This is a genomic window from Halobacillus andaensis, assembly GCF_014636475.1.
GTDB classification, from domain to species: domain Bacteria; phylum Bacillota; class Bacilli; order Bacillales; family Halobacillaceae; genus Halobacillus_A; species Halobacillus_A andaensis.
The window spans coordinates 461,373-518,202 of record NZ_BMEL01000001.1; the positions used below are offsets into that span (position 1 = coordinate 461,373).

Here is a 56,830-nt window from a genome sequence, read left to right on the forward strand (position 1 = left end):
GGAATTCAAGCTAAGCTTTCCTTAATGCCAGAAAATGCACGGTATAAATTAAAAGAAACGCTGGAAAGAATCATCAACGAAGGATCCGGCGGAATGATTGCCATCATCTTATAACGGCTCCTAAAAGGGCCGTTTTGATTTTTTTTAGAAAAATAATTTAAAGTTTTTCTGTGTATATTTATGTAAACTAAATAAAAAGATGAAATCATGTCGTAAAAGCGCCAAAACCTTGATATATCAAGGTTTTGGCGCTTTTTATCAAAACAGGTTGTTCATCGCATTGAGGCTCGAATAACTTCCGAAAAGTGAAAGGAATCGCTAGAAATAGGCATTCTTAAAAGTTTTCTCTATTGAATTTCGTAACAAAGTCGTTTAATATAAGGCTTGTCATCACATGTTGATGGCTTATGAGGCACTTTAAGTGTAAAAAGAATCACTTAAAAGACCAACCTTCTTGGAAGGAGGTGAATGTCATGAACAAGACAGACCTGATCAATGCAGTTTCTGAGAAAGCTGAGCTTTCTAAAAAAGACGCAACTCAAGCGGTTGATTCTGTATTCGAATCTATCATGGATTCACTAAAAGATGGTGAGAAAGTACAATTGATTGGATTCGGTAACTTTGAAGTACGTGAACGTGCGGCTCGTAAAGGCCGTAACCCACAAACAGGTGAAGAGATCGAAATCTCTGCAAGCAAAGTTCCTGCTTTCAAACCTGGTAAAGCCCTTAAAGATGCTGTTAAATAATAGCTACATAGGGCTCAAGGGGTGCTTTTTAAAAGCACCCCTTTTTCAATGGTAAATAAGTATAATTTTTGACATAATAAAAGGAGTAAGAGATAGTTAAGATAAAGGAAAGGAGTTCTTATTATGGCTGCATCAGAGAATGATTTCTTTGTCATTAAAGCTTTAGAAGATGGAGTAAACGTTATTGGTTTAACGCGCGGTACTGACACACGATTCCATCACTCAGAAAAATTAGACCGAAATGAAGTCATGATTGCTCAGTTTACTGAACATACATCTGCCGTAAAGGTTAGAGGGAAAGCCGTGATTCAAACGAGCCATGGCGAAATGAAAAATGAAGCAGAGTAAGTGGCTCTGCCGATTACATACTAAGCATTAAGCATTTCTTTATGCTATAATAATTATATTTTAGACGTGCAGAAGAAAGGGATTAGGTGATGAAAGGTGAATCCATCAGAAATGCGTATCGATCAGTTAAAAAACACAATTGCTGCCAAGGTTCGCCATCCTTTTTTGGCTAAATATATAGCAGATCCCATTATTGATGAGGACAAGCTTGCTATATTAATATCCATTATGGATCACACAACTCTCCCTGCACTAAAGAAAGAAAGCTATATCGTTACCACAATGCTTGTTCAAATCGCACTTGATACTCATGATCTCGTCACACTCTCAGATGAAGAGGATGAGCATGAAACGGTAAGAACGAGACAGCTCACCGTGTTAGCAGGTGATTATTACAGCGGCCTCTATTACTATGTATTATCTCAGCTGAATGATATACCAATGGTTCGTACACTTGCAGGAGCAATTAAAGAAATCAATGAGCTTAAGATGGATCTGTACTATAAAGATGTGGAGTCTTTTCAAGAGTTTTTCACTTCTCTAAAGAAGATTGAATCACTTCTCATCCAACGAGTAGCTAATTACGTACAGAAAACCACGATCAATGATATGGCTGGAGAGTGGCTTTTTGCTAAACGCTTGATGGAAGAGAAAAGCAGTTATGAAGAAGGACGGTTTTCTCCTGTCATCCAATTATTAATTAACAAGCCTGATACTTTTGAGACGAATAGCCAGCTGATGTTTAACCTTGAACAGCTGATTCATAATCAAATCTCAAAAATAGAAATGAGGGTCTCGCAATTACCTATTCATTTCAACTGGCTAAAAAGTTATATCGATTCAGCTATTTATCATCGATTCTATAAAACGCATATGGCAGAGGAAGGGTAAGACATGCAGCACCCACAGTCTAAAGAAGAGCGTGTGCACCACGTTTTTGAGAAAATATATAACAGATACGACGCAATGAACTCTATTATTTCATTTCAGCAGCATCGCTTGTGGAGAAATGATGTCATGAAACGAATGAACGTGAAAGAAGGGGACTGTACACTAGATGTGTGTTGCGGTACAGGAGATTGGACAATGTCCTTAGCGAATCAAGTGGGACCAACAGGTAAAGTAATAGGGCTTGATTTTAGTGTGAATATGTTATCGGTTGCGATAAAGAAAAAGCTGTCGACACGTTTAAAGCATGTAGAATTTGAACATGGTAATGCTATGAGTTTGCCCTTTAACGATAACCAGTTTGATTTTGTAACCATTGGATTTGGTTTAAGAAATGTTCCTGATTATCAACAAGTATTAAACGAAATGTATAGAGTGGTTAAGCCAGGCGGAAAAGTCGTTTGTTTAGAAACTTCTCAACCGACTAACCCTGTTTTTAAACGACTGTACTATTTCTATTTCGGTTATGTGATGCCTCTGTTTGGCAAGCTATTTGCTCGTAGCTATAAAGAGTATAGCTGGCTTCATGAATCTGCAAAAGATTTTCCAGGCAAGAATGAATTAGCTGAGATGTTTAACCAAGCGGGACTAATTCACATTCAGGTGAAGTCTTTTACAGGTGGAGTAGCAGCTATGCATATGGGTGAGAAACCATCGTAATTAAGGATGAAGACAATGAAACTTGCTATGATTTATTCGTTTCTTAAACAAGATTTAGCGACAATCGAAAAAGCTGTGAATGAAACGATCCAATCAGATAACCCTGTTTTACGCGAAGCATCAAGTCAACTATTAAATGCAGGAGGAAAAAGAATCCGTCCTGTTTTTGTTTTACTGGCAGGCAAATTCGGCAATTATCAATTGGATCAAATGAAAGCTGTAGCAGTATCATTAGAGCTTATTCACACGGCTTCCCTTGTTCATGATGATGTAATTGATGAAGCTGAAATGAGAAGAGGAGAACCAACGATTAAATCGAAGTGGGATAATCGTATTGCTATGTATACAGGAGATTATTTATTTGCGCGCTCCTTGGAAAACCTTACGACTATAAACAACACAAGAGCTCATCAAGTGTTAGCAGAAACTATGGTAGAGCTCTGTTTAGGCGAGATTGAACAAATTAAAGATAAATATAACCTTGAACAGAATGTTCGTCAGTACTTAAGAAGGATAAAAAGAAAAACGGCTATACTCATCGCAGCAAGCTGCAGAATGGGTGCCATTGCCGCAAATGTGAGTGAGGAAGAAGAAAAAGCGCTGTATAGTTACGGTTATTATGTAGGGATGTCCTATCAGATTATTGATGACATATTAGATTTTACTGCTTCAGAGAAAGAATTAGGCAAACCTTCAGGAAGTGATTTAATTCAAGGTAATATTACTTTGCCGGTTCTGTATTCGCTTGAGGACTCTGACCTAAAGTCAGATCTTATGAGTGTTTTCCTCAAAGAGAATAAAACCCCTAATGATTTCGAAGATGTGATTACAAAGATCAAAACCAATGGATCGATAGAAAGGTCTTTTGAGTTAAGTGATCGCTATTTAAAAAAAGCTTATGAAGCCCTTGATCAGCTGCCGCAAAATCGGGCGAAGCAGACATTAAAAGGGATTGCTAAGTACATTGGAAAAAGAAGGGCATAAAAGGTTTGCCACCTTGGGTAAAGTCTGGTAAAATCTTTTATGGCGTCGATTAAAAGCGCTTTCACATTACATAAACTGAGGTGTTTATCCATGGAAAAGACATTTTTAATGATTAAACCTGACGGGGTACAGCGGAATTTGATAGGCGAAGTCACTTCTAAATTTGAAAAGAAAGGCTTCAAATTAGCAGGGGCTAAACTGATGAAGATTGATCGTGCTCTAGCTGAAGAGCATTATGGGGAGCATAAAGGCAAACCTTTTTTTGAAGAACTGGTTGACTTTATTACATCAGGTCCAGTGTTTGCGATGGTCTGGGAAGGCGAAAATGTAATTTTGACAGCTCGGCAAATGATGGGTGCCACAAACCCTCAAGAAGCGTCTCCTGGCACGGTTCGTGGGGATCACGGTTTAACTGTAGGAAAAAATGTAATTCATGGATCAGACTCTGCACAGAGTGCTGAACGAGAAATTGGTTTATTCTTTAATGAAAGTGAACTTATTGATTACAACAAAGATAATCTATCCTGGGTATACTAAGTAAGGGCTATCTCGGTGATGAACGATTAAAAGTTCACACTGGGGTAGCTCTTTAATTTTTGGTTGGTAAAGGTTAGTGTGGGTTTTGCAAGTACCGTTAACACGTTTCCATTACTTTTGTGTGGAGAAAGGGGATAGGGACTGAGTTCGCTTTCCGCGCACCTGCACTGCTTAGTGTGTTGGTACATTAAAAATACTTCATTGGCTTTACATCGCAGAAGTAGACCAGGTCCTTTTTTTATAGAAGAATATCAACAGTAACATTTAACATAGCCTAATTTTTAATAGAACTTTACAGCTTTAATTTAATGCTTTACTCTGTAAAAGAGGATTTCGTGTTAGGAGCTTAGCTTATGAACAATGACTATGATTGGTTTGTTCAACAATTAAAAAGAAAATCTGGAATCGATTTGTTATATTACAAAGAAGCTCAAATGAAGAGAAGATTAACAGCATTACGAGTTAAACGGGGATTCCATAACTTTTCCGCTTACTTTAATGCCGTTTTGCAGGAGGAAGAGCTTTTTCAGGAATTGTTAGACCGATTAACAATTAATGTATCCGAATTTTATAGGAATAAAAAGCGATGGGAGGTACTTGAACACAAGGTATTGCCCCACCTGCTTAAGAAACAAGGAAAATTAAAGATTTGGAGTGCAGCTTGTTCTACAGGTGAGGAGCCCTATACGCTTGCGATGATTGTGAATAAATATTTACCTTCTCGAAATTTTCAGGTTATAGCCACAGATCTTGATGAAAATGCATTAAAACGGGCTGAAATGGGAGTTTACCCAGAAAGGTCACTAAAAGAAGTTCCAGAAGATATGGTGAAAAAGCATTTTAAGAAAGAAGACTTTATGTATCGTATCAACGATGAGGTGAAGCGTAACGTAACGTTTACGAAGCATAATCTACTAGCCGATGAATATGGACACAATTATGATCTGATTGTGTGTCGAAACGTATTAATCTATTTTACCGAACAAGCAAAACAGATGATTTACCAAAAGTTTAGTCAATCTCTTAAAGAGAATGGGGTCTTCTTCGTTGGGAGTACCGAACAAATTTTTTCACCTCAACATTATGACTTCAAGTTGTTTGATACATTTTTTTACCAAAAAGAATTAACAGCAAAGAAGTGAAAAAGCGTTTATGTGCCTTTTTTTCTAATAGATTGAATAGTTAAAGAACACAAAGCTTGAAGCTTATGATATAGTAGTACATAAATTTTAAAACTAGGGGGCCGTTACTCATGCGTTATTTAACAGCAGGTGAGTCTCATGGGAAACAGTTAACAACTATTATTGAAGGAGTACCATCACACTTACCACTATTACCAGAACAAATAAATGAATCACTAATTAGAAGGCAGGGCGGTTATGGCCGCGGCCGACGCATGCAGATAGAGAAAGATCTAGTAGATATTACAAGTGGTGTTCGACACGGCTATACGTTAGGGTCGCCTATTTCTCTAGTCGTGCATAATGACGATTTTAAGCATTGGGTGAATATCATGGGGGAAGAGCCCTTACCTGAAGATGCTGAAGTAAAACGAACCATTTCACGTCCACGCCCAGGCCATGCTGATTTAAATGGTGGAATGAAATATGGACACCGTGATATGAGAAACGTTCTTGAGCGTTCTTCAGCTAGAGAAACAGCAGCTCGTGTTGGTGCAGGAGCCGTGGCGAAGGTTCTATTAAAAGAACTAGGCATTGAAGTCGCTGGGTACGTTAGAGAGATTGCAGGGATCGTTAGTAAAGTGGACGAGACATTAGATGTGCATGAAAGAGCACGTATTTCTGAAGAATCTCCGGTTCGAACTTTTGATGAAGAAGCAGCCCAAAAAATGATGGAAGCAATCGACCTTGCTAAAAAAGAAGGAGATTCGATCGGCGGTGTTTGCGAAGTATACGTAGAAGGGATGCCTGCTGGTATAGGCTCGTATGTGCAATATGATCGTAAGCTGGATGCCAAATTAGCTGGTGCCGTTATGAGTATCAATGCTTTTAAAGGTGTTGAATTTGGTATTGGTTTTGAGGCTGCACGCCGAAATGGCAGCCAGGTGCACGATGAAATATTATGGGATGAAGAAAAAGGATATTACAGGCGTACAAATAACCTCGGCGGATTTGAAGGTGGTATGACTTCAGGTATGCCAATCGTTGTAAAAGGTGTAATGAAACCAATCCCAACTCTTTATAAACCTTTACAGAGTGTCGATATAGAAACGAAAGAACCATTCCAAGCCAGCATCGAACGCTCTGATTCTTGTGCTGTTCCTGCGGCTTCAGTAGTAATGGAACATATCGTGGCATTTGAACTAGCGAAAGCCATTACAGAAGAGTTCCCTTCTGACTACTTCCCGCGCTTAAAGAAAGCAGTAGACGATTACCGTGCAGAAGTGCGTGAATTTTAATGGAAAAGATTTCAATTGAGGCGTCCTCTCATTTCTATAACGTAGTAATAGGGAAGTCTCTCCGCTACCAAGTGGAGGAACTATTGGAGACGACTTATAAGAAAGTGCTCATAATTACAGATACTCAAGTCGCTCCACTTTATTTAGAGGATGTAAAACAGGCGTTTTCATCCCAAGTCACCGTAGATGATTATGTAGTACCGGCAGGGGAAGCCTCTAAGAGTATGGAACAATACAGCCGACTGTTAGATGCTTGTATTTCTTTGCAACTGGACCGTAAATCTTTAATTATTGGATTAGGTGGAGGAATGGTTGGAGATTTGGCTGGATTTGTGGCCTCTACTTATTTAAGAGGAATCGATTTCGTACAAATGCCTACAACTATTCTAGCTCACGACAGCAGTGTTGGGGGCAAAGTAGCGATTAACCACCCACAAGGGAAGAACTTAATCGGATGTTTTTATAACCCGGTGTATGTGATTTACGACACGGATACCCTCTTGAGCCTTCCGCTTTCTGAGGTGCGTTCAGGCTTTGGAGAAGTAATTAAGCATGCTTTATTAAGTGATGCAGAGTGGTGTGACGATCTTTTTCAAGTGAATGTTTCTAAACTTTCACCTGAGCAGTTGAATTTGTACTTATCTAAAGGCATTCAAGTTAAGGCGGATATTGTAGAACAAGATGAAAAAGAGAATGGGATTAGAAGACATCTTAATTTAGGTCATACTCTAGCTCATGCACTAGAAGCAGAATTAGGGTATGGAGAGATCACTCATGGGGAAGCGGTGGCTCTTGGGATATGGTTTTCTCTAAGAGCAAGTGAGAAGCATTTAGGTGCTTCCTTGCCTACTGAAAAATACGCGAAGTGGTTAATTCAAAACAACTATCCCATTCATCTTATTGTAAATATCAATAAGAATCGAATCATTGAACGGATGAAATGGGATAAAAAGACAGTCGAAAGTCAAATCCACTATGTTCTTCTAGAAGCAATCGGTAAGCCTGCCGTTATAACGATTGAAGAATCAAAATTGGATGAATTATTAACTGATTTTTTGAAAGAGGTGAGTCAAATTGATGAGAGGAATTAGGGGAGCAACAACCGTTGAAGCCAATGATGCTGAAGAGATTGTTGCTCGTTCTCGCGAGCTTGTCTTAGATATGATCGAAAAAAACGATATAGCTGCTGAAGACGTAGCTTCCGTTCTTTTTAGTGTAACAGAAGACCTCGATGCCGCATTTCCAGCAAAATCGATCAGAAGTATAAGTGGTTGGACTTATGTTCCTGTTATGTGTATGCAGGAGATTCCTGTTCCTAATAGTTTAAGTACGTGCATCAGAGTAATGATGACGGTCAATTCAGACTCATCTCAGAAAGATATCCACCATGTTTATCATTACGGTGCTAAAGTATTACGACCGGATTTAGAGCAAGTGAGGAGTGAGAAACATGAAAGCTAAAGAGATACTTAAAGGAATGACCCCTTATAAACCGGGTAAACAAATTGAAGAAGTGAAGAAAGAATATGGCCTGGATAAAATTGTGAAATTAGCTTCTAATGAGAACCCATTCGGCTTTTCACCTCAAGTAAAAAAGCAGCTTCCTCAATTAATAGAGCAATTAGAAAAGTATCCTGATGGCTACGCTAGTGCTCTGCGTAAAAAGATGGCTTCATTTTTAGAAGTAGACCAAGCACAATTAATCTTTGGAAATGGTTCTGATGAAATCGTCCAAATCATCTGTCGTACATTTTTAGAGGCTGGTGCTAATACCGTTATGGCTACGCCAACGTTCCCTCAATATAAGCATAATGCTTTAATAGAAGGAGCTGAAGTAAGGGAGGTTCCGTTAGAGGACGGTCGTCATGATCTTCCTTCTATGCTGGAACAAATTGACGAGCGTACACGTGTGTTGTGGTTATGTACCCCTAACAATCCGACCGGCGTTCATCTTTCAACGTCTGAGATCAAACAGGTGTTAGAAAACTGCCCTTCGCATGTACTCGTTGTAATGGACGAAGCTTACTATGAATATATGGAAGCAGAAGATGCGTTTGATTCTCTGTCATCTCTTAATCAATACGAAAACCTTATCGTTTTACGAACGTTTTCAAAAGCATATGGTTTAGCGGGGTTAAGAATAGGTTACGGAGTGGCTCCTAAAGAAATTATTTCCACTTTAGAACCAGCTAGAGAACCGTTTAACACCTCTACTATTGCTCAAGCAGCCGCACTATTGGCTTTAGATGATCAAGAATTTATTAATGAAACAACGACTGAAAATTCGATTAATAAAAGAAAATTAATGCAGTTTCTTGATGAACAAGGATTAGATTATTACCCTTCGGAAGCTAATTTTGTTTTGGTTCGTTTGCCTGTAAGCGGTGATGAGATGTTTGAGCATTTATTAAGCAAGGGATTTATTGTTCGATCAGGTGAAGCTCTAGGGCTTCCAAATTCAATTCGTTTAACGATTGGTAAAGAGGAAGATATGGCTGTCATTCAATCGGAAATTAAAGAAAGATTAATAGGTATTTCTAAATGACTCAAACCGTATTTATTGTAGGGCTAGGTTTAATTGGTGGGTCAATTGCTATGAATGTAGCAAAGAAAAAGGAATGCAAGGTTATTGCCTTGGATCCTGATCCAAAAACGATTGATATGGCTAAAATACAGGGTGTTATTTATGAAGAAGCAAAAGATTTTAAGTCAGGATGTCAGCAAGCGGATATCCTTATCTTAGCTACCCCTATTTCTGTAACTATTGATTATTTACAACAATTAAATGATTGTCCATTAGAGAAACCTTTGCTTGTTACTGATGTATCTTCTGTAAAAAATAATGTTTTAGAAGCAGCTAATGTCATTACAAACGATCAAGTGACTTTTGTGGGCGGGCACCCAATGGCAGGTTCTCATAAGCAAGGATACTCAGCTGCTAAGCCTCATTTATTTGAGAATGCCATTTACGTGTTAACCCCTAGTAAAACGTCAAACGGAGCTCAAGCAAAGCGTTTGCAGGAATTATTAGAGGAGACGAAAGCTAGGTTTATTACTCTTAGTACAAAAGAACACGATGAAATGACAGCCGTTATTTCTCACTTTCCACATCTAATAGCATCCTCTCTTGTACACCAAGCGAAGGAATGGCAAAAAACACATCCATACCTTGAGCATTTAGCAGCCGGCGGGTTTCGTGACATAACAAGGATTGCTTCGAGCAACCCTACATTATGGCAGGACATCTTTTTTCAAAACCGTACACTGCTTATTCAGATGCTTGGTGATTGGATTGATGAAATGCAAGAGCTGCAATCTTTGTTACAGGATAGAGAAGCACAAACGACCTACGAATATTTACTTCAGGCTAAACAGTACCGTGATGGATTACCTGCAAAAGAGAAAGGTGCCATACCGGCCTTTTATGATCTTTATGTTGATATTCATGACCAGCCAGGGGCCATCTATAAAGTTATCCAGCAGCTAGCTGAAACTGAAATTAGCATTAAAAACATTGAAATCCTCGAAATTAGAGAAGGAATTACTGGAGTGTTAAGAATTAGCTTCTCCTCAAGCAAAGAGCAAAAAATGAGTTATGATCTGTTATCAAGCAGAGGATATGAAGTGATGATTGAAGAATAGGAGGCTTTATCATGTCAGAAATAAAATTACAGCCAGCCTCTACAGGGATCAAAGGCACGCTCTCAGTACCTGGGGATAAATCGATTTCTCACCGTTCGATTATTTTCTCTGCTTTAGCAGAGGGGACTTCTCATATCTCAAATTTTTTAACGGGTGAAGATTGTCTTCGCACCGTTCAAGCTTTTAGAGAATTTGGAGTTGAAATTAAACAAGAAGGAACGAACGTTACGGTGCAGGGCAAAGGGTTAGATGCTCTTAGAGCGCCTGTAAATCCAATCTATTTTGGGAATTCGGGTACTACGGCACGTTTAATGAGCGGAGTTTTATCAGCTCTCCCATTATTTAGCACGGCATACGGTGACCCTTCCCTGTCAAAGCGCCCGATGGATCGTGTAGTTGAACCTTTATCAGAAATGGGAGCTGAAATTACTGGACGTGAAAAAGGAAAGTTCCTGCCTTTAGCATTTAACGGACAGAAATTGCGAGGCGCTACGATTGAAATGAAAGTAAAAAGTGCTCAAGTCAAATCTGCTTTGTTATTAGCAGGAATGCTGGCAGAGGGCGAGACTGTTATTTATGAAAAGGGAATTACTAGGAATCACACCGAAATGCTAATGTCTCAATATGGAATTTCCTTAGATAAACAAGGGAATAAGCTAACGATTTCTGGTAATCAACAGCCACAAGCTTCGAACCTAACCGTTCCAGGGGATATCTCATCTGCTGCTTTTTTCATTGTAGCGGCAGCTATAACGCCTAACAGTTCTATTAGCATTGAGAATGTAGGTTTAAACCCCACGAGGGATGGGATTATCACTGCGCTCAAAAAAATGGGTGCTCATATTGAAGTGGATCAGGTTGAAAAGGTTGGACATGAACCAGTAGGACGCGTTTATGTGAAAACCAGTGAACTTAAAGGGTGTACGTTTGAAGGTGAATTAATTCCTAACTTAATTGACGAAATTCCAATCTTAGCTCTTGCAGCGACTCAGGCAGAAGGTACCACTTACATTAAAGATGCTAAAGAGTTAAGGGTGAAAGAAACGGATAGAATTGAAGCTGTTGTAACGAACTTACGCAAATTAGGAGCGGAAGTAGAGCCAACAGAAGATGGTATGATTATTTCTGGTAAGAATAAATTAACTGGAGGCTCGGTTGATTCATATGGGGATCACCGAATCGGCATGATGGGCGCGATAGCTTCATTAATAACAGAAGGAACCGTCCTCATTCAGGATAAAGAGTGTATTAATATTTCTTATCCTAATTTTTTTGATCACTTAAAAAAGGTTTGTAAATAAGAATTCATAGATTAACTAGAGCTCTCATACGATATAAAAAGCCTGTTGGAGGTTTTATCGTATGAGAGCTCACTGGTTTCATGGGACAATTTATGAAGATAGTCACAGCTTCTATGGGGAGTTGTTTGTGGATCATGATAAATTCAAAGATCCTTCCGAAGCCTATGGTCATATTTTAAATGTCAACGTCAATAAATTTATTATTGCTCCTGGCCATGTCATGTTAGATACATCGTTCCCCTTGAGTCGTTCTCCTTCTCACGTAAGTCAATGCTATGAATACATGAAAAAAGGATGTACGCTGCTGCTTATACAACTTTTTATTTATACGAGAAAACACTTTAAAAAAGAGTACGAGCAGATGCAGAACTTCTTAAAAGATTTGCCGTTGGATTATATGATTGTCCCTCGAATTTCTTCTCATGTCTTGCACCCAGAAATGATACGGTATTTTGCCTTGGAAAAAGCCCCTTTTATTATCGTTCATGCTGAATCAACGGAACAACTGGAAGATGTGGCTTGGGGATGGATAGCCCAAGCTCAAAGCCACCGTCGAATTCCCCTTACTTATAGTGTCAAAAATAGTAGAAATAGTGAGATGAATAACGAAAGGTTTTGGACAACCCTTACACATAATTATGGTATCATTAAGTTATCTCAACCTATTACTAATGGAAGGTTAACACTTCAAAATATGAAAGATACCGGCATATATCCTTATAAAGGAACATTAAGAACTCATGCATATGCTGATTATAATTTATATGAGAAGACCTCAATCGAGTTGATTGATGAAGAAGAAAATTTCTTATATCATGAACCTGTTCCAGCTATTACTGTAATGAGGGGACGTCCAATCCAGGTTCAACAAAAAGTTGAACCAAATACAAAAGGCATATTTTTTAAAAGCTCGATTTACAAACATTTTGTCTAATCGTTGAAAGGAAGTCAGTATGGAGGAAATTCATAAAGCGATCCAAGCAATGGAAGCAGAAAAAACGGAAGAAGCTATAACAATACTACAGCAATATTTGCCAGAAGCAGACGAAGAAGAGCGCTTTACGATAACTGAACTTTATATTCAATGGGGAATGTTAGAAGAAGCGAAAATGATTTTGCAGGAATTAATTCAGCGCTATCCAAAAGAAGCGGAATTAAAAGTGATGATGGCTGAAATTCATATCGATCTAAATGAAGACGAGGATGCTATTAGTTTATTAAATGAATTTACACCTGAGGATGAAGGTTATTTAGAATCTCTTCTTCAGCTGGCAGATCTCTATCAGTCGCAAGGGCTTTTCGAAGTAGCTGAACAAAAGTTGCTTGCTGCTAAGCAATTAGAACCGAATGAAGCTGTTATTGATTTCGCTTTAGGTGAGTTAGCATTTTCTAATGGGGAATATAATAAATGTATCCCGTTTTATGAAAATGCGATGCATCACCAGCCGGTAATTGCGGATATCGAAGTGGCGACACGGCTAGCTGAGGCTTTTGCTGCAAGTGGAGAGTTTGAAAAATCACTTGATTATTATGAAAAAGTGGAAGAAGATAACGCTGACGTGCTATTCCGTTATGGATTTGTAGCGTTTCAAGCGCTGCGAAACGATATTGCCATTCACGTTTGGGAACGTCTCATTGAAGATGATCCTTATTATCAATCTGTTTATCCGTTACTAGCCCAAGCTTATGAAGCAGAGGGAATGCCTAAAGAAGCATTAAATATGGCTGAAAAAGGGTTAGCTAAAGATGAATACAATAAAGAGCTTTATCATTTAGTAGGAACGCTGTCGCATAAAGCTGGAGATAAAGAAGCAGGATACCGCTATATGAGAGAAGCAGTCGCACTTGATCCAGGATATAAGGAAGCCGTTCTCTTCTTAATTGAAAATTATAAAAGTGATGGGGACCATGAATCCATCATAGAATTAATTAATCAGCTTCTTACGTTGGGCGAGGAAGATCCGTATTATTTATTCGAACTTGCTAAAGCCTATGAGGAAGAGGAAGATTATAAACAAGCCCTAGAACATTATCAAAATGCTTATCCATCTCTTAAAGATGATGACGTATTCCTTAAGGCTTATGGTTATTTCTTGGTAGAAGAAGGAAGGATGAGGGAAGGCCAGCAAGTACTAGAAGAATACTTGGCCATTGAACCGTCCAACACTGAAGTGGAAGAATTTATCCATCGATTAAAGGAAATGTAATTTTAACAAGCGCAGGAGGGGCGCCTATGGAAACACCGATTTCTGTTAATGAAAAAAAAGAATTTGTCCGTTGGTTCTTAAATCATTATCAATTGAAGAAGCGGGAAAGTGTCTGGATTCTAAATTATTTAATGAACCATGAATCTTTGCTCTCATCCGTGTGTTTCGTAGAAGACGTTAAGTTGTGTCCACGTGGGATGGAAATTACAGCTCAAGGAGTGAAGGATCCTCCATTTCGCTTTTACAAAGGTCAAGTAATGACGAATGATGCGGAGAAGTCGTTTCATGACCTGAGAATGAATCAAGACGAACCGATTTATATTCAAATGAACTTTGAAAATGCTCATCAATGTTCGATGTATGCCCTAGTCCTTGAAGAGAACCCGTATTTACCGAAAGATCATTATGTAAATGAAAGTGATCGAGAAGAGGCAGAACATGTACTGTCTATCAGCCTACTGGCATTTAAAAAGCAGCAGCTGGAGAAGGAAATAGATGAATCACTGCAAAGCGGGGATCAAAGTCGTTTTAAACAATTAGCCGAAGCTTTAAAAGATGTGAATGAAGCTTTAAAGTATACTCAAGTGGAATAGCTAAGAGGAAATTTGTCCTCTTAGCTTTTCTTTTTGTTTATTTTTAGTAAAATAGACTAAAGTAAGAAAGGAATGGGATCGTAAACTATGCAATGGACAAAAGATGATACTGAACTCTATTTAGCTGAAAAGAAATATGTAGACACCTTAATCATCCCCCTTATTCCATTTAACCCTGAAACGGATGGAACCATAGCGAAAGAAGCTTTTCAAAGAGAATTAAATCATTTGACTACTCACTTGTTAGAAAAAGGTTATAGGGGCCGCATTTTATTAGCTCCTGACTATAATTACATAACCGGAAACTATGAAGCAGAGTCTCAAAGAATTAATCAATGGATTGAAAAGTTTGAAAAACAGCCGTTTGAACATGTATTTTTATTTACTTTTGATACAAAATGGAAGAGATGGGAAAAAGAATTGAAAGGACATTTGCTATGGGTGCCTAGTTTACACGAAAGAAATTTACAATCTACTGAAACGAGGTCGTTTGTAAAAGAACAGGTGAATCAAATTAGTGACCTTATAAAAGCTTACTGGGATTGACTAAAACTTTCCTTTAACGTCGATATTTTATTGACCAGGCTATAAGATTGCGCTATCATAGTAATGTCCTAGTAAACTGTATGTAACCGATCCATGTCGCATGGATTACAGCATAGAGGGGGGAAAAGAATGAGCGATAAACAAAGAGTATCCCGTCGTCAATTTTTAAACTACACACTGACAGGTGTTGGTGGTTTTATGGCTGCAGGAATGCTTGCACCAATGGTTAGGTTTGCCATTGATCCTGTGCTGAAGCCGTCGGCTGCTGGAGACTTTCAATCTGTTGCATCCGTTGATGAAATTACAAATGAGCCGCAAAGATTTGAGTGGATTGTTGAACAAGTTGATGGTTGGTATGAATCAGAGGTACAAAAAACGGCATGGGTGTACCGAACGGAGGATGATGAAATTGTTGCCTTGTCACCAATTTGTACGCATTTAGGCTGTACAGTTGATTGGGCATCAAATGAAGAGTATCCAGATGAGTTTTACTGTCCATGTCACGCTGGTCGTTATACAAAGGATGGAGTGAATGTTCCTGGCACACCGCCTACTGCACCATTACCTTTATTCGACCATAAAGTAGAGGAAGGTATGTTGTACCTTGGACAAGAACAAGAGAGATAGGGGGCGTAAATCATGCTACAGAGAATTTATGATTGGGTCGATGAGCGCGTAGACATCACACCATTATGGCGTGATATCGCCGACCACGAAGTGCCCGAGCATGTCAACCCTGCCCACCACTTTTCCGCATTCGTTTATTGTTTTGGTGGCTTGACATTCTTTGTTACGGTAATTCAAATTTTATCAGGGATGTTTTTAACGATGTATTACGTACCTGATATTGAAAATGCTTGGGAATCTGTTTACTACTTACAAAGAGAAGTAGCTTATGGACAGATCGTTCGTGGGATGCATCACTGGGGAGCAAGTCTTGTTATCGTCATGTTATTTCTACATACTTTACGGGTGTTTTTCCAAGGCGCATATAAGAAACCTCGTGAATTAAACTGGATTGTAGGTGTGCTTTTATTCTTCGTCATGCTTGGCTTAGGATTTACAGGTTACTTACTTCCGTGGGATAACAAAGCTTACTTTGCCACTCAGGTCGGCCTGGAAATTGCAGCTGCAACACCTGTAATCGGTGATAGTATTCGATCGCTATTAGCAGGAGATCCAACAATTGTAGGAGCGCAGACATTAACACGTTTCTTTGCGATCCATGTGTTTTTCTTGCCTGCAGCATTATTCGGTTTAATGGCTGCTCACTTTGTTTTAATTCGAAAACAAGGAATTTCCGGTCCACTATAAAATGGAAATGATGTAAAGGAGGGAAAGCTGTGCATAGGGGAAAAGGTATGAAGTTCGTCGGTGATTCACGAATTACCGCTGAACAAAAAGCCAATTTACCAAAAGATTATTCAGAATACCCTGGTCGTACGGAAGCATTCTGGCCTAACTTCCTTCTAAAAGAATGGTTAGTTGGTTCGGTTTTCCTTATTGGTTTTCTAATTCTGACTGCAGCTCACCCATCACCACTTGAGCAGCAGGCAGATCCAACCAATGCTGGGTATATTCCGTTACCTGACTGGTATTTCTTATTCTTATACCAATTTTTAAAGTATCAATATGCTGGTGGAGACTTTATCGTCTTTGGGGCGATTGTTGCGCCAAGTATAGCATTTGGAGCTTTACTGCTTGCGCCGTTTCTTGATAGAGGACCTGAGCGCCGACCGCATAAACGTCCAATTGCTGTTGGACTTATGATGCTTGGATTTATCGCTACGTTCTGGCTTACTTACGAATCTGTATCAGAGGTAGACTATGGTGAGCGTAGTGAGCAATATGGTGTAAGTATTGAAGCTGAAGAGATAGAGATTGATACAGAAGCCGCAGGATATGAAATTTATGAAAACAACTGCGCCAGCTGTCACGGTGGAAACCTCGAAGGTACAGGAAGTTATCCGGGTTTAATTGATACACAGCTGCCTGCAGATCAGATTAAAGATATCGCACAAAACGGTATCGGTGAAATGCCTTCTGGAATCTTTGAAGGTTCTGAAGAAGAACTTGATGATCTTGCCGCTTTCGTAACGAATCCTACGGGAGAAGAGGAAGAGGACTCTGAAGGTGGAGAAGAAGGATCTGAAGAAGAAGGTTCAGATGATGAAGAGGGCTCTGAGGAAGAATCAGAAGAAGAATAACATAATCTTATAGAAATAAGCCGTGCCCTTCCTTCGGAGCACGGCTTATTTTAGCATTGGAGGTTCTTATGAAGGCGTTACTGGATTACATATTAAATCAGCGCAGATTTCTCATAGCTCTTTTTATCATTAATCTCTCAGGCACTATATATGGTTATATATGGTACGAATCACAGTTGAAAATGACTGATCCTATTTTTTTGTTATTTGTGCCTGATAGTCCGACCGCCAGCTTATTTTTTACCATATTTTTAGCTTTTTATATTTTTAAAAAGAATGTGCCTTATTTCGAAGCGTTGGCTTTGATTACGTTGTTTAAATATGGGATATGGGCAGTGGTCATGAATGGATTAACATGGATGGAATATGGTTCACTTCCATGGGCAGGATATATGCTCGTTATTTCTCATGGAGCTATGGCTGTACAAGGGCTTCTCTATGCCCCTTACTATAAATTAAGGCTCCGGCATGTTGTCGTAGCGGCTGTATGGACGTTACACAATGACGTGATCGATTATGTATATGAACAAATGCCAATCTATCCTTCTATCATGGAGCATATGAAAGAAATTGGTTATTTTACATTTTGGCTTAGTATAGTATCCATAGCCATTGGATTCTACTTTGCGAGAATTAAAACGGATTCGGTCTAATCCCTTCTCCCTCTTCATACACTATCATTAAGATAGAAGTAGAAGGGGAGAGGCTACATGGGACGGGCTATTCTCATTGTTTTTCTGTCGTTAACCGGTATAATCTTTGTGTGTAATCAATGGATAACAGCTGATACGAATGACGAAAACTTAGAGCCTTTTGTAGAACAATACAGGTATTTAGTTTTTGACGGGAAATATGATCTTGCTGAAAAAATGTTGGATAATCGTTATCAAGAATTGGAAACCTATTATGAGGAAAAATCTATACTTCATAAACAAACTTTTGCTCAACTCGCGGGTAACACGAACCAAAACCCTGAAGAAATGATCCATTTATTGAACTTTTTAGACCTCTCTGTAAGCGCAAATGATGAAGTTGTAGTTACAGAAAAGCTAAAGGAAATTCAGGTACTGGCAGAAAACTCAGATGTTAATCGTACTGAGGTGCTGGAAAAGTGGACAAGTTTATCTCCATTTATTGAATTATACTTTCCTCAGGAAGAAGTTAACTACGTGAATGACGCATTACAAAGTTACCATACGAGCAGCTCATTAGAAACGCAGCAATCCCTGTTGTATTATTTAGACAACATGATCCCAGAGGATACAAAAGAAAACTCATACGACGCATTTATATGGACAGCCATGATCATAGGCGGTTCAATTATAGGGACACTTTTTTATGTCGGCTACCGTAAATACAGAGCCGAAAAGGAACAGGTAAAGGAAAAGCAAAACCAAAAGCAAAATAGTTGATTTTTTTAATTTATTTGACTAAAATTGACCTATATGCAGTAGACATCTAAGATGGAGGAATGAAGATGGAGTTTCTCATTTATTTTGCGATTATTTTGTTGGTGCCTATTTGGGCTTCTTCAAAAGTAAAGAGTACGTATAAGAAGTATTCAAAAGTACCGACCTCTTCATCAATGACAGGAGCAGAGGTTGCACGAAAAATACTAAATGACAATGGTATTTACGATGTGGGGATTGAAGAAACAAGAGGTACGCTTTCTGATCATTACGATCCTCGAAAGAAGGTTATTAGACTTTCCTCTGATAATTATCATGGTCGTTCAATGGCGGCAGCCGCAGTCTCCGCTCACGAAGTAGGGCATGCGATTCAGGATGCTGAAGAATATGCGTTTCTTAAGTTCAGAAGTGCATTAGTACCTGTAGCAAGTTTTGGGTCAAACATTTCCATCTTTTTAATTATTGGTGGTATGCTGCTTCAAATGTCAGGATTGCTGCTTGTCGGCATTGTGTTCTTTGCAGCAGCTGTTCTCTTCCAATTTGTGACGCTGCCTGTAGAGTTTGATGCTTCCAATCGAGCGATGGGTCAGTTGGTTTCTACAGGAGTTATAAGAAATGATGAAGAACGCAAGACAAAAAAGGTGCTTAACGCTGCAGCGTTAACATATGTAGCTGGAGCTTTAGTTGCCCTAGCTGAACTATTAAGATTTGTATTTATGTTTATTGGAATGAACGAAGATTAAAAAATTCCCGCTTGAGTTTTTCAAGCGGGAATTTTTTAGTTTAGAGGCATTTTGTTTTCGTCTAATGTAAAACCTTCACCCGTTACTTCGTGAACGTGACTCACCGCAACAAAAGCATGAGGATCGATTTGTTCAATTACATTTCGTAATCGGATGATTTCATTTTTTCCTATGACGCAATAAAGCACGTCTCGACGGGATCCTGTAAATGATCCTCTCCCTTCAAGTACAGTAACACCCCGATCCATTTCCTTCATAATCTTATGGGCAATTTCTTCACTCTTTTCAGATATAATTGTTGTTCCTCTAGCAGCATAAGCACCTTCTTGGATAAAATCAATGACCCGGGCTCCGATAAATACGGCAACCAGCGTGTACATTCCTTTAATGTGATCTAAGTAAGTAATAATTGATGTGAAAATAACTAGAGCATCAAACAGAAACATAGCTCTCCCCATACTCCAACCTAGATATTTGTGCATGAGCCTGGCGATGATATCGACGCCTCCTGTGGTTCCTCCATACCGGAAGATGATGCCAAGGCCTACCCCAATACAGACCCCTGCAAATAAAGCGGCAAGAGTTAAATCAGAGGCAAGATTAATTTCAATTAAGTATATTTGTGAAAGACGAATAAATACAGAAACAGCTAAGATTCCGATTAAAGAATAAAAAAAAGTATGTCTGCCAAGTATTTTCCATCCAACGATAAGTACAGGAATATTCAGAATGATGTTCATTAATGCTGGATCCCAATTAAATAAATATAAGAGCAATAGGGTAATTCCGGTAAATCCACCTTCACCTAGTTCGTTTTGAATGTTAAAGTGAACAAGGCCAAATGAAAAAATAGCTGATCCTAATAAAATGAATAAAATGTTTTTAATTTTTAATCCAAATAGTTTCACTGTGTCACCTCCATAGTTTTATAACGGATATAATTATAAAGTTTTCCTAGAAAACCTACAACGTCTATAGTATTAAAAATTTGTCAAATCCCCTCCTTTTGGCTACCATTACAATATGAAAACAGGTTGGTGTAAGGAGGAATATTGTTGAAATATGATACGAAGGACATTCAGGATCGAGTCGATCGTTACATATCCCAATTTAAAGAAGGGTATTTCTCGCCCTTGAGTCTACAAGCACGATTGACAGAGGAAGTGGGAGAGCTAGCCAGAGAAATTAATCATCGGTACGGGGAGAAGCCAAAAAAATCATCCGAGAATGAAAAAGCTTTAGAGGAAGAGTTAGGGGACGTTATATTTGTACTTACTTGCTTTGCTAACTCTTTAAATATAGATTTATCAGATGCATTTGAACAATCGATGAGTAAAATAGAAACAAGAGACCGTGATCGCTGGACACGTAAAGAAGGAGAGAATAATCATGAATCAAATTAAATGTATAGTAGCAGGACCCAGAGGTAAGATGGGCAGTGAGGCCTTGCGGATGATTGAAAAAGACGAGCAATTAACGTTGACGGGCTGTATTGATCGTAAATATGATGGAATGAATGTAAAAGACGTTGATGGACTTCCAAAATTAGATGCTCCTATCTTTACAGATACCGAAGTTTGTCTTCAAGAGGTGGAAGCCGATGTATTAATTGACCTTACTACCCCTGAATTTGGCTATAAACATACGAAGCTTGCTTTAGAACATAATGTGCGCCCGGTCGTTGGTACAACTGGTTTTTCTGACGAACAGCTTGAGGAATTAAGAAGTTTAGCCGCAGAAAAACAATTAGGAGCGGTCATAGCACCTAACTTTGCTATTGGAGCTGTATTAATGATGCAGTTCTCAAAGTGGGCTGCTAAGCATTTTCCTGATGTTGAAATCATAGAAAAGCACCATGATCAAAAGCTCGACGCGCCATCAGGCACAGCTGTTAAAACAGCGCAGCTTATCCAAGAAGAAAGAAACACCCATAAACAGGGCCACGAAAATGAAAAAGAAACGATAGCCGGTGCTCGAGGGGCGGATTTTGATGGTATGAGAATTCACAGTTTGCGATTACCAGGGCTTGTTGCTCACCAGGAAGTTGTATTTGGAAACTTAGGGGAAACGTTGACGATTAAACATGATTCTCACCATCGTGAATCCTTTATGTCTGGAGTGAAACTAGCCGCTACTGAAGTTATGAAGCTCGATGTTTTAGTGTATGGACTAGAACATCTTCTAGACTAAAGGGAGGTCAAGAAATGAATATTGCTTTAATTGCACATGATAAGAAAAAGTCGGAAATGATTAATTTTACTACGGCTTATCGCGACATTTTTAAAAAGCATGATTTATTTGCAACTGGTACAACAGGAAAGAAAATTCATGATGCATCAGGTTTACCTGTTGTTCGCTTTCAATCTGGACCGCTTGGAGGAGACCAGCAGATAGGAGCTAGGATAGCCAATGAAGAAATGGATATGGTTATCTTCTTCCGCGATCCCTTAACAGCTCAGCCTCATGAACCAGATATAACAGCTCTCTTAAGACTATGTGATGTGCATCAAATTCCAGTAGCCACAAATATGGCAGGCGCTGAAATCATGATTCGTGCGTTAGATCGTGGAGAGATTAACTGGAGACAGGTAGTTAAAGACAGGAAAGATCAGGTGTAACGTTTATGGCTAAAATAGGTATTACTTGTTACCCTACGGTCGGTGGATCCGGGGTTATAGCAACGGAATTAGGTAAACTACTAGCAGAACAAGGACATAAAATCCATTTTATTACTTCTCAAGTTCCGTTTCGTCTAAATCGCGTCTACCCTAATATTTTTTATCACGAGGTTGAAGTAAGCAATTATCCAGTTTTTCAACATCCTCCGTATGACTTATCACTGGCAAACAAAATGGCCGAAGTAATCGATCGAGAAGAATTGGACATTTTACATGTGCATTACGCCATGCCTCATGCTGTACTAGCAATATTGGCCAAACAAATGTGTAATAGGGATGTAAAAATCGTCACAACCCTACATGGCACTGACATTACAGTGTTAGGGATCGATTCAACTTTAAAACGTATGATTCGCTTTGGTATTGAGCAATCAGACCGGGTAACCGCCGTTTCCCATAGTTTAGTTGAACAAACGAGGGAGCAACTCGATACCTCAAAGGATATTGATGTCATTTATAACTTTGTTGATGAGCGAGAGTATTATCGTATTCAAACGCCCACATTAAAAGAAGAATATGGGATCAAGGAACATGAAAAAGTCATTATTCATATTTCTAATTTCCGAAAAGTAAAAAGAGTAGATGATGTGATACGTGTTTTTGCCGAAATCGTCGAGAAAATACCAAGCAAGCTCGTTTTGGTTGGTGATGGTCCGGAATATTCAAATTGCTACCACCTTGTAAAAAAGTTAGAACTTGAAGATCACGTTTTATTTTTAGGTAAACAAGAAAACGTGAGCGAACTCTTGGCTATTTCTGATTTAAAACTGCTCTTATCTGAAAAAGAAAGCTTTGGACTAGTGTTGCTTGAAGCAATGTCTTGCGGTGTGCCTTGCATAGGTACGAATATTGGAGGGATCCCCGAAGTTATTCAACACGGAGTTACAGGTTATATTGGTGAGCTAGGGGACGTCACGGGAATTTCGAGACTAGCCGTTGAATTATTATCCGATGAAGTTAAAGTAAAGCAATTCTCAAAAGATGCTGAATCTCTTGTTCACGAGAAGTTTGCGTCCAGAGCTATTGTTGAACAATATGAACAACTCTATGATCAGGTGATGGGCCATGAACTTAAAAATCGCTAAAGCATTAGAAATTGTAAAAATCATTGAAGATGCGGGAGGAAAGGCTCACGTTGTTGGGGGAGCCGTTCGTGACACACTTCTAGGAAGACCGATTGAAGATGTAGACTTAGCTACTTCTTTTACTCCTGAAGAGGTTAGTAAGGTATTTTCTAAGGTTATCCCAATCGGCATCGATCATGGCACTGTACTTGTTCGATATGAATCCGAATCCTATGAGGTCACTACATACCGTACAGAGGAAGGATACAATGATTATCGTCACCCTGACCAGGTCGAATTTGTTCGTTCTGTTGAACAGGATTTAGCGCGTAGAGATTTCACAATCAACGCGATGGCCCTGGATGCAAACGAGCAAATTATTGACCCTTACGGCGGACGAGAAGATTTGGAAAAAAGGTTGATTCGAGCGGTTGGTCATGCTAAAGACCGATTTAGTGAAGACCCGTTGCGTATGATGAGAGCCTTGCGTTTTTCAAGTCAACTCGGTTTCTGTTTGGACAAATCTACGTACGAGGCTATTTCTCATCAAGTTTCCCTTTTATCAAAAATTTCTATTGAGCGTATAGCCGTAGAATTTGAGAAATTATGTAAAGGTCAAGATTATCAAGTAATGCTCCTTCGCTTAAAAGAACTTAAGGTTCATCATTATTTACCTGTGTTTAAAGAGAATTTGGACCAGATTAAAGTAATTCCTTCTGTACGTTTACACGGGTTTTCAGAACTTATTCCTTTTTATTGTGTAAAAGGATCACCCTATGAGATAGCAGAATGGATTAAAGCATGGAAACAATCCAATCAGGTAAAGAGAAATGCGTCAATCATTTTTGAAGCGGTTCGATCGTATGAGCACAAACCGCTGCCTGTGGTTATATATGCAGTACCCTCTCATTTAATTGATAGCTTTGTCAATGTACTGCAAGCCGCCGATGTGACCATTGACCATTCTTCTGTTCAGAAAGCTTACGATAAACTGCCTATCCATTCTCGAAAACAATTAGATTTCCAAGCCGAAGATTTAATGCAACAATATCCGAGCTTACCAAAAGGACCATGGATTGGAGAGTACTTGAACAAAATAGAACAAGCTGTAGTAATAGAACTCATCCCTAACGAAAATCAAGCGATAAAGGAATGGATAAAAACATGGAGTCCACCCGAAACCGATTAATACAATTGTTGGATAAAAATGACGGCTATGTGTCAGGACAGCAGTTATCGGACCAACTTGAAATATCCCGTACAGCCGTATGGAAGCATATGAAAGAGCTTGAAAAGGATGGATACAAAATTGAAGCCATTCAAAGGAAAGGTTATCGAATTATATCCTCTCCCGATAAAGTAAGTGAAAATACCGTTCAATGGGGGTTAAATACTGATTGGCTGGGACATCAGCTGTACCATTATAAAGAAGTGGCTTCGACTCAGGACATTGCCCACCAGCTTGCTAAGCAAGGAAAACCTCATGGCACTGTAGTAATTGCAGATGAGCAGGTGAAAGGGAAAGGGCGTATGTCAAGACCTTGGCATTCACCGAAAGGGAAAGGGATATGGATGAGCATTTTATTACGCCCTGACCTTGTCCCTGTCCAAGCTCCGCAGCTAACGCTGTTAGCGGCTACCGTACTCGCAGAGGTATTCATCCAGAAGTCGGAACTGAAGCCTCAAATTAAATGGCCGAATGATATTCTTATAAACCATAAAAAAGTTTCAGGCATCCTTACTGAGATGCAGGCAGAACATGATCAGATTCAATATGTAGTGCTCGGAATCGGAATCAATGTGAATCAAGCTGCCGATGATATTCAAGGTGATTTACGACATAAAGCGTCCTCCTTACGAATTGAATCAGAGGAGGAGTGGTCAATCGCAGAAACGATTCAGTGCATTTTGCATCAGTTTGAAAAAACCTATGATCAATTTATGTCTCAAGGCTTTAAAAAAGTGAAGAACGTTTGGGAAAAATACGGATATAAGATTGGTGAACAAGTGACCATTAAGACGATGAAACGAGAATGGCAAGCCGAGTTGATAGGGATCGAACCTGATGGTGCTTTAAAAGCAAGGGACCAAAAAGGGAACGAGGAAAAACTCTATTCTGCGGAAATTATGTGGGGAGAGGGAGGATATGATGCTAAATAAATCAAAACTTATGAAAATGAAAGAAGAAAAAGATAAGATCACGATGCTTACTTCGTATGATTATCCCTCAGCTAGGATGGCTGAAGAAGCAGAAACCGATATGATACTAGTAGGAGATAGTCTTGGCATGGTAGTGCTAGGATATGATTCCACTATACCTGTTACTGTAAACGATATGGTGCATCACGGTAAAGCTGTAAGAAGGGGTGCGCGGAACACGTTTGTCGTAGTAGATATGCCATTTATGTCTTATCATGTTTCTATGGAAGATACGCTTAAAAATGCGAAGCAAATTTATCAAGAAACTGAAGCTCAAGCCTTGAAGGTTGAAGGGGCTGGAGAAGTACTGCATACGATTGAATCGTTAACTGCTGCAGGAATTCCAGTGGTAGGTCACTTAGGGTTAACGCCGCAATCTGTTAATGTTTTAGGCGGGTATAAAGTTCAAGGTAAGGATAAAGAAGCTGCGTACCAAATGATTGAAGATGCAAAAAAAATTCAAGAGGCCGGAGCAATGGCTCTAGTATTAGAATGTGTACCGAAAGAATTAGCCTCTTTGATTACAGAACAACTTACGATTCCAACCATTGGGATAGGAGCTGGAGCGGAAGTCGATGGTCAAGTGCTCGTCTATCATGATATCTTAAAATATGGAGTGGACCGCTTGCCGAAATTTGTCAAATCGTATTTTAATGGTAATGAACACCTTATAGAAGCAGTAAAGTCATATGTAACGGAAGTGAAATCAGGAGAATTCCCTGGTGAGGAACATACATTTACAATGAATGTGGACTCGCTTCCAAAGTAATAAGGAGTTAGCAAAATGGAAGTTTTCAAGCAAATAACGGAAGTACAACAGAAAGCTCAACAAGTTAAGAGGGACGGTAAAAGCATCGGGATTGTACCTACCATGGGTTATTTACATGAAGGACACCTCAAACTTATACAGGAAGCCAAAAATGAAAATGACTTTGTTATTCTATCCATTTTTGTAAACCCGTTGCAGTTTGGAGAGAATGAGGATTTAGATGCTTACCCTAGAGATGAAGAGCGTGACTTACAACGAGCTGAAGAGCACGGGGTGGATCTCGTATTTTTTCCAACAGAACAAACGATGTACCCTCATCCCTTATCTATGGAAATATCGGTCATACGAAGAGCTGATGTACTATGCGGCCGCAGCAGGCCGGGTCATTTTGAGGGCGTAGTCACTGTCCTTACTAAGTTATTCAATATTTGTCTGCCTACGAATGCTTATTTTGGAATGAAAGATGCTCAGCAAGTGGCGGTAGTTGACGCTCTTATTAAAGATTTTAACTTCCCTGTAAAACTGAAGCCGATTGCTACAGTGAGAGAGACTGATGGTTTAGCTAAGAGCAGCAGGAATGTTAATTTAACGGAAGTGGAGCGAAAAGAATCACCTGCTATTTTTGAAGCTTTACAATATGGGAAAAAGCTTTATGATTCTGGAGAGTGTAATGTCAGTAATATTATTGAAAAAACTAGGCAGTTCCTTGAAGAGCGGACTCATGGTAAAATAGATTATATTGAGTTACTATCATACCCTGAACTCGAAAACGTTAAGGTAATAGATCGACAAGTAATACTCGCGATAGCCATCAACTATAAGCGAGCCAGACTCATTGATAATATCGTGTTTAGCGAAGCTGGAGTAACAACAGGGTAATTGTTCAAGGAGGAGACATCATCATGTTTCGAACAATGATGAAAGCAAAAATACATCGTGCTCGTGTCACCCAGGCTAACCTTAATTATGTAGGAAGCATAACCATTGACCAGGATCTAATGGATAAGGTCGATATCCTGCCGCATGAAAAGGTACAGGTTGTAAATAATAACAATGGAGCTCGATTGGAAACATATGTAATAGCTGGAGAAAGAGGCAGTGGTATCGTTTGCTTAAATGGTGCAGCTGCTCGGTTGGTTCAGCCGGATGATGTCGTCATTATCGTCTCTTATGCTCTGGTAAACGAAGAAGAAATGGCTGAGTTTAAACCTAAAATTGCCATTATGAGTGAAGACAATCAAGTAATGGAGATTATTGAAGAAGAACCTCCGTTGACGGTTCTCCCATTATAATCTCCACCCGCGGTAATTTAGAGGTGAATCCCTAAAGCCTTGGTGTGTCTGTAAGGATCTTAGCCCATGTAATCGGCAAGATCCTTACTTTATGTTATTGTGCGTGTTTAAGGAGGGTTTGTCATGGCTGCATTTGCCATAGTAGATCTTGAAACAACAGGAAATTCATCTTCAAAACAAGATCGAATCATAGAAATTGGAATCGTACTTATAAAGGAAAAGAAAATCGTTAAAGAGTTTTCGACACTCGTTTATCCAGAGCGTGAGATCCCTCCATTTATATCCTCTTTAACCGGAATCGATGATGAGGATGTCATCGGTGCACCTTTATTTTCAGAAATTGCACAGGAAGTTTACCGTTTATTTAACGATGTATACATAGTGGCTCATAACGTTGAATTTGACCTGGGTTTTTTAAATGCAGAGCTTAAGAAATGCGGCCTGCCCGCATTAACCAATCCTATTATTGATACTGTAGAGATGGCTCGTATTTTAATCCCTTCTTCTGAAAGTTTTAAACTTGGCCAGTTAGCAGAACAGATGAATTTAGGTCACGATCGGCCTCACCGCGCCTTATCTGATGCTCAAGTTACAGGGGAGCTTTTACTTTGTTTATTAGATCGCCTTAAAGAATTACCCGAGCGCACTCTTACTCAATTATTAACAGTTACTGAAAAGTTAAAAAGTCAGATGAGACCATTTATTGAAGAAGCAATTGATCAAGCAAGGTATTCTGTAAAAGGTATTCAGCATTACACTATTTTGCATGGTATTGCTGTTCGGAAACTCACCCCTGGTAAAAAAGAAAAACCAGCCATTACAGAAGATTTTTCAGGGTGGCTGACCCACATATTTGAGGGTGAAAAAGGGTTAAAGGGAACCATTCCTTCTTTTGAGACTAGAGCAGGACAGAGGGAAATGTCGGAATCTATCTATCGCGCTCTTACAGAACCTCAGCATGCTTTAATAGAAGCGGGTGCCGGTACAGGAAAATCTATTGCTTATTTATTATCTGCATTATACTATTCCATAAAAAACAACCGAAGAATCGTGGTTTCTACTTACACGACTTCTTTACAGAATCAATTGCTTCACGAAGAAGTTCCAAAGCTTGAAAGGTTGTTTGATGAACCAATACGAGTTGAACTCTTCAAAGGAAAAGCGCATTACATTAGTTTAGCTCATTTTAGTTATGAACTAGAAAACTCTCACTTAGATAACTATGATGAAGCGTTGGCTAAGGCCATAATACTTGTTTGGCTGACTCAAACGTATACAGGTGATATTGAAGAAATTCAGCTGCCATCTAACGGCCAGCAATTTTGGCATAAAATTTCAGCTGAACAATCTGTGAAACATCAGAAAGATGAAAATTACTTTTATGCGATCGCAGAAGAAAAAGCGGCCTTTGCTGATGTCATTATTACGAATCATTCACTTTTAAGTTTAGACTTAATTAGTGATCAGCCACAGTTACCGAGTTATGAAAAAGTTATCATTGACGAAGCACATCAATTTACTAACGTTGCGAGTCGATATTTTGGTGTTCAACTTAATTACAAAGAATTACAAAGTCAGCTGACTCATTTAAATGACTTACTTTCGGATCGTTTTCTTTCCAATGGGTCTACTACCATTAAAACAAAACTTGAACAAAGCCGTGGAGCAGTTGAACAGGCAAAAGAAGAGTTAAGTCAACTATCGAAGTTTATTTATCATAGTATTAAACGAAATCGTCCATCTAGTAAAACGAAAAGTGATATAGGCCGTGTACAATACACGCTTCTGCATTCAAAAGACGCAGCCATGATATCGACAGCATCAGAAATGATAGAGCGATTCTTATCCAAAATTCTATTAATAAAGAGAAGCATAAGGACGATTAGTGATCAATTTATAGCTTCTCCACCAACTGAGCCCATAGCCATATTAGTGTCGCGTCTAGAACAGTATGAAAATGTTTGTCTTACCATTGTGGAACAGCTGGGCAAATATTTTAAAGAAGAATCATTGGAGGAAGCCAAATGGGTTGAAATAGAAGGGAGCGGCCATCAGCACTCCTTTTATATGTTTAGTGAACCCGTAAACCTTGATGAACTGCTTCGTAAAAAGCTCCTTACAAGTAAACAGAGTATTGTATTTACAAGTGCGACTCTTACAACAGCACAGTCTTTTGAATTTATAAGAAAAACCGTAGGGTTAAAAAAGGAAGATAAGGTTATTGAAAAAGTCATTCCTTCACCTTATAAGTTCGATCAAAATGCTAGGTTAATGATTCCAAACGATTTTCCAAATGTAAGAGAGGATCAAGAAGAATTTATCTATTCGGTTAGTGAAGCTATTTATTCGTTATCACAAGTTACTAAAGGGCGAATGCTCGTATTATTTACTTCGTATGATATGCTGAAAAAAACATATTACTTGTTAAAAGAGATGATTAATCCGGAAGAATATATGATTTTTGGTCAAGGTATTTCAAGTGGAAGCCGGGATCGTTTAAAAAAGAACTTTCAAGCTTTTGATCAATCGATCCTTCTAGGTACAAGTTCCTTCTGGGAAGGGGTTGATATTCCGGGTGATGACCTGTCTTGTTTAATGATTGTGCGTCTTCCTTTTCAGCCTCCAGGACAGCCTGTCCAAAGTATTAGGGAACAGGTGATTAAAAAAGAAGGAAAGAATCCTTTTATGGATTATTCACTGCCAGAAGCTATTATTAGATTCAGACAAGGGTTTGGGCGATTAATACGATCCAGCACGGACCGAGGCATCGTTTTTGTCTGTGATCAACGGATTATGGAAGCGCGTTATGGCAAGTACTTTATTTCTTCGATACCAGATATCCCAGTGACGTATGACTCTACTACGAATTTAATAAAACAAGCTCAGAAATGGCTATAAATATTGGAATTTTTATTAAAAAAACGCAAGACCTGTTATAATAGATTAGGTATTTACCGAAAAAGAACCAAATGTATGAAGAGTTAGGAGATATGTCTAATGGCAAATAAAGTAGAAACCCTTTCCACAGTGCGTGTTCAGAAAACGGACGATTTATACAAAATCGTAGATACACTGAATCGCACGTTAAAAGAAGAAAATTTAATGTTTGGAATGGCTTTAGATGAAGATGATCGGGACACAGCCGTCTTCACGATTTACCGTACCTAAGTGGTTGCAATGGGTTCTTCTCATTTTCGGTAGTTTATTGATCATAGGAATAAGTTTGCTGATTTGGATGTATTTTCATATTGAAAATACGCGAACAAGTCAATACGATGAAGTGAGCGAATTTGTGTTAGCTGAAGGACTTCTTGAAAATGTGGATGAAGTGACCCGTTATAATGGGGAGGTTCCTATTCATATCGTTAGTGGAGTTGACAACCAGAACGATGAACAATATCTTTTTATTGATTTTGACAATCAAGAAGAGTTGTCTACTATATCTGAAACAGACATGATTGATGAAAATTCAGCTAAAAGAAATGTAAACCAGTGTAATGGTTGTGAATTTGTAGATGTTCAGCTTGCATTTGAGGAAAATCGCCCTGTTTGGGAAGTTACTTATAAGGATGAGAGCAACCGCTATGTTTTTGAATACTTAGACGTTAGAAACGGCGAGGAAGTACAACGTTTCGCATTTCGCCAAACATAATTATATTAAGGAGTGACCAAATTGGATTTAGCACAGCGAGTACAATCTTTAACACCATCAAGCACATTAGCGATTACAGCAAAGGCAAAAGCCCTAAAAGCAGAAGGTCATGATGTTATTGCTTTAGGTGCAGGGGAACCTGATTTCAACACTCCAGAGCATATTATTGAAGCAGCTAAACGTTCGATGGATGAAGGGTTAACGAAATACACCCCTTCAGGCGGCATCCCAGATTTAAAGAATGCCATTATTAACAAAATGAAAAAAGATCAAAATCTTAACTATACCCAAGAACAAGTCATTGTAACAATTGGAGCTAAACATGCCCTGTTTACTTTATTCCAAGTGTTATTAAACAAGGGAGAAGAAGTGATTGTCCCAGCTCCTTATTGGGTAAGCTACCCTGAACAGGTTAAGTTGGCAGAAGGCCGTCCAGTAGTAGTACAAACTAAAGAAGAGCAGCAGTTTAAGCTGACACCAGAGCTGCTTGAACAATCCATTACGGATAAAACAAAAGCAGTTATTATTAATTCACCAAGCAATCCTACAGGGATGATGTATTCTAAAGAAGAGCTGGAAGCAATAGGTGAAGTTTGTTTAAAACATGACATATTAATCGTTTCTGATGAAATCTATGAAAAGTTGATTTACACAGATGAAGAACATGTTTCGATTGCCCAGCTGTCTCCGGAGCTTTATGAGCAGACGATCATCATTAATGGAGTATCTAAGTCTCATTCGATGACTGGATGGAGAATTGGATATGCGTTAGGAAACAAAGATATTATTAAGGCAATGACAAGCATGGCCTCTCATTCTACTTCTAATCCTACATCGTTAGCTCAATATGGAGCACTTGCAGCCTATACGGGTTCAAATGAAGATGTGGAAAAGATGAGAGTTGCTTTTAAGGAGCGCCTAGCTAAGCTTCACAGCTGGTTAATAGAGATCCCAGGGGTTCATTGTGAGAAACCAAAAGGTGCCTTCTACTTGTTCCCGAATGTGAAGGAAGCAGCTTCGATTTGCGGGTTTGATGGGGTAGATGATTGGGTTAAAGCCTTGCTTGATGAAGAGAAAGTGGCTCTCGTACCTGGTTCTGGTTTCGGTTCTCCGGACAATGTGCGTCTATCCTATGCAACCTCTTTAGAACAATTAGAAGAGGCGGCTAAACGAATTAAACGATTTATTGAAAAGCGTCAATCATAAGTGGAATTTGGAGGTTTAAATAGTGAAAACAACGATTGCTGAAGTTTCTAAGTTTGTAGGTGAAGAAGTAACGATAGGAGCCTGGCTCCAAAATAAGAGGTCGAGCGGTAAAATTGCCTTTTTACAGTTAAGAGATGGAACTGGCTTTATGCAGGGGGTAGCTGTGAAGGCAGAACTTGGCGATGATAAGTTTCAGCAGGCAAAAGGCTTGACTCAAGAATCTTCCCTTTATGTTACTGGGGTGATTGTCGAGGATAGTCGTTCTTCTTTTGGATATGAAATGCAAGTTAGTAACTTCGAAATTATTCAAGAAGCAAAAGATTATCCGATTACACCGAAAGAACATGGCACAGAATTTTTAATGGATCATCGTCATTTATGGCTGCGTTCAAGGAAACAGCACGCCGTGATGAAGATCAGAAATGAAATTATCCGTGCGACTTATGAATTTTTCAATCAAAATGGTTATGTGAAAGTGGATGCACCTATTTTAACGGGGTCTTCTGCAGAAGGCACGACCGAACTTTTCCATACTAAATATTTTGACGAGGATGCTTACTTATCTCAAAGTGGTCAGCTATATATGGAAGCAGCGGCAATGGCACTTGGAAAAGTATTTAGCTTTGGTCCTACATTTAGAGCGGAGAAGTCTAAAACTCGTCGTCACCTTATCGAGTTTTGGATGATTGAACCAGAGATGGCGTTTATGGATCATAACGACAGTCTTGAAGTTCAGGAGCAGTATGTGTCCCATGTTGTGCAATCAGTCTTAGAAAATTGCAAGTTGGATTTAGAAGCACTTGACCGTGACACGAGTGTACTAGAGAAAATTAAAGCTCCTTTTCCAAGAATCAGCTATGATGATGCTGTACAGCTGCTGAAGGAGAAAGGTTTTAATGATATCGAGTGGGGGGAAGACTTTGGCGCCCCTCATGAAACAGCGATAGCAGAGAGCTACGATAAGCCCGTATTTATTACGAACTATCCTGCTGAGATTAAGGCTTTCTATATGAAACCTGATCCTGAGCGTCCAGAAGTAGTTTTATGTGCCGATTTAATCGCACCTGAAGGATATGGCGAAATTATTGGAGGATCTCAGCGTATTGATGATTTAGAACTCATGCGACAGCGATATGAGGAACACGATCTAACCGGAGAAGCCTACAAGTGGTATTTGCAGCTGCGCGAATATGGAACTGTACCCCATTCAGGATTTGGTTTAGGTCTTGAACGTACAGTGGCGTGGATCTCAGGAGTAGAACATGTCCGTGAAACCATCCCATTCCCACGCTTATTAAACCGATTATATCCTTAATACAGAGAGATGAAAGCACCGATGGCCGTTAACTTTATCGGTGTTTTCATTATTTAGCATCCTAGAATGAGGTGATGGAAATCGCTAGTTATTATAATTACCAAGCCGTTCTTGATGGTCAAATTTCCTTGCCTAAAACGTTAATCACTCAATATAGAAGTTTAGGTATTGCTGAGAAAGAGCTTGTAACCGTCTTACAAATTCATCAGTTTCACATGGATGGGAATTCTTTTCCTACACCTGGAGAAATCTCCAACCGCACTTCTTTTACTGAAGAAGAATGTTCAAGGGTGTTAAGGAGCCTAATTCAAAAACAGCTTCTAACCATTGAGCAAAAAGACAGGGATCAGCAGGTAGGGAATGAATGCTATTCCTTAGAGCCACTTTGGGAAAAGTTATTTCAACAGCCAAAACAGCAAAAGGAGTCAACTGCTCAGCCTGAAAACTTATTTCCTTTATTTGAACAAGAATTTGGTCGCCCACTATCTCCTTTTGAAATTGAGAATATAAATATATGGCTTGATCAAGAGGAGCAAGAACCCGCTTTGATTAAAGCTGCACTACGTGAAGCCGTATTAATGGGGAAATTAAACTTTAAATACATCGATCGAATTTTAAGAGAGTGGAAGAGGAAAGGCATTCAGACTGTAGATCAAGCTAGACAGCATGGTAAAAAATTCAGACAAGGTCAGATGAAAAACACGGCTTCACCTAAGCCAGCGGCAAAACGTGACGTTTCCTTGTATTACAATTGGCTAGAAGAAGAGTAAAAGAGGTAGGTATATGTTAAACAAAGCTCAAATAAGGTATTGTTTGGATACGTTTGAAGAAATGTTTCCTGAGGCAGAGTGTGAACTAACCCATAAAAATTCCTTTGAGTTACTTATCGCTGTCGTATTGTCAGCTCAGGCTACCGATGCATTAGTGAACAAAGTAACACCAGGACTCTTTGAAAAATATAAAACTCCTGAAGATTACGTAAATGTATCACTTGAAGAGTTAGAACAGGATATTCGCAGAATTGGGTTATATAGAAGCAAAGCAAAAAATATTCAAAAGCTAAGTCGTACGATGCTTGAAAAGTTTAATGGACAAGTTCCTCAGACGAAAGCGGAATTGGAAAGTTTAGCTGGGGTAGGGAGAAAAACTGCAAACGTGGTAGCTTCCGTAGCATTTAAAGAACCGGCTATTGCGGTAGATACTCATGTGGAGCGAGTCTCTAAAAGGCTCGGTATATGCCGTTATAAAGATTCTGTACTTGAAGTAGAAAAAACGCTGATGCGGAAGATCCCAAAAGAAGAGTGGAGTGACACGCATCATCGAATGATTTTTTTTGGACGGTATCATTGCAAAGCCAAGAATCCGAACTGTCCTGAATGCCCACTGCTTTTTTTATGTAGAGAAGGACAGAAGAGAAAGCGTAAAGAGGAAAAATTAATGCAGTAAAAAACTCCAAGTCCGTGAGGGTCTTGGAGTTTTTTCTTCATTATTCCTCGTCTTCTGACTCATCAGTTTCCTCTGATGAATCCTCTTCTTCAGTAGTATCTTCCTCACCAGACTCTGACTCTGGTGATTCGTCTGTTTCTTCAGTATCTTCTTCTTCGGTAGGAGAGCTTTCTTCTTCATTATCCCCGTTTCCGTTATTTCCATTATTATCATCATTGTTGCCATTTCCATTGTTTTCTTCTTCGGTATCTTCTTCAGACTCACCTTCATCATTAGATCCGTCTTCAGCACCTGATTCGCTGTTTTCGTCAGATTCTTCCTCAGTTTCTTCTTCGGTATCTTCGTCAGATTGCTCTTCAGTGTCTTCAGACTCTTCTTCACCGCCTGGAACTGTAACACTGGCCGTTTGAGGATCGCTTTCTTCAGCTTCACCATCATCACTTACGGCGACTACGGTAAACTCATACGTAGAACCTGGTTGAATCTGAGAAATTTCCATACTGCGGCTCTGTGTAGTCGTCAGTTCTCTAGCATCCCCGCCATCTGTAGCTACGGATACTTCAAACGTAACATCGTCAGCATCTTCATAACTCCACTCTAAATCAATAGCCTCTGTATCTTCGTTGTAGTTGGCTGATAATCCTTCGACAGCATCCATCTTATCAAATTGTTCGGAGGTTTCAGTCGGTTTGTTATCGACATGGAATAACTCACTTACGATTTGACTTTCAGGAGTATAGTCACTAGGAAGTTCTGCCGGGCGAGATCCGTCTTCAACATCAACCCATTCGACCGAATCTGGTCTCTGGAAGTCTTCGGGTTCATTGCCTTCAGAAATATGTCCCATAACGGATTTAAACAATTGCCGCGGAATTTGTTGAGAGCTGTCAGACAAGTTTACGTTATTATCACTATACCCAGTCCATATCGATACGGAATAGTCAGTCGTATAACCACTAAACCAAACGTCAGGTACAATGGCCTCGCCATCACTGGTTTCGCGGTTGGTAGTTCCAGTTTTACCTGCCACCGGCAGTCCTGGAATGTTTGCTGCAGTACCTGTACCGTCGCTCATTACAGATTCAAGCATAGAAGTGATCATATAAGCTGTGTAGTCGCTCATAGCTGATTTTGATTCTGGCTTTAAATCGGTGGTCTGTCCGTCAGTTGATTCTACTTTACGGACGGTATGAGGTTCGTTATACACCCCATCATTACCAAAGGCTGCATAAGCGCCACTCATCTGAACAGGGTTGGTTAGCACGCCGCCTCCAATAGCATCAGAAAGATTCATGGTATCATCTTCAAACTTGAAACCTAAACCTTCAACAAAAGGTTTGGCATTCTCAATTCCTGTTTCTTCCAGCATTTTGATAGCCGGGATATTGAGTGAACGACTTAGAGCGTATCTCATACTGACCCAACCTCTAAATTCACCATCATAGTTATTAGGCTGCCATCCATTAATATCAATTTCTTCATCGTTGATTTGGTGATACGTAGATAGCTTTTCATTTTCAATTGCCGGTCCGAAAGCTGTTATAGGCTTAAAAGTTGAACCTGGCTGACGATTAATATCCGTGGCAAAATTGTAATTTCCCTTTGTATAATTTCGCCCACCGCCAATAGCTCGAATGGCTCCTGATTTTGTATCTGTTACTGCAATTCCAGATTGCAGGTCTTCATCCGGCCATTGGACCGATTCATCGCTTAATACTTGTTCTACATATTCTTGAGCATCAGGATCAATTGTTGTATAGATGTTAAGTCCATCTTCGTAAATATTGGCATCATCCATTTTTGCGCTCACTTCTTTTTCAACTTGATCGATAAATGCGCGATATGGTGTGCTTTCCTCTTCTGTATCCTCTACAATCATATCTTCTACGTTCGTTTGTTTTGCTTCTTCTGCTTCTTCTTCAGTGATCTTGTTGTGCTGAACCATTAAGTTAAGCACCGTGTTCATCCGTTTTTGTGCTAAATCAGGATTTTCATAAGGATCATAGCCGGATGGTCTCTGTGGCAGACCGGCCAGCAAAGCTGATTCTGGCAAGGTTAACTCGTTTAAATCTTCTTTACCAAAGTAGGTATCAGCAGCTTCAACGATTCCGTAAGCCCCTTGGCCGTAATAAATTTTGTTTAAATACATCTCTAAAATAGATTCTTTAGAATACTGCTGGTCTAATTTAATCGCTAAAAATTGCTCCTGTACTTTTCGTTCTAACGTTTTATCGCTTGTTAAGTAAGAACGCTTAACGACTTGCTGTGTAATGGTGCTTGCACCTTCTGACCCAAAACCGTTTGTGACATTGGAAAGAACGGCTGCTCCAATCCTTCTAGGATCAATACCAAAATGATCAAAGAAACGGACATCTTCCGTAGCTAAAACAGCATCAACTGTTTGAGAGGGAAGGTCATTATAACTCACTCTCGTCCGCCGCTCATCTCCAGCTACATCCGTTATTAAGTTATCGTCTTTATCATAAATTTTAGAAGAAAAAGGATCAGATAATTGCGCTTCATCTAAAGCAGGTGCCTTAGCGATGTAGTAGGCGAATAAAGCACCTACAGCCAACATAAGAACGATTCCAATCGTTAATAACGTCATAAAAATCGATTTAACAGATGGGCGTTTACGGCCTTTTGACTTTTTCGTATTAAGTTGCTTTCTTCTTGCTGATCTCGACTGACTTTCATTGGCCATGTCGTCATTCCTCCATTCAAAAATAGAGCTTATCTATAGCTTTGGCGTAATCGACTCTTGCTTGAAAATGAAAATCAAGGACTATTCCTATTTCTTTAATATCAAGATAAGGTATCGATTTTCGACCGCCATTTAATTGACCTTCCCAGTAAGAAAACAAATTCTCTGCAGGGAAAAGATAGGTTTCATCATGCACAGTAAATTTAACAATAAGAAAACAAATTCCACCGTGTTGATGACAATCCTTCATATGGTCAATTTGATGCTGATGGATGTTACTCAAAGGAAATGATGTTTTATTTTTTGTCTCCTTTGCTTCAAAATCCACGTAACGTCCTCGATAAACTCCGTTAAAATCAGTTGTGGAAGCTTGTTTAAAATAAGCTTCCTTGATAACAGCCGCACTTCGCTTAGGGTAATGGACATCAACGATTTGAATTGGTGTGGGCTTCTTATGGATATTTGCAATGTTTGCGATGCGGTAATATTCATTAGTTGCAGCTATGTCATCCTCTAAAGTCATCCCCCTATTGCTAAAATCGGGTTTGTTTCTAGTATACGAAGTTCGGGCAGGGGACTTTTTCCCGTTTGGGTAATTCACAAACATTCCCTCCTAACATCATGAACGTATCATAACAAAAAAAGAGGTGTTCGTGTTAAAAAAATTCCTCCTCTAACTACAATTAATTAACGAACGAAACCCGCAAAAGGTTTCATCTAATTATACGACGTGAAACATGATACGACAAATTATAATCATGCAGGTCCAGAGAGAAAAAGTAAAAAAATCCACTATACATTATTTCGATTCTCAATAATTTTTTAAGGGTAGGTTGTTTTAAAAAAAACGCTGCTCAAATAGCAGCGTTTTTTTAGAATGTTTTACGTTGAAGGCCTGTTCTCACCTGCTAATTTAGGGTTATCCGTTTTAGCGGGGGTTGGCTTCTTCTTTTGTGTTTTCTTTTGCTCTTTACCCATGATGGACACCTCCTTAATCTGTAAGATGTCTTTCTTTGTTGCATTAATTCTAGTTTTGTCATCCTTAAAGGAGTTATACAAAAGATCCAGAATTATCATAGCAAGAGCTTTCATAGGAGGAGATTATATGAGTAAAGATCAATCGGTTTCCCGTGTTACTTATGAGCGTCAATTTGTTCAGCTGAAAGAAAAGTTTGAACTGCTTGAAAAGCGTTTATCATTAAAAGCGGACGAAATTGTTTTTACGATGGCTGTTTCACACCGTAAAGAAATTGATCAGCTCAAAGAAGAAGTCATACATTTAAGAGAACAAATAAAGGACGTAAAAAAAACACAAAAATCTGGATACAAAAGAAATCTTCATTTATCCTCTCGAAAAAAGTCAGTCGGATAATTTTTGCTTATACAGCGTTAAGAATGATAAGGTAGGAGAAAAAAGGTATGGTGTTCAATGACGCTACGTGAACTTACGAACGAAATTAAAGAATTAATAGATCAACGTCATAAGATGTTTATTAGCTCGGAAGGTCCTATTGATAAAAAAGATCATGCATTTTTTAACAAAGTAAAAGAAGAAACGAAGCCGATGTTTGAATTGACACATGATTGGCTGAGAGAAGCTGAGTTCTTCGTTAAAAACAGGGGGGTAAGTGTCCACCCCAATCAAGTTAAATCGACTCATGAGAACATTGAAATGCTTATTTTGCATAGCTATTACTTAGATGTAGATAAGAAAAGATTTAAAGAACTTCATCAATCTTCTCATTATGTTCTTGATATGGTTTTAACAGATATTCAAAAGCAAGAACACCCTCCTAGTTAGAGGGTGTTCTTTTTAAATTTTATGAGCTCTTTTTCGGATCCGGTCAAGGATCAAATAAAAGGCGGGTATTAAAATGAGCGTTAAAACTGTTGAGAAAAGCAAGCCTGATACGATCGATATGGCTAGCGGTTTAAACAACACGTCTCCTGTGAAAATAATTGGTGTTAAGGCAGCAATTGACGTGAGTGAAGTAAGAACGATAGGTCTAATCCTTGCTCTACCGGCTTCAATAACACTAGTAGCCGTAGATGTATACTGATTTTTATTTTGTTCAATAAATTCAATGAGGATCACGGAGTTTCTAACTACAATCCCAGATAGAGAAACAATCCCTAATACCGCTAAAAAGCTCAGAGGTTCATTTGTCACAAACAAACCTATAATGGCTCCTGTAATCGCGATAAAAACCGAGCTTGTTATAAGAAGCGGCATCGTTAAAGAGTTAAATTGAAGTGCGATTGTCACATAGATAAGGAACAAAACAATCACAAACAGTTTTGATACCTCAACAAAGAAATCGGATTGAGCATCGGATTGCCCGGTCTCTTTAATTGTGTAGCCTTCTGGCAGATCGTTGCTGATGGCTTCGATCTCATCTTGAGCAGATGAAGTAAATACAGATTCTTCACCAGTAAGTGGATAGGCTTCAATTGTAATTGTGCGGTCACCGTCGAGGTGTGGAATTACTCCAATTTGCTCGCTTTCACTTTCATTAATGATCTCTTCTAAAGTGAATTCATTGGGAGGTGAATCATTTACTGGTTCGCTAACAATGGTGAGCTCACTTAAATTCACTCCATTTTCATTTCCGTCATCAACGAGCAACTGAACAGGAAGACGTTCATTTCCATCATCAAAAGTCCCAAGAGGTATTCCGGTATTTGCAATTTGCAGTTGTGAAGTAACGGTGTCTACAGAGATATTATTTTCTGCTAATAACTCACGGTCTGGACTGTATTCCTTTATCGGCTGTAAGGTACCTATATTAAGAGTGACGATTTCTGAATATTCGAGAGATTCCAGGCGTTCTTTTACGTTCTCAGCCTCTTCAGCTAATGTATCAATATTAGGCCCTTGTAATTTTAGTTCCACGGGCGGGGAAGGGGGAGGACCTGATACAATGGTGTCAAGGAATATTTCAGCATTTGTAAATTCATTCCTCAATTGTTCTTCCCAATCACTAATAAATGTAGTAGCGCTAGTTACGTCTCGATCCACACGTACGAGCAATTGACCCGTATTCTCTCCTGTTTGAGTGAGCGTTTCGTTAAAAAGGTTTGGTAAGCCGCTTCCAGCATAAATAGCTGTTTCAGTAACCGTCTCTTCATTTTCTACGATCATGTCTTCCATTTCATTTAGCTGAGCTTCTGATTCCTCTAAAGTCGTGCCTTGAGGAAATTTAACCGAAATAGTCACTTCCGGGCGGTCAGCAGCCGGGAAAAATTCAAAAGGGATCTTAAAGACAAGCAGTGATAACAGTAGACAAACAAGAATCCCAGCTACTCCAGTTCGAATCGGCTTTTTCGTCACTTTAGGAAGCAATCGGTCTGCATAACTTTTTTCTAATCGGTTGAAAAACTTTCCGAGCAATCCAACTTTAGCAGGTCCTTCTTTCTTCGCTCGAGCGCGTCTGGCATATTGAACAGTAGGAATTAGGGTAAGTGCTATAAAGGTAGAGGCAAGCACCGTAAAGATCAATACACTAGGTAATGCCCGAATAAATTCCCCATTCGTCCCAGAAATGAAAGTAAGCGGAAAAAAGCTAAATACGATCATTAGTGTGGATGTAATGATTGATTTTCGTACTTCTCTTATTCCGTTTATCGTACCTTCTAAAGGAGAGTCGCCTAACTGGAACCTCCGTTGAATGTTATCATTCACCACTATAGCGTCATCAACAAGAATACCTATCGCAATAATAATCCCAATCACCGAAATTTGGTTAAGGTCGACTCCTATATAAGGAAGGGGAATCAAACCGATTAAAATGGATATGGGAATCGCGACGGCCACTAATATCGCGGATGATAATGGTAATCCCAGGATCATAATAAAGATAACTGCAAATAAAGAAATAGCAAAAGAGGTAACTAAGTTGGTGTATACTTCATCGATAACTGTGCTTTGGGTATAGAATTGCTCAACCGTTACGGAAGAAGGCAGATCATTCGAAAGACTTTCTACTTCACCAGTAATGTCTTCTTGTAAAGCTGAGATGTTAACCCCTTTTTCAGCAAGAACGGTCATCGTTAAAGCACTCTGCTCCTCAACAGAAATGAGATCTTCCACACTCTCATTCTCAATGCTAATCTCCCCAATATCCCCAAAAGTAACAGGGTCTCCGTTTTCATCAGTTGAAACGGCCAGATTCTCGTATTGAGAAAGTTCATTATATTTCTCAAAAGTTAATTGATAGATGGTGTTGTTTTCTTCTTCAGTACCAATGGCAGCCGGGGAAAGTTCCTGCTCAATAGCTCCCAGTACTTGATTTGGTGTAACTTGATATTCTTCTAACGCTTCATTGTTTATAGAGAAGGTTACTCGTTGTTCAGGTAACCCTTTAAATTCAATGGAGTCCACACCATTTAAGGATGATAGCTTTTCCTCCCATTCATCGATCGTACCCCTTAGTTCATAAAGATCTTCAGGAGAGTCAGCGAGCAGGTGATAAGCGGCGACAGCGGAAGAAGCCTGGGCTTGGCTGACGTCAGGAGATTCAGCTTGTTCAGGGAACGTACTAGAGACATCTGAAGCTACTTGTTGAATTTGACTGTTAACGGTGTCAGAGTCTGTACTTCCATCCAAAGTAGCTGTAATGGTGCCAAATCCGGTAGTAGAATTTGACGTAATCTCTTCTATTCCGTCTACATCTAGCAATTCTTCTTCAAGTGGGTTTATAACTGCACGTTCTACTTCTTCTGGCGATGCACCAGGGTAAGCAGTAGATATGGTGGCTACGTCTACACTAATCTCAGGAATTTCACGTTTAGGTAATTGAAAATATGTAAATATTCCTGTGAAAATGAGAATGATAACAAGAACCCATACCATTTTTTTGTAATTAATCAGCTTTCTCATTTTTAACCTCCACCTTTAAGTATAAAAAGTATAAGTACAGTATAAACTTTTTCTTGACACTTGTGTCAAAAATAAAGTTCTCAATGTGCTAACTTTTCCAACAAAGTGAAAACGCTTTACAATAACGGAATAATCTTTTATAATTATTTTCCCAATAAAGGGGGAGAAAATAATGAATAAGCAAAATTTAATTGATGAAGCAAAGAAAATTAGAGAGAAAGCTTACACACCTTATTCTAAGTTTAATGTAGGGGCGGCGCTCCTTACGAAAGACGGTACCTTATACACGGGGTGTAATATAGAAAATGCCGCCTATCCAGTTACTTGCTGCGCTGAAAGAGTAGCTATTTTTAAAGCTATTTCTGATGGCCATCACGAATTTAGTGAAATCGCGGTCGTAGCAGATACAGAGCGGCCGGTGCCGCCATGTGGATCATGCAGACAAGTAATGAGCGAGTTCTTTGATCCTGAGTTAAATATTTATTTAACGAATTTAAATGGAGCATTAAAAACCGTGAAGATGTCTGAACTTTTACCTTTCTCATTTTCACCTGACGATCTAACAAAAGAAGAAAATTAGTGAGTGGCTGCCGACAGTAGGCAGCCATTTCTTGTATAATTTAAAGTGTTCAAAAGCATAGGGCGTGAAGGGAGACACTTATGAAAACAATCGTTGTTACTGGCTATAAGCCAATGGAATTGGGAATCTTTAAAAATGACGACCCCAAAGTAGACATTATTAAAACTGCGATAAAGAAACGTTTGGTTGCGCTTATTGATGAAGGTCTTCAGTGGGTGGTGATTTCCGGTCAAATGGGTGTAGAATTATGGACAGGCGAAGTTATATTGGGACTTAAAGAAGAATATGACATCAACTTAGCAGTACTTCCCCCTTTTTCCAACCAACAATCCAGGTGGCCGGATGCGATGCAGCGCGCTTATGAAGTCATCATCGAACAATGTGATTTTTATAAGGAGATTTACGAAAAGGAATACGAAGGACCTTACCAATTCAGGGCTAGAGATCAATTTTTTGTTGAGCATTCCGACGGTTGCTTAATGCTTTATGATGAAGATACTCAAGGTTCCCCACAATATTTCCTAAAATTAATCAAAAAGTATAGAGAGCATCATGCGTACGAATTATTATTTATCACTCCTCTCGATCTTGATGAGACTGTGGAAGAAATGAGAATGACAAACCCTGACTATTGGAGTCAGTAATAAAATATACTATGAAGATACTAGATGAAATAGGTATAATGCATAAATTAAATTGACATTACTCGAAGGATTTGAAAAAATATAAGTAATGTGCTGAACAGAGGTGATAAAAATGAGTGAAGAAAAGTATAACTTAGATGGCAAAACGATTTTAGAAAAAGATTTCAAAACGTCAATGCGTGGATATAACCAAGAAGAAGTGGATGAATTTTTAGATCTAATTATTCAAGACTATGAGAAGTTTCAAAAAGAAATTGATCAACTGCAAAATGAAAACAATCGATTGAAGAAGTATCCAGCTCGTGATGACGCTTCAACACAGCGTACAAAACCAGTAAACAACACACAAAATCATCAAGTGAATTACGATATTTTAAAAAGAGTATCAAATCTTGAGAAAGCTGTGTTTGGAAAGAAATATGCCGAAGAGTAAAAATGTAATAAAATAACAGATGACTTATGGACAGAACTATGCTATTCTATTAGAACTTGCTTTTAATGACTAACAAATAATGAATATTGAATACTCGGGTAATCGCTGCATATTCACGTATGCAGAGGAAAGTCCATGCTCGCACAAGCTGAGACGCTTGTAGTGTTCGTGCTTGACGAAACCATAAGTCAAGGTAACTCTTACGTTAACGGCAGGGAAAATACCTACGTTCTTTATGAATAGGGTATGACTACCTTGAAAGTGCCACAGTGACGAAGCTGGAATAGAAATATTTCAGGTGGAACGAGGTAAACCCCACGAGCGAGCAACCCAAATTAAGGTAGGGGCACTTTTGGATGGGAATTCAACCTGAAAAAAGGCCGCTTATAGCGGCAGATAGATGGTTACCACCGGAGTACGAGGTTGACCACCGTTTGCAGTACAAAGGAACAGAACATGGCTTACAGAGTATTCAAAGGTCATTGATCATCACGAAGCAACCCTTCTGAAAAGCCACACGCTTTTTAGAAGGGTTATTTTTATGAACATAATAAATAAAATTGAATGATAGTTAGAGTAACTTTAGGAGGCTAAGGATGGCATCGAATGTAACATTAATAGCGACAGCTGCCATGGGAATAGAAGCTTTTGTGGCAAGAGAAGTAAAAGACTTAGGATATGAAGATGTGAAGGTTGAGAATGGACGCGTACTATTTGAGGCTCCTGTATCCGCCATTCCACGATCCAATCTATGGCTTCGAACGGCTGACCGTGTTCGCTTGCTAGTAGGAAGGTTTAAAGCTTATAGCTTTGATGAACTATTTGAAAGCACGAAGGCTTTACCATGGGAACAATTCATTACAGAAGATGGTGAATTCCCTGTAATAGGTAAATCGGTTAAATCTAAACTTTACAGTGTACCTGACTGCCAATCTATAGTAAAGAAAGCAATTGTTGAACGCTTGAAGCAAAAGTACGGTGTAGCTTCCATTCTAAAAGAAACAGGAGCTTTCTATCGAGTTGAGGTAGCGATTCATAAAGATGAGGTTCTACTTACGATTGATACTTCAGGCAGCGGACTTCATAAACGAGGCTATCGAGTAGGGCAAGGGGAAGCACCTCTTAAAGAAACATTAGCTGCTGCTCTGGTTCAAACAACAAATTGGAAACCTGACCAACCTTTTGTCGATCCTTTTTGCGGTTCAGGAACGATCCCCATCGAAGCTGCGTTAATTGGGCAAAATATTGCCCCCGGTTTTAATCGTGAGTTCGCTTCTGAGAACTGGAACTTCATTCAAGACTCTCATTGGGATGAAGCCTTTCAAGAAGCAGAAGATTGTGCGAATTATGATCAACCGCTTGATATTACAGGATCAGACATCAGTCATGAAATGGTTGAAATTGCAAAAACAAATGCAATGGAGGCCGGACTGGGAGATTTAGTGAAGTGGAAACAAATGCAGGTGAAAGATTTTAATCCTAGAAAAGATAATGGATATCTTATAGGTAACCCACCATATGGAGAGAGAATGGGTGACCGTGAAGAAGTAGAAAATATGTATCGTGATTTAGGAGTGAGAATGAGAGATTATCCTTCTTGGAGCGTTTATATTCTTACGTCTAATGAAAAATTCGAAAAATTTTATGGGCGAGAGGCCACAAAGAAACGGAAGTTATTTAATGGCTTTATAAAAACGGATTACTATCAATTTTTCGGTAAGAAACAATAAATGAGGGGGAGTTTCATTTGAGTTTTTCCACTGAACAAAAATTTTGGAATCTGTTAAAAGAACAATCTTCTTATGAAGAAGCCATTGGTTTAATGGCATGGGATATGCGTACGAAAGCCCCAAAAAAAGGGGTTGAAAACCGCTCGGAAGTGATTGGCGTTCTCTCCCAAAAAGTTCATGAAATTCAAACGTGTAATGAAATTAAACTCTATATAGACGAGCTTAAAAAAACGGCTTCCGACCCAAAATTAATTGCAGCACTGCGTGAAGCAGAGGAAACGTATCATCGTACGAATAAAATTCCTACACAGCTGTATAAGGAATTTGTAACGCTTCAAACGACTGCGGAGTCTAAATGGGCAGAAGCAAAAGAGAATAATGATTTTGAGAGTTTCCAGCCTTATTTAGAAGAGCTTGTTCGATATAATCGCGAATTTGCGGAGCTTTGGGGATACGAAGACCATATTTATGATGCATTGCTGCACAATTATGAGCCGGGTGTAACGGTTAAACAACTGGACCAAGTATTTCCTAAGGTGCGGGATGAATTGGCCGCGCTGTTAACAAAAATTCAAGAGTCAGAGGTATCGCCAGACCCCGCTATTTTACAAGGCCATTTTCCTAAGCATTTACAAGAAGCGTTTAGTGAAGAAATTCTTAAGAGAATGAGTTACGACTTTGACGCAGGACGTCTCGATGAAACCATTCACCCTTTTGCTATAGGGTTGAATACCAATGATGTACGCGTAACAACTAAATATGATGAAAGAGACTTCCGGACAGCTGTTTTTGGAACCATTCATGAGGGGGGCCATGCCCTTTATGAACAAAATATTGATCCGGATTTATCTTTTACCCCATTAGCTACAGGTACATCGATGGGTATTCATGAGTCTCAATCGTTGTTCTGGGAAAACTTTATAGCGCGCAGCCGAGAGTTTTGGGAAAATCATTATTCGCTTTTTCAATCTCATGCTCCTGATCGTTTTAAACAAGTTTCTTTCGATGACTTTTTTCTAGCGGTGAACGAAGTGAAGCCTTCTCTCATCCGTATTGAGGCGGATGAATTGACTTACTGTCTTCACATCATGGTTCGTTATGAACTGGAAAAAGCCTTAATCAATGGTGAAATTGAGGTGAAACAGCTGCCTGAATTGTGGAATGAAAAAATGAAAACGTACTTAGGGGTCGTACCAGACAGTGATTCGACAGGAGTTCTTCAAGATATTCACTGGGCAGGAGGGGACTTTGGCTACTTTCCGTCATATGCTTTAGGCTATATGTATGCTGCTCAATTCGATAGCGCTATGAGGAAAGATGTAAACGTCTCGGCTGCCGTAAGATCAGGAGATTTCCAGCTTATTAAAAACTGGCTTTCAAATCGTATTCATCAATACGGAAAAATGAAAAAACCTTTAGATATTTTAGAAGAGGTTACAGGGGAAGGACTTAATCCGAACGATTTAGTGAACTATCTACGAAACAAATATAAACATATTTATCGCTTTTAGAAAAAGAAACCGCAAAGCGGTTTCTTTTTTATGAGAATTCGTTTTTTAAGTTGGTTGGTCGAAGGTCAGCATCTTCAAAGATTTTATCCATTTGTTGCTGAAACTCATCAAATAATTTGTTCGCGTTCGTTAAATCGGCTTCATCCATGTTTTCTTCTAACATGTATTAGATTTCTTCATAGTATTCCTGAAGAGACGGCAGGGCCTGCTTAATATCTTCCGCTACTTCATCGTTAATATCTTCACTGACTGAATAATCAACGACTTTATATGAGGCATCTTTAGCAGCTGTTTTAGCATTTTCTCCAGCTTCTTTGACCGTTTCTTCATCTGCTTCTTCATCGCCCAGCATAGTTTCAAAGTTCGTAATTTGAGACTGCTCAGGGCGCAGTGTGTTCGCCATGTTCTTCTGCCAGTTTAAAATATCTTTCTTTATTTCATTTTCTTCTTCAGAACCTGAATCTGCAGATTCATTGCTGTCATTAGACTCATCTCCAGCGTTTGAACTACATCCTGTTACGACGAGTAAAGTAGACACTCCTAAAATAATCATCCATCGTTTCATTGTGTTATCCCCATTATGTAAGATTCATTGTGTAGTTTATCTGTATTTTCAAAAAATGTAAACTAATCCAACAATTGTAATAATATATAGAAAATTCTCAACATACGTTTAATGTTCCTAATGGTACACACCAGCTATTTCGTATAATTCGAGTGATTTGAGCCACCTTATTCTTAAAGAGGTGGATTGAAAAATGGCTTTTATTTTATCATGCAGTATCCAGAAAGCGGAATATAATTATAAGCAGCAGGAAATTCAAGAGCTGATTGCAAAGGTCTTTCCTATTAAAGAAACGGATAAACAAAAATTAATGCCGATTTTTAGCAATAGTGAAATTAAAACTCGCCAACTAGCTTTCCCATTAGAATGGTATACAAAAGAACGCCAGCTTCAAGAAGTGAACGCCTCTTATTGTGAGCGGGTGATTGACTATAGTAAACAGGCGGCTTTGAGCTGTTTATCTAACCGTAAATTTATTAAAAGAGAGATTGATCCTAAGGAAATTGACCATATTCTTTTCGTGTCTTCTACTGGAATATCTACTCCTACCATTGATGCTTATTTAATAGATGAACTAGGCCTGCGTGAGAATATTAAACGCACCCCAATATTTGGCCTTGGATGTGCTGGAGGTACAAATGCCGTAGGTAAAGCATTTGATTACTTAAAAGGGGCGCCTGAAAGTAATGTCCTCATCATTTGCGCGGAATTATGCAGTGTGACCTTTCAACATAATGATACAAGAGTAAGTAATTTTGTGGGAGCTGCTTTATTTGGGGACGGGGCATCTGCTTTGTTATTAGTAGGAGAAGATTCACCGCTGCTGCATCAAAAGATTACGGCTGTACCTAAAGTGACTTCATCAAGCACAAAAACAAAACCTCACAGTCAATCCGTTATGGGGTGGCGAGTAGTGAATACAGGTTTTGAAGTTATATTTAAAAAAAGCATCCCTAAACTCGTGGAAAGTTTCTGGAAAGGACATATGGAAGAAAGGTTAGCAGAATTAAACATGGCGGCAGTTGACTTACCTTTTATTGTCGCTCATCCTGGTGGAAAAAAAGTGATCGAAGCTTTTGTTTCAACTCTAGGAATTTCTGATCAAGCCGTATCCTATTCAAAAGATGTGCTATCCCGTCATGGCAATATGTCTTCTCCGACGGTCCATTTTGTATTGCATCAAGTTATGCTTGGGAAACCTTCAGCAGGGACAAAATCTTTTATGACCTCTTTAGGACCTGGTTTTTCATCAGAAATCGTAAGTCTGGAGTGGGTTTAAGATGTGGTTATTTATTTTTTTAATTTTACAGAGGCTGGCGGAGTTATATATTGCAAAGCTAAATAAGAGGTGGATGATGAGTCGTGGAGGGGTTGAAGTAGAGGCGAAGCATTATCATTTATTTATTTGGCTTCACACCCTTTTCTTTATTTCCATTTTCTTTGAGTGGTTTATTCTTAAGGGAGGCGTTTTATGGTTATCTCCTTTCTTAATTGCTCTATTTGTGATCTTGCAGGGTTTAAGAGTTTGGTGTATAGCTTCACTCGGGAGGAAGTGGAATACGAGGATTATCGTCATTCCGGATGAGCCTCTTGTTGAGCGCGGACCCTACCAATACGTCAAGCACCCTAATTACATGATCGTCTTCTTTGAATTGCTGGTGATTCCACTGCTATTTCAAGCTTTTGTGACGGCTCTGCTATTTCCATTATTGCACCTGCTTGTTCTTGTGATCCGTATTCCCGCAGAAGAACGTGCGTTGTCAGGAAAATTTTAAGTTTGCTCTAAATATGAAAAAAAACAGTTCACCGATTGACGTCAAGTGATTCCCACTTGGCTATTTATTTTGTATAATAGAAGTATTGCGAATTTTGTCGATACAGGTTTTAAAGATAAGGAGAATGTTATGAAGCCAACTTATTCATTAGCTTATTACTTGGAAGACTTATGGTCAAAGGGGTTCAAACTGTCTGACGAGGATGTACATTTTGTTTATTTTGGCAAAAATTCAACCAATACGGAAGACTGGAAGGTCATTTTAGCTCTTCAGATGACGCTGAAGTTTCAGAAAAAGTTCGATCCTAGCTTTTACATAAGTTTGCTTGAGCATATAGCAGATCGTTCCATCATATCGAAAAAGTCGGCGTATCAATCATTGGAAGAACGCGGTTTATCAAATATGGAAACAAAAAAAAGAACCAGTTCCTAATAAGTAGTTACTGGTTCTTCTTCAATTCTTCACGAGCAAGACGATCTGCATGTTTGTTCTCTTTATCAGGAATCCATTTATAAAATACATAGGAAAAGTGCTGATGAAGAGCTAAAATTTTTCCTAACAGGGGAGCATAGGCTGGATTCTTACAATGCTCCGTGTCAGCTGAATGAACAACTACCTGCGAATCGCTGCGTATGGAAATAATTTCCCCGCTGTAATGTTGACTGCAGTATTCTAACGCATAGATGACCGCAAGAAATTCAGCCTCGTGGTTGGAACAGGAGCCGAGGTATTTGCTGAATTTGTGACGATCTTTTATATAAATGCCGACTGCACTCGGTCCTGGGTTGCCGGCTGTGGCTGCATCGGTATAAACTTCTATCATAGATCACTTGCCCCTTTGTTAAGAACGGTGGAATGTTTTGGCTGTATATAAAAATGGTGTATCAATTAAGGCCACAATAAACTTGATTAGATAGGTTGTCAAAAAGATCTCGAACCAAATATCAAGTGGATACTCTCCGTAAAAGGCTATACCACAAAAGATAGCCGTATCAAGCAGTTGGCTAATCATCGTACTTCCGTTATTTCGAACCCAAAGTGTGCGGTCTGAAGTAAATATCTTTTTTAAGTTGGCATAGAGCCAAACATCGAAGTATTGGCTGACAATATAAGCAATTAAGCTTCCTAAAGCTATTTTAGGCACAATGCCAAATAATACTTCTAGAGCTGGCTGGGCTATATCTGCTTCAGATGGGGTGAACGATAAGGAAATCTGCATCATGATGGTTAAAATAATGAGGGTGGAAAATCCCATCCAAACAGCCTTTTGTGCTTCTCGCTTCCCGTACTTTTCATTGATTAAATCAGTAGCTAAAAAGACAGTGCCATAAATAATATTTCCTAGTGTAGCGGTTAAACCAAATAATTCAACTGTTTTTACTACTTGGATATTAGCGACCACTGTAGACATACCTATCCATACAAATAAGCCTGATTTACCGAAGATACGATAAACTATTAGTAATAAACTAAAGTTGACGATGGCAAACAAAATCCATATCCATTCGTTGCTCATATAACTATTCCTCCTTAGTTTTGGTGTCGCGGGAGGTTTTCGAACCGCGCAGCAACAGCCTATCATTATACGTTTAACAGCCGGGGATTGCAATAGACAGGATTAGGAAATTCCTATTCTTAATTTGGCTGGTCTTCGGGTACAATAGAAGTAGACTGTTCGTTTAAAGGAGCTGTTAAGATGAACTCTGATATTGAAATTGCCTTACAATCTAGTATGTCCCCGATTAAAAACATTGCGGAACGATTAAATTTATCAGAAAATGATTGGGAACCTTATGGTCACTATAAAGCGAAATTATCTTCGCTCATTGTAAGTAACATGAATGACAAACCAGATGGAAAAATTATTTTAATCACTTCGATTAATCCGACACCTGCTGGGGAAGGAAAATCGACGGTTACCGTTGGTTTGGGACAGGCTCTATGTCAGCTTAATCAAAAAGCGATTATTGCCTTAAGAGAACCTTCTCTTGGTCCAACCATGGGAATCAAAGGGGGAGCTTGTGGAGGGGGATATTCTCAGGTTTTACCGATGCAGGATATTAACCTGCACTTTACTGGTGATTTGCACGCAATTACATCTGCAAATAACGCACTTTCAGCGTTCATTGATAATCATATTCATCAAGGAAATGAATTACATATCGATCCTAGACGCATTGGCTGGAAGCGAGTGATGGATTTAAATGACCGTGCTCTTCGTGAAGTAATTGTTGGGCTTGGAGGACCTGTAAAAGGGGTGCCTCGTGAAGACAGTTTTACAATAACGGTAGCGTCTGAGATTATGGCTATCCTTTGCTTAGCTAGCGACCTGGAAGATTTAAAAAAACGCCTAGCTGAGATTATTATCGGGTACACATATGATAAACAACCAGTCACAGTAAGACAGCTAGGTTTTGAAGGAGCTCTAACCTTGCTTCTCCATCAAGCGATTAAGCCGAACTTAGTTCAAACTATTGAGAATACGCCAGCAATCATACACGGCGGCCCGTTTGCAAACATCGCTCACGGGTGTAATAGTTTAATGGCTACCAAAACAGCTGCTAAACTAGGAGATTATGTTGTTACGGAAGCCGGGTTTGGTGCAGATCTTGGGGCAGAAAAATTTCTAAATATAAAAGCGAGAGCAGGTAATTTTCAACCCGATGCTGTTGTAATCGTGGCTACGATTAGAGCCTTGAAAATGCATGGCGGTGTGGATAAGAAAAATTTATCGGAGGAAAATGTCGCTGCTTTAAAACGTGGTGTAGATAATTTAAAGAAACATATGGAGACCATTGAACAATTCAATTTGCCTTTTGTGATTGCCATCAATCAATTTCCGACAGATACCCATCATGAAATTAATTTTCTAAAAGAATGGTGTGTAAAGCAAGGTGCTGAGGTGTCTTTAGTAGAAGTTTTTACTAAGGGAGGCGCAGGAGGACTAGATTTAGCCAAAAAAGTAATGAGTTGCTGTGAAGTAGATCAAGGTTCTATGAGATATACGTATGACCTTGATGATCCTGTGGAAGAAAAGATTCATAAAATTGCCACAAAAGTTTACGGTGCCGGTCATGTTGAATTTACATCGGCTGCGAAAAAGCAGCTGAAACAAATTAAGGATTACGGTCATAATCATTTACCTATATGCATGGCGAAATCTCAATACTCTCTTTCTGACGACCCCGCTTTATTAGGGCGTCCCAATGGATTTACTGTGACGGTGAGAGAATTACGTGTCTCTGCAGGGGCGGGATTCATTGTAGCTTTAACTGGAGAGGTAATGACAATGCCGGGACTTCCTAAAAAACCGGCTGCTTTGAATATGGATGTACAAGAAAATGGAACAATTACAGGTTTGTTTTAACGGTAATTTTTAGAACGAGAATACTGAATACTCGATTTGCTGGGAAGGGGAGAAGGATGACTATAAAAATAGGTGTAACGGGCTGGGGCGACCATGCTTCTATTTATCCGGATCAGACAAGACCGGATGAGAAGCTTTCGGTTTATGCTTCTCATTTTCCTGTTGTTGAAGTAGATACAGCTTTTTATGCGATTCAACCCAGAACCCATTATGAAAAATGGTTGAACCAGACACCGAACAATTTCTCATTTGTCATTAAAGCATTTCAACAATTGACAGGGCATGACCGTCAAACTCGAACCGTACAAGAAGCAAAAGACCTTGTGAAAGCATATGAAGAGTCTATTCAGCCGGTTGTTGAGGCTGGTAAAGTTCAATCATTGCTTTTTCAATTTCCCCCTTGGTTTGATGTGAGGAAAGAACATATTCAAAAATTAAGGTTAATAAGAGAATGGCTGGAACCATACCCTCTGGCTTTAGAGTTTAGAAATCAAACGTGGTTTCACAAGAAATATAGAGTCCAAACTTTAGATTTTATGAAAGACTACGAGTGGATTCATACCATTTGTGATGAACCCCAAGCTGGAGAAGGGTCTGTACCGTTAGTCGAAGCAACTACACACCCCACTCAATCTCTTGTTAGATTTCATGGGAGAAATGTACATGGTTGGAATAAGAATGGACGTAAAGATTGGCGCAAGGTCCGTTTTCTCTATCGATATAATGATGAAGAATTAACAGAATGGGCGCAAAGAGTGAAGCGGCTGCAGAAAGAAACAAAAGAAGTGACTTTACTATTTAATAATAATTCAGGCGGAGACGCCGCAGATAATGCAAAACAGCTCCAGGATATGCTTAATATTGAGTATACCGACCTTAATCCGAGACAAATGGATCTCTTTCAGTTTTAGAGGTGAACTATGGAAAAAGAAGACGTTTTATGTAGTGTGAGGAAATATGTATATGAGCAGTTTTCATCCGACCCGACGGGGCACGATTATTATCATATGAAAAGAGTGGCTCATTGGGCAAAAGAGATTGCATTAGACGAAGAAGCCGATCCTTATACAGCAGAGCTGGCCGGCTGGCTTCATGATGTCGGGGATACCAAACTGTATGACGATACAGAAGCTGCCTATCGAGAATTAATTGATTTTCTAACTTCATTAGAGGTGGAAGCACAGAAAAGAAGAGAACTATTAACAATCATTAAAAGTATATCTTTTTCAAAAGGGCAGATTCCTGCTACCATTGAAGGAAAAATCGTTCAAGATGCGGATCGTTTAGACGCCATAGGGGCTGTAGGAATAGCGAGGACCTTTGCTTTTGGAGGAATGAGGAATCAATTGATTTATGATGAAGCCGCTGATTCTTTAACTTCTATCCAGCATTTTTATGATAAGCTGCTAAAGCTCAGCGATGGGATGTACACAAGAAGAGCTCAAATCGAAGCAAATCAGCGACACGCTTTTATGGAGAATTATTTGAATCAATTTTACAGTGAATGGAACAGCGCAGAAAGAGCAGGTGAGCACAATGACAAATGAAGAACAGTATCTAAACCTATGTCAAGAAGTGTTGAATAAAGGAGCAGTCAAAAGAGATAGAACAGGAACGGGTACGAAGTCGTTGTTTGGCTATCAAATGAGGTTCGACCTCCAAGAAGGTTTCCCTTTATTAACAACGAAACGAATTCCATTTCGATTAATTGTTAGTGAACTGTTATGGTTTATAAAAGGGGATACGAACATTCGCTATTTATTAAGACATAACAACAATATTTGGAACGAGTGGGCTTTTCAATCTTATATAGAGAGTGAGGAGTACGATGGTCCGGATATGGAAGATTTCGGAAGGCGCAGTCAACAAGATGAAGAGTTTAAAGCCCAATACGATGAACAAATGGGAATCTTTAAAGAGAAGATTTTACAGGACGATTCATTTAGTGAACGTTTTGGTGATCTTGGCGCCGTTTATGGTAAGCAGTGGAGAGCATGGCAAACTTCACGTGGAGAAACGATCGATCAATTAAAGGATGTTATTGACAACATTAAGCATAATCCAGATTCAAGAAGACATATCGTTACCTCTTGGAACCCAGAGGATGTCCCTTCTAATATGGCTTTACCACCTTGTCACATGATGTTTCAATTTTATGTAGCTGACGGAAAGCTTTCTTGTCAACTGTATCAAAGAAGTGCTGATATTTTCTTAGGCGTCCCTTTTAACATCGCAAGCTATGCTTTATTAACCCACTTGATTGCTAAAGAATGTCAATTAGAGGTAGGGGAATTTGTTCATACGCTGGGTGATGCCCATATTTATTCCAATCATGTGGAACAAATTAATAAACAATTATCACGAGAAATAAAAGAAGCACCATCGCTTTCGCTTAATGATAGTAAAGAAAGTGTTTTTGACTTTGAAATGGAAGACATTAAAGTGGAAGGGTATGACCCGCATCCTGGTATTAAAGCTCCAGTAGCGGTATAACAAGGGATAGAGGTGAAGCTATGATTTCTTTTGTATTTGCAATGGATAAAAATCGATTAATTGGTAAGAATAACGATCTGCCGTGGCACATCCCCCGTGATTTTAAGTTTTTCAAAGAAAAAACATGGGGTCACACGATTATCATGGGAAGAAAAACGTTCGAATCGTTTGGGAAACCTCTTCCTGAACGGCGTCATATTATTGTAACGTCAAATCCCGATTACGAAGTCGAGGGATGTGAAACCTACCATTCGATTGATGAGATCATTCGCTTGAATGAGACGTATCCTGAAAAAGAGTGGTTCGTTATTGGCGGGAGTGTTCTTTTTGAAAAAATGCTTCCCTATGCCGATCGGATGTATATGACGTATATCGATCATTCCTTCGAAGGGGATACTTACTTTCCAGAGTACGAAGAAGCGGATTGGCATTTGATTGAGGAAACGAAAGGGGTTAAAGATGAAAAAAACCCCTATGAATACTATTTTAGAATCTATGATCGAGTGAGACCATGACGAATAATGAGTTAAGTGCAGCCGTTTTGGCAGGGGGCGGTTCGACGAGGATGGGACAAGATAAAGCTGAATTGCAACTTGGAAGCCAAACTGTGATTGAACGTATTTTTACGACGTTACAGCGATCTTTTACAACCGTTATGATTAATCGAAGCACTCCTCTTCCTTTACAAGCGACTTACGTTGCCGACGATTTTAAAGATCACGGACCTTTAGGAGGCTTACACGCCGTTTTAAAAGCAGCAAAGACGGGATATGTCTATGTAACAGCTTGTGACACACCCTTTATTGATCGTGATGTAATTGAAAGCTTAATGGCTCACCTTTCTAATGATGTTGATGCGGTGATTCCCGTTTATCAAGGAAAAGTTCAACCTTTAGCAGGCGTCTATGCTACATCGTTGGAAAAAGAGTGTAAGCAATTACTTGAGGATGGGGAACGTAAAATGCAATCCTTGTTCGATCAATGTAATGTGACATTTGTAGACCAATTTAACCTGGAAGAGAATAAGCTTAATTGGCATTTCTTCAACATGAATACAAAAGAAGAATACGAACTAGCACAGCGATATGTGAAAAATTAGTAATAGAATAAAGACAAGGGTACACAAACGTGATATGATAGACGCAGGATTAACGTAGACATAGTTTCAGGTTCAAATGAAAGACAAGATACTTACCATAAGGAAGGTGACCTACATGCTTTCAAGTATTGGGATCCCT

65 protein-coding genes and 1 other RNA gene (2 of these 66 only partly in view) are annotated in these 56,830 nt (G+C 39.1%); 58 read left to right on the plus strand and 8 right to left on the minus strand.

Going from position 1 to position 56,830, the window contains the following annotated elements; all coding sequences use genetic code 11:
- From spoIVA to IEV27_RS02530, 24 genes are all read left to right on the plus strand, one after another.
- Window positions 1–114: the 3' end of a stage IV sporulation protein A gene (gene spoIVA, locus IEV27_RS02415; protein ID WP_188375854.1), read on the plus strand. Its footprint begins 1,365 nt before the window's first position; 114 of the gene's 1,479 nt are visible here — the last part of the coding sequence; the start codon falls outside the window, past its left edge; the stop codon is at window positions 112–114.
- A gap of 359 nt (window positions 115–473) precedes the next feature.
- Entirely contained in the window at window positions 474–746 is a 273-nt protein-coding gene (hbs, locus tag IEV27_RS02420) for a non-specific DNA-binding protein Hbs (protein WP_082233987.1), read from the plus strand.
- A gap of 123 nt (window positions 747–869) precedes the next feature.
- A complete protein-coding gene (mtrB, locus tag IEV27_RS02425) occupies window positions 870–1,094 on the plus strand; it encodes a trp RNA-binding attenuation protein MtrB (RefSeq protein WP_188375855.1) in 225 nt (74 codons plus the stop codon).
- Window positions 1,095–1,190: 96 nt separating this feature from the next.
- On the plus strand, window positions 1,191–1,985 hold the full coding sequence (locus IEV27_RS02430; protein WP_229734815.1) for a heptaprenyl diphosphate synthase component 1: 795 nt from the start codon (window positions 1,191–1,193) through the stop codon (window positions 1,983–1,985).
- A gap of 3 nt (window positions 1,986–1,988) precedes the next feature.
- Entirely contained in the window at window positions 1,989–2,702 is a 714-nt protein-coding gene (locus IEV27_RS02435; protein WP_188375856.1) for a demethylmenaquinone methyltransferase, read from the plus strand.
- Window positions 2,703–2,717: 15 nt separating this feature from the next.
- Entirely contained in the window at window positions 2,718–3,686 is a 969-nt protein-coding gene (hepT, locus tag IEV27_RS02440) for a heptaprenyl diphosphate synthase component II (protein WP_188375857.1), read from the plus strand.
- Window positions 3,687–3,776: 90 nt separating this feature from the next.
- Complete coding sequence (ndk, locus tag IEV27_RS02445) at window positions 3,777–4,223, plus strand: nucleoside-diphosphate kinase (protein ID WP_188375858.1); 447 nt, start codon at window positions 3,777–3,779, stop codon at window positions 4,221–4,223.
- A 353-nt stretch (window positions 4,224–4,576) separates the two neighbouring features.
- Window positions 4,577–5,365, plus strand: coding sequence for a CheR family methyltransferase (locus tag IEV27_RS02450; protein ID WP_188375859.1), 789 nt, complete (start codon window positions 4,577–4,579; stop codon window positions 5,363–5,365).
- Between the two features lie 110 nt (window positions 5,366–5,475).
- Window positions 5,476–6,642, plus strand: coding sequence for a chorismate synthase (aroC, locus tag IEV27_RS02455; protein WP_188375860.1), 1,167 nt, complete (start codon window positions 5,476–5,478; stop codon window positions 6,640–6,642).
- On the plus strand, window positions 6,642–7,733 hold the full coding sequence (gene aroB / locus IEV27_RS02460) for a 3-dehydroquinate synthase (protein WP_188375861.1): 1,092 nt from the start codon (window positions 6,642–6,644) through the stop codon (window positions 7,731–7,733). The genes aroC and aroB overlap by 1 nt, the downstream gene beginning before the upstream one ends.
- Window positions 7,717–8,103 (plus strand): chorismate mutase, encoded by a 387-nt coding sequence (gene aroH, locus IEV27_RS02465; RefSeq protein ID WP_188375862.1) that lies wholly within the window; start codon window positions 7,717–7,719, stop codon window positions 8,101–8,103. Before aroB ends, aroH begins: the two co-directional genes overlap by 17 nt.
- A complete protein-coding gene (gene hisC / locus IEV27_RS02470; RefSeq protein ID WP_188375863.1) occupies window positions 8,093–9,187 on the plus strand; it encodes a histidinol-phosphate transaminase in 1,095 nt (364 codons plus the stop codon). The genes aroH and hisC overlap by 11 nt, the downstream gene beginning before the upstream one ends.
- Window positions 9,184–10,284, plus strand: a complete 1,101-nt coding sequence (locus IEV27_RS02475) for a prephenate dehydrogenase (RefSeq protein ID WP_188375864.1) — start codon at window positions 9,184–9,186, stop codon at window positions 10,282–10,284. Before hisC ends, IEV27_RS02475 begins: the two co-directional genes overlap by 4 nt.
- 11 nt (window positions 10,285–10,295) lie before the next feature.
- A complete protein-coding gene (aroA, locus tag IEV27_RS02480) occupies window positions 10,296–11,585 on the plus strand; it encodes a 3-phosphoshikimate 1-carboxyvinyltransferase (RefSeq protein WP_188375865.1) in 1,290 nt (429 codons plus the stop codon).
- Window positions 11,586–11,712: 127 nt separating this feature from the next.
- Window positions 11,713–12,519, plus strand: a complete 807-nt coding sequence (locus IEV27_RS02485; RefSeq protein WP_188375866.1) for a hypothetical protein — start codon at window positions 11,713–11,715, stop codon at window positions 12,517–12,519.
- Between the two features lie 19 nt (window positions 12,520–12,538).
- Window positions 12,539–13,792, plus strand: coding sequence for a tetratricopeptide repeat protein (locus IEV27_RS02490; protein ID WP_188375867.1), 1,254 nt, complete (start codon window positions 12,539–12,541; stop codon window positions 13,790–13,792).
- A 26-nt stretch (window positions 13,793–13,818) separates the two neighbouring features.
- Window positions 13,819–14,385 (plus strand): ReoY family proteolytic degradation factor, encoded by a 567-nt coding sequence (locus IEV27_RS02495; protein WP_188375868.1) that lies wholly within the window; start codon window positions 13,819–13,821, stop codon window positions 14,383–14,385.
- Window positions 14,386–14,472: 87 nt separating this feature from the next.
- Window positions 14,473–14,931 (plus strand): DUF2487 family protein, encoded by a 459-nt coding sequence (locus tag IEV27_RS02500; RefSeq protein ID WP_188375869.1) that lies wholly within the window; start codon window positions 14,473–14,475, stop codon window positions 14,929–14,931.
- A 129-nt stretch (window positions 14,932–15,060) separates the two neighbouring features.
- Window positions 15,061–15,558, plus strand: a complete 498-nt coding sequence (locus tag IEV27_RS02505; RefSeq protein ID WP_188375870.1) for a QcrA and Rieske domain-containing protein — start codon at window positions 15,061–15,063, stop codon at window positions 15,556–15,558.
- 12 nt (window positions 15,559–15,570) lie between these two features.
- Window positions 15,571–16,245, plus strand: coding sequence for a menaquinol-cytochrome c reductase cytochrome b subunit (gene qcrB / locus IEV27_RS02510; protein ID WP_188375871.1), 675 nt, complete (start codon window positions 15,571–15,573; stop codon window positions 16,243–16,245).
- 29 nt (window positions 16,246–16,274) lie between these two features.
- Complete coding sequence (locus tag IEV27_RS02515; RefSeq protein WP_188375872.1) at window positions 16,275–17,138, plus strand: menaquinol-cytochrome c reductase cytochrome b/c subunit; 864 nt, start codon at window positions 16,275–16,277, stop codon at window positions 17,136–17,138.
- A 68-nt stretch (window positions 17,139–17,206) separates the two neighbouring features.
- Window positions 17,207–17,791: a lipoprotein heptaprenylglyceryl N-acetyltransferase LhaT gene (lhaT, locus tag IEV27_RS02520; protein WP_188375873.1), complete on the plus strand. Its 585-nt coding sequence runs from the start codon at window positions 17,207–17,209 to the stop codon at window positions 17,789–17,791.
- A gap of 57 nt (window positions 17,792–17,848) precedes the next feature.
- A complete protein-coding gene (locus tag IEV27_RS02525) occupies window positions 17,849–18,550 on the plus strand; it encodes a sporulation protein YpjB (RefSeq protein WP_188375874.1) in 702 nt (233 codons plus the stop codon).
- 65 nt (window positions 18,551–18,615) lie between these two features.
- Window positions 18,616–19,290: a zinc metallopeptidase gene (locus IEV27_RS02530; RefSeq protein ID WP_188375875.1), complete on the plus strand. Its 675-nt coding sequence runs from the start codon at window positions 18,616–18,618 to the stop codon at window positions 19,288–19,290.
- A 35-nt stretch (window positions 19,291–19,325) separates the two neighbouring features.
- On the opposite strand, the gene IEV27_RS02535 is transcribed toward IEV27_RS02530, so the two are convergent.
- Window positions 19,326–20,198 carry a YitT family protein gene (locus IEV27_RS02535; protein ID WP_188375876.1) on the minus strand — a complete coding sequence of 291 codons (873 nt, stop codon included), beginning with the start codon at window positions 20,196–20,198 and terminating at the stop codon, window positions 19,326–19,328.
- A gap of 147 nt (window positions 20,199–20,345) precedes the next feature.
- Here IEV27_RS02535 and IEV27_RS02540 point away from each other — a divergent pair, with 147 nt between their 5' ends.
- The 16 genes from IEV27_RS02540 (at window position 20,346) to nth (ending at window position 34,911) form a co-directional block, all read left to right on the plus strand.
- Window positions 20,346–20,693 (plus strand): nucleotide pyrophosphohydrolase, encoded by a 348-nt coding sequence (locus IEV27_RS02540; RefSeq protein WP_188375877.1) that lies wholly within the window; start codon window positions 20,346–20,348, stop codon window positions 20,691–20,693.
- Window positions 20,680–21,480, plus strand: coding sequence for a 4-hydroxy-tetrahydrodipicolinate reductase (gene dapB, locus IEV27_RS02545; RefSeq protein ID WP_188375878.1), 801 nt, complete (start codon window positions 20,680–20,682; stop codon window positions 21,478–21,480). The genes IEV27_RS02540 and dapB overlap by 14 nt, the downstream gene beginning before the upstream one ends.
- Before the next feature lie 14 nt (window positions 21,481–21,494).
- Window positions 21,495–21,908, plus strand: a complete 414-nt coding sequence (mgsA, locus tag IEV27_RS02550) for a methylglyoxal synthase (RefSeq protein ID WP_188375879.1) — start codon at window positions 21,495–21,497, stop codon at window positions 21,906–21,908.
- Window positions 21,909–21,913: 5 nt separating this feature from the next.
- Window positions 21,914–23,053 carry an N-acetyl-alpha-D-glucosaminyl L-malate synthase BshA gene (gene bshA / locus IEV27_RS02555; protein WP_188375880.1) on the plus strand — a complete coding sequence of 380 codons (1,140 nt, stop codon included), beginning with the start codon at window positions 21,914–21,916 and terminating at the stop codon, window positions 23,051–23,053.
- Window positions 23,034–24,221, plus strand: coding sequence for a CCA tRNA nucleotidyltransferase (locus IEV27_RS02560; protein ID WP_188375881.1), 1,188 nt, complete (start codon window positions 23,034–23,036; stop codon window positions 24,219–24,221). Before bshA ends, IEV27_RS02560 begins: the two co-directional genes overlap by 20 nt.
- Complete coding sequence (locus IEV27_RS02565) at window positions 24,197–25,192, plus strand: biotin--[acetyl-CoA-carboxylase] ligase (RefSeq protein ID WP_188375882.1); 996 nt, start codon at window positions 24,197–24,199, stop codon at window positions 25,190–25,192. The genes IEV27_RS02560 and IEV27_RS02565 overlap by 25 nt, the downstream gene beginning before the upstream one ends.
- Complete coding sequence (gene panB / locus IEV27_RS02570) at window positions 25,182–26,000, plus strand: 3-methyl-2-oxobutanoate hydroxymethyltransferase (protein ID WP_188375883.1); 819 nt, start codon at window positions 25,182–25,184, stop codon at window positions 25,998–26,000. The genes IEV27_RS02565 and panB overlap by 11 nt, the downstream gene beginning before the upstream one ends.
- Window positions 26,001–26,015: 15 nt before the next feature.
- Window positions 26,016–26,879 (plus strand): pantoate--beta-alanine ligase, encoded by an 864-nt coding sequence (gene panC, locus IEV27_RS02575; protein WP_188375884.1) that lies wholly within the window; start codon window positions 26,016–26,018, stop codon window positions 26,877–26,879.
- Window positions 26,880–26,902: 23 nt separating this feature from the next.
- Window positions 26,903–27,292, plus strand: a complete 390-nt coding sequence (gene panD / locus IEV27_RS02580; protein ID WP_188375885.1) for an aspartate 1-decarboxylase — start codon at window positions 26,903–26,905, stop codon at window positions 27,290–27,292.
- A gap of 123 nt (window positions 27,293–27,415) precedes the next feature.
- Window positions 27,416–30,190, plus strand: a complete 2,775-nt coding sequence (gene dinG, locus IEV27_RS02585; RefSeq protein WP_188375886.1) for an ATP-dependent DNA helicase DinG — start codon at window positions 27,416–27,418, stop codon at window positions 30,188–30,190.
- A 99-nt stretch (window positions 30,191–30,289) separates the two neighbouring features.
- A complete protein-coding gene (locus tag IEV27_RS02590; protein WP_188375887.1) occupies window positions 30,290–30,460 on the plus strand; it encodes a YpmA family protein in 171 nt (56 codons plus the stop codon).
- Window positions 30,414–30,944 (plus strand): cell wall elongation regulator TseB-like domain-containing protein, encoded by a 531-nt coding sequence (locus tag IEV27_RS02595; protein WP_188375888.1) that lies wholly within the window; start codon window positions 30,414–30,416, stop codon window positions 30,942–30,944. Before IEV27_RS02590 ends, IEV27_RS02595 begins: the two co-directional genes overlap by 47 nt.
- Window positions 30,945–30,965: 21 nt before the next feature.
- Window positions 30,966–32,150: a pyridoxal phosphate-dependent aminotransferase gene (locus IEV27_RS02600; protein WP_188375889.1), complete on the plus strand. Its 1,185-nt coding sequence runs from the start codon at window positions 30,966–30,968 to the stop codon at window positions 32,148–32,150.
- 22 nt (window positions 32,151–32,172) lie between these two features.
- Window positions 32,173–33,465: an asparagine--tRNA ligase gene (gene asnS, locus IEV27_RS02605; protein ID WP_188375890.1), complete on the plus strand. Its 1,293-nt coding sequence runs from the start codon at window positions 32,173–32,175 to the stop codon at window positions 33,463–33,465.
- A gap of 74 nt (window positions 33,466–33,539) precedes the next feature.
- On the plus strand, window positions 33,540–34,235 hold the full coding sequence (locus IEV27_RS02610; protein WP_188375891.1) for a DnaD domain-containing protein: 696 nt from the start codon (window positions 33,540–33,542) through the stop codon (window positions 34,233–34,235).
- A 13-nt stretch (window positions 34,236–34,248) separates the two neighbouring features.
- Complete coding sequence (gene nth / locus IEV27_RS02615) at window positions 34,249–34,911, plus strand: endonuclease III (protein ID WP_188375892.1); 663 nt, start codon at window positions 34,249–34,251, stop codon at window positions 34,909–34,911.
- 40 nt (window positions 34,912–34,951) lie between these two features.
- Here nth and IEV27_RS02620 read toward each other — a convergent pair whose 3' ends face one another.
- Both IEV27_RS02620 and recU read right to left on the minus strand, forming a co-directional pair.
- Complete coding sequence (locus tag IEV27_RS02620; RefSeq protein ID WP_188375893.1) at window positions 34,952–37,615, minus strand: PBP1A family penicillin-binding protein; 2,664 nt, start codon at window positions 37,613–37,615, stop codon at window positions 34,952–34,954.
- Between the two features lie 16 nt (window positions 37,616–37,631).
- Window positions 37,632–38,216 (minus strand): Holliday junction resolvase RecU, encoded by a 585-nt coding sequence (gene recU, locus IEV27_RS02625; protein WP_188375894.1) that lies wholly within the window; start codon window positions 38,214–38,216, stop codon window positions 37,632–37,634.
- Between the two features lie 504 nt (window positions 38,217–38,720).
- Between recU and IEV27_RS02630 the strand changes: the two genes are divergently transcribed.
- The gene (locus IEV27_RS02630; protein WP_188375895.1) at window positions 38,721–38,987 is read left to right on the plus strand and encodes a hypothetical protein; all 267 of its coding nucleotides are present in this window, start codon (window positions 38,721–38,723) and stop codon (window positions 38,985–38,987) included.
- A 57-nt stretch (window positions 38,988–39,044) separates the two neighbouring features.
- A complete protein-coding gene (locus IEV27_RS02635) occupies window positions 39,045–39,416 on the plus strand; it encodes a DUF1798 family protein (RefSeq protein WP_188375896.1) in 372 nt (123 codons plus the stop codon).
- Window positions 39,417–39,428: 12 nt separating this feature from the next.
- Here IEV27_RS02635 and IEV27_RS02640 read toward each other — a convergent pair whose 3' ends face one another.
- Window positions 39,429–42,494 (minus strand): efflux RND transporter permease subunit, encoded by a 3,066-nt coding sequence (locus tag IEV27_RS02640; RefSeq protein WP_188375897.1) that lies wholly within the window; start codon window positions 42,492–42,494, stop codon window positions 39,429–39,431.
- 172 nt (window positions 42,495–42,666) lie between these two features.
- Here IEV27_RS02640 and IEV27_RS02645 point away from each other — a divergent pair, with 172 nt between their 5' ends.
- From IEV27_RS02645 to IEV27_RS02670, 6 genes are all read left to right on the plus strand, one after another.
- Window positions 42,667–43,074 carry a cytidine deaminase gene (locus IEV27_RS02645; RefSeq protein WP_188375898.1) on the plus strand — a complete coding sequence of 136 codons (408 nt, stop codon included), beginning with the start codon at window positions 42,667–42,669 and terminating at the stop codon, window positions 43,072–43,074.
- A gap of 80 nt (window positions 43,075–43,154) precedes the next feature.
- Complete coding sequence (locus IEV27_RS02650) at window positions 43,155–43,718, plus strand: SLOG family protein (RefSeq protein WP_188375899.1); 564 nt, start codon at window positions 43,155–43,157, stop codon at window positions 43,716–43,718.
- Window positions 43,719–43,830: 112 nt separating this feature from the next.
- Window positions 43,831–44,151, plus strand: a complete 321-nt coding sequence (gene gpsB, locus IEV27_RS02655; protein WP_188375900.1) for a cell division regulator GpsB — start codon at window positions 43,831–43,833, stop codon at window positions 44,149–44,151.
- 90 nt (window positions 44,152–44,241) lie between these two features.
- Window positions 44,242–44,620: RNase P RNA component class B (rnpB, locus tag IEV27_RS02660), an RNA gene on the plus strand.
- 127 nt (window positions 44,621–44,747) lie between these two features.
- Window positions 44,748–45,881 (plus strand): THUMP domain-containing class I SAM-dependent RNA methyltransferase, encoded by a 1,134-nt coding sequence (locus IEV27_RS02665; protein ID WP_188375901.1) that lies wholly within the window; start codon window positions 44,748–44,750, stop codon window positions 45,879–45,881.
- A 17-nt stretch (window positions 45,882–45,898) separates the two neighbouring features.
- Complete coding sequence (locus IEV27_RS02670; RefSeq protein WP_188375902.1) at window positions 45,899–47,392, plus strand: carboxypeptidase M32; 1,494 nt, start codon at window positions 45,899–45,901, stop codon at window positions 47,390–47,392.
- Window positions 47,393–47,420: 28 nt separating this feature from the next.
- Here the strand turns inward: IEV27_RS02670 and IEV27_RS19955 are convergent, their stop codons facing one another.
- Both IEV27_RS19955 and IEV27_RS02675 read right to left on the minus strand, forming a co-directional pair.
- Window positions 47,421–47,555, minus strand: a complete 135-nt coding sequence (locus IEV27_RS19955) for a hypothetical protein (protein WP_268235621.1) — start codon at window positions 47,553–47,555, stop codon at window positions 47,421–47,423.
- Window positions 47,556–47,558: 3 nt separating this feature from the next.
- Window positions 47,559–47,957, minus strand: a complete 399-nt coding sequence (locus IEV27_RS02675; protein WP_188375903.1) for a hypothetical protein — start codon at window positions 47,955–47,957, stop codon at window positions 47,559–47,561.
- A gap of 193 nt (window positions 47,958–48,150) precedes the next feature.
- Here IEV27_RS02675 and IEV27_RS02680 point away from each other — a divergent pair, with 193 nt between their 5' ends.
- The 3 genes from IEV27_RS02680 (at window position 48,151) to IEV27_RS02690 (ending at window position 50,164) form a co-directional block, all read left to right on the plus strand.
- Window positions 48,151–49,236, plus strand: a complete 1,086-nt coding sequence (locus IEV27_RS02680; RefSeq protein ID WP_188375904.1) for a type III polyketide synthase — start codon at window positions 48,151–48,153, stop codon at window positions 49,234–49,236.
- Window position 49,237: 1 nt separating this feature from the next.
- Window positions 49,238–49,732, plus strand: a complete 495-nt coding sequence (locus IEV27_RS02685) for an isoprenylcysteine carboxyl methyltransferase family protein (protein WP_188375905.1) — start codon at window positions 49,238–49,240, stop codon at window positions 49,730–49,732.
- Window positions 49,733–49,861: 129 nt separating this feature from the next.
- The gene (locus IEV27_RS02690; protein WP_188375906.1) at window positions 49,862–50,164 is read left to right on the plus strand and encodes a DUF6123 family protein; all 303 of its coding nucleotides are present in this window, start codon (window positions 49,862–49,864) and stop codon (window positions 50,162–50,164) included.
- A 7-nt stretch (window positions 50,165–50,171) separates the two neighbouring features.
- Here the strand turns inward: IEV27_RS02690 and IEV27_RS02695 are convergent, their stop codons facing one another.
- Both IEV27_RS02695 and IEV27_RS02700 read right to left on the minus strand, forming a co-directional pair.
- Entirely contained in the window at window positions 50,172–50,555 is a 384-nt protein-coding gene (locus IEV27_RS02695) for a ribonuclease HI family protein (RefSeq protein ID WP_188375907.1), read from the minus strand.
- An 18-nt stretch (window positions 50,556–50,573) separates the two neighbouring features.
- Entirely contained in the window at window positions 50,574–51,248 is a 675-nt protein-coding gene (locus IEV27_RS02700) for a queuosine precursor transporter (protein ID WP_188375908.1), read from the minus strand.
- A gap of 180 nt (window positions 51,249–51,428) precedes the next feature.
- Between IEV27_RS02700 and IEV27_RS02705 the strand changes: the two genes are divergently transcribed.
- From IEV27_RS02705 to IEV27_RS02735, 7 genes are all read left to right on the plus strand, one after another.
- Window positions 51,429–53,099 carry a formate--tetrahydrofolate ligase gene (locus IEV27_RS02705; protein ID WP_188375909.1) on the plus strand — a complete coding sequence of 557 codons (1,671 nt, stop codon included), beginning with the start codon at window positions 51,429–51,431 and terminating at the stop codon, window positions 53,097–53,099.
- Window positions 53,100–53,155: 56 nt separating this feature from the next.
- Entirely contained in the window at window positions 53,156–54,010 is an 855-nt protein-coding gene (locus tag IEV27_RS02710) for a DUF72 domain-containing protein (protein WP_188375910.1), read from the plus strand.
- A gap of 9 nt (window positions 54,011–54,019) precedes the next feature.
- Entirely contained in the window at window positions 54,020–54,646 is a 627-nt protein-coding gene (locus tag IEV27_RS02715; protein ID WP_188375911.1) for an HD domain-containing protein, read from the plus strand.
- Window positions 54,636–55,592, plus strand: coding sequence for a thymidylate synthase (locus IEV27_RS02720; RefSeq protein WP_188375912.1), 957 nt, complete (start codon window positions 54,636–54,638; stop codon window positions 55,590–55,592). Before IEV27_RS02715 ends, IEV27_RS02720 begins: the two co-directional genes overlap by 11 nt.
- Window positions 55,593–55,612: 20 nt before the next feature.
- On the plus strand, window positions 55,613–56,107 hold the full coding sequence (locus tag IEV27_RS02725; RefSeq protein ID WP_188375913.1) for a dihydrofolate reductase: 495 nt from the start codon (window positions 55,613–55,615) through the stop codon (window positions 56,105–56,107).
- Window positions 56,104–56,691 carry a molybdenum cofactor guanylyltransferase gene (mobA, locus tag IEV27_RS02730; RefSeq protein WP_188375914.1) on the plus strand — a complete coding sequence of 196 codons (588 nt, stop codon included), beginning with the start codon at window positions 56,104–56,106 and terminating at the stop codon, window positions 56,689–56,691. The genes IEV27_RS02725 and mobA overlap by 4 nt, the downstream gene beginning before the upstream one ends.
- A gap of 115 nt (window positions 56,692–56,806) precedes the next feature.
- Window positions 56,807–56,830, plus strand: the start of a protein-coding gene (locus IEV27_RS02735) for a twin-arginine translocase TatA/TatE family subunit (RefSeq protein WP_188375915.1). The gene runs 195 nt beyond the window's last position; the window shows 24 of its 219 coding nt (coding positions 1–24); it begins with the start codon at window positions 56,807–56,809; the stop codon falls past the right edge of the window.

Excerpts from the sequence above, each read along its gene's own strand:
- hbs (WP_082233987.1), top strand. The coding sequence starts at position 474 with ATGAACAAGACAGACCTGATCAATGCAGTTTCTGAGAAAGCTGAGCTT.
- mtrB (WP_188375855.1), top strand. The coding sequence starts at position 870 with ATGGCTGCATCAGAGAATGATTTCTTTGTCATTAAAGCTTTAGAAGAT.
- IEV27_RS02435 (WP_188375856.1), top strand. The coding sequence starts at position 1,989 with ATGCAGCACCCACAGTCTAAAGAAGAGCGTGTGCACCACGTTTTTGAG.
- hepT (WP_188375857.1), top strand. The coding sequence starts at position 2,718 with ATGAAACTTGCTATGATTTATTCGTTTCTTAAACAAGATTTAGCGACA.
- ndk (WP_188375858.1), top strand. The coding sequence starts at position 3,777 with ATGGAAAAGACATTTTTAATGATTAAACCTGACGGGGTACAGCGGAAT.
- IEV27_RS02450 (WP_188375859.1), top strand. The coding sequence starts at position 4,577 with ATGAACAATGACTATGATTGGTTTGTTCAACAATTAAAAAGAAAATCT.
- aroC (WP_188375860.1), top strand. The coding sequence starts at position 5,476 with ATGCGTTATTTAACAGCAGGTGAGTCTCATGGGAAACAGTTAACAACT.
- aroB (WP_188375861.1), top strand. The coding sequence starts at position 6,642 with ATGGAAAAGATTTCAATTGAGGCGTCCTCTCATTTCTATAACGTAGTA.
- hisC (WP_188375863.1), top strand. The coding sequence starts at position 8,093 with ATGAAAGCTAAAGAGATACTTAAAGGAATGACCCCTTATAAACCGGGT.
- IEV27_RS02475 (WP_188375864.1), top strand. The coding sequence starts at position 9,184 with ATGACTCAAACCGTATTTATTGTAGGGCTAGGTTTAATTGGTGGGTCA.
- aroA (WP_188375865.1), top strand. The coding sequence starts at position 10,296 with ATGTCAGAAATAAAATTACAGCCAGCCTCTACAGGGATCAAAGGCACG.
- IEV27_RS02490 (WP_188375867.1), top strand. The coding sequence starts at position 12,539 with ATGGAGGAAATTCATAAAGCGATCCAAGCAATGGAAGCAGAAAAAACG.
- IEV27_RS02495 (WP_188375868.1), top strand. The coding sequence starts at position 13,819 with ATGGAAACACCGATTTCTGTTAATGAAAAAAAAGAATTTGTCCGTTGG.
- IEV27_RS02500 (WP_188375869.1), top strand. The coding sequence starts at position 14,473 with ATGCAATGGACAAAAGATGATACTGAACTCTATTTAGCTGAAAAGAAA.
- IEV27_RS02505 (WP_188375870.1), top strand. The coding sequence starts at position 15,061 with ATGAGCGATAAACAAAGAGTATCCCGTCGTCAATTTTTAAACTACACA.
- qcrB (WP_188375871.1), top strand. The coding sequence starts at position 15,571 with ATGCTACAGAGAATTTATGATTGGGTCGATGAGCGCGTAGACATCACA.
- lhaT (WP_188375873.1), top strand. The coding sequence starts at position 17,207 with ATGAAGGCGTTACTGGATTACATATTAAATCAGCGCAGATTTCTCATA.
- IEV27_RS02525 (WP_188375874.1), top strand. The coding sequence starts at position 17,849 with ATGGGACGGGCTATTCTCATTGTTTTTCTGTCGTTAACCGGTATAATC.
- IEV27_RS02530 (WP_188375875.1), top strand. The coding sequence starts at position 18,616 with ATGGAGTTTCTCATTTATTTTGCGATTATTTTGTTGGTGCCTATTTGG.
- dapB (WP_188375878.1), top strand. The coding sequence starts at position 20,680 with ATGAATCAAATTAAATGTATAGTAGCAGGACCCAGAGGTAAGATGGGC.
- mgsA (WP_188375879.1), top strand. The coding sequence starts at position 21,495 with ATGAATATTGCTTTAATTGCACATGATAAGAAAAAGTCGGAAATGATT.
- bshA (WP_188375880.1), top strand. The coding sequence starts at position 21,914 with ATGGCTAAAATAGGTATTACTTGTTACCCTACGGTCGGTGGATCCGGG.
- IEV27_RS02560 (WP_188375881.1), top strand. The coding sequence starts at position 23,034 with ATGAACTTAAAAATCGCTAAAGCATTAGAAATTGTAAAAATCATTGAA.
- IEV27_RS02565 (WP_188375882.1), top strand. The coding sequence starts at position 24,197 with ATGGAGTCCACCCGAAACCGATTAATACAATTGTTGGATAAAAATGAC.
- panB (WP_188375883.1), top strand. The coding sequence starts at position 25,182 with ATGCTAAATAAATCAAAACTTATGAAAATGAAAGAAGAAAAAGATAAG.
- panC (WP_188375884.1), top strand. The coding sequence starts at position 26,016 with ATGGAAGTTTTCAAGCAAATAACGGAAGTACAACAGAAAGCTCAACAA.
- panD (WP_188375885.1), top strand. The coding sequence starts at position 26,903 with ATGTTTCGAACAATGATGAAAGCAAAAATACATCGTGCTCGTGTCACC.
- dinG (WP_188375886.1), top strand. The coding sequence starts at position 27,416 with ATGGCTGCATTTGCCATAGTAGATCTTGAAACAACAGGAAATTCATCT.
- IEV27_RS02590 (WP_188375887.1), top strand. The coding sequence starts at position 30,290 with ATGGCAAATAAAGTAGAAACCCTTTCCACAGTGCGTGTTCAGAAAACG.
- IEV27_RS02595 (WP_188375888.1), top strand. The coding sequence starts at position 30,414 with ATGAAGATGATCGGGACACAGCCGTCTTCACGATTTACCGTACCTAAG.
- IEV27_RS02610 (WP_188375891.1), top strand. The coding sequence starts at position 33,540 with ATGGAAATCGCTAGTTATTATAATTACCAAGCCGTTCTTGATGGTCAA.
- nth (WP_188375892.1), top strand. The coding sequence starts at position 34,249 with ATGTTAAACAAAGCTCAAATAAGGTATTGTTTGGATACGTTTGAAGAA.
- IEV27_RS02620 (WP_188375893.1), bottom strand. The coding sequence starts at position 37,615 with ATGGCCAATGAAAGTCAGTCGAGATCAGCAAGAAGAAAGCAACTTAAT.
- IEV27_RS02630 (WP_188375895.1), top strand. The coding sequence starts at position 38,721 with ATGAGTAAAGATCAATCGGTTTCCCGTGTTACTTATGAGCGTCAATTT.
- IEV27_RS02635 (WP_188375896.1), top strand. The coding sequence starts at position 39,045 with ATGACGCTACGTGAACTTACGAACGAAATTAAAGAATTAATAGATCAA.
- IEV27_RS02640 (WP_188375897.1), bottom strand. The coding sequence starts at position 42,494 with ATGAGAAAGCTGATTAATTACAAAAAAATGGTATGGGTTCTTGTTATC.
- IEV27_RS02645 (WP_188375898.1), top strand. The coding sequence starts at position 42,667 with ATGAATAAGCAAAATTTAATTGATGAAGCAAAGAAAATTAGAGAGAAA.
- IEV27_RS02650 (WP_188375899.1), top strand. The coding sequence starts at position 43,155 with ATGAAAACAATCGTTGTTACTGGCTATAAGCCAATGGAATTGGGAATC.
- gpsB (WP_188375900.1), top strand. The coding sequence starts at position 43,831 with ATGAGTGAAGAAAAGTATAACTTAGATGGCAAAACGATTTTAGAAAAA.
- IEV27_RS02665 (WP_188375901.1), top strand. The coding sequence starts at position 44,748 with ATGGCATCGAATGTAACATTAATAGCGACAGCTGCCATGGGAATAGAA.
- IEV27_RS19955 (WP_268235621.1), bottom strand. The coding sequence starts at position 47,555 with ATGTTAGAAGAAAACATGGATGAAGCCGATTTAACGAACGCGAACAAA.
- IEV27_RS02675 (WP_188375903.1), bottom strand. The coding sequence starts at position 47,957 with ATGAAACGATGGATGATTATTTTAGGAGTGTCTACTTTACTCGTCGTA.
- IEV27_RS02680 (WP_188375904.1), top strand. The coding sequence starts at position 48,151 with ATGGCTTTTATTTTATCATGCAGTATCCAGAAAGCGGAATATAATTAT.
- IEV27_RS02685 (WP_188375905.1), top strand. The coding sequence starts at position 49,238 with ATGTGGTTATTTATTTTTTTAATTTTACAGAGGCTGGCGGAGTTATAT.
- IEV27_RS02690 (WP_188375906.1), top strand. The coding sequence starts at position 49,862 with ATGAAGCCAACTTATTCATTAGCTTATTACTTGGAAGACTTATGGTCA.
- IEV27_RS02695 (WP_188375907.1), bottom strand. The coding sequence starts at position 50,555 with ATGATAGAAGTTTATACCGATGCAGCCACAGCCGGCAACCCAGGACCG.
- IEV27_RS02700 (WP_188375908.1), bottom strand. The coding sequence starts at position 51,248 with ATGAGCAACGAATGGATATGGATTTTGTTTGCCATCGTCAACTTTAGT.
- IEV27_RS02705 (WP_188375909.1), top strand. The coding sequence starts at position 51,429 with ATGAACTCTGATATTGAAATTGCCTTACAATCTAGTATGTCCCCGATT.
- IEV27_RS02710 (WP_188375910.1), top strand. The coding sequence starts at position 53,156 with ATGACTATAAAAATAGGTGTAACGGGCTGGGGCGACCATGCTTCTATT.
- IEV27_RS02715 (WP_188375911.1), top strand. The coding sequence starts at position 54,020 with ATGGAAAAAGAAGACGTTTTATGTAGTGTGAGGAAATATGTATATGAG.
- IEV27_RS02720 (WP_188375912.1), top strand. The coding sequence starts at position 54,636 with ATGACAAATGAAGAACAGTATCTAAACCTATGTCAAGAAGTGTTGAAT.
- IEV27_RS02725 (WP_188375913.1), top strand. The coding sequence starts at position 55,613 with ATGATTTCTTTTGTATTTGCAATGGATAAAAATCGATTAATTGGTAAG.
- mobA (WP_188375914.1), top strand. The coding sequence starts at position 56,104 with ATGACGAATAATGAGTTAAGTGCAGCCGTTTTGGCAGGGGGCGGTTCG.